Annotated in this window: 40 protein-coding genes (1 of these 40 only partly in view); 29 read left to right on the forward strand and 11 right to left on the reverse strand. The window is 65.0% G+C overall.

Going from position 1 to position 42,846, the window contains the following annotated elements; all coding sequences use genetic code 11:
• Positions 1-423, forward strand: partial view of a sulfatase-like hydrolase/transferase gene (locus I6F28_RS25330; RefSeq protein WP_225141607.1) — the end only. The gene continues 1,290 nt to the left of window position 1, outside the view; the window shows 423 of its 1,713 coding nt (coding positions 1,291-1,713); the start codon falls outside the window, past its left edge; the stop codon is at positions 421-423.
• 154 nt (positions 424-577) lie between these two features.
• Here the strand turns inward: I6F28_RS25330 and I6F28_RS25335 are convergent, their stop codons facing one another.
• Positions 578-2,137, reverse strand: a complete 1,560-nt coding sequence (locus I6F28_RS25335) for an ABC transporter permease/substrate-binding protein (protein ID WP_225141608.1) — start codon at positions 2,135-2,137, stop codon at positions 578-580.
• Complete coding sequence (locus I6F28_RS25340) at positions 2,134-2,916, reverse strand: ATP-binding cassette domain-containing protein (protein ID WP_225141609.1); 783 nt, start codon at positions 2,914-2,916, stop codon at positions 2,134-2,136. The genes I6F28_RS25335 and I6F28_RS25340 overlap by 4 nt, the downstream gene beginning before the upstream one ends.
• A 278-nt stretch (positions 2,917-3,194) precedes the next feature.
• Here I6F28_RS25340 and I6F28_RS25345 point away from each other — a divergent pair, with 278 nt between their 5' ends.
• The 15 genes from I6F28_RS25345 to I6F28_RS25415 all read left to right on the forward strand — a co-directional run bounded on the left by I6F28_RS25345 (position 3,195) and on the right by I6F28_RS25415 (position 19,372).
• A complete protein-coding gene (locus I6F28_RS25345) occupies positions 3,195-4,013 on the forward strand; it encodes an ABC transporter ATP-binding protein (protein ID WP_225132242.1) in 819 nt (272 codons plus the stop codon).
• On the forward strand, positions 4,013-4,801 hold the full coding sequence (locus I6F28_RS25350; RefSeq protein ID WP_036006641.1) for an ABC transporter permease: 789 nt from the start codon (positions 4,013-4,015) through the stop codon (positions 4,799-4,801). Before I6F28_RS25345 ends, I6F28_RS25350 begins: the two co-directional genes overlap by 1 nt.
• Positions 4,802-4,952: 151 nt before the next feature.
• Complete coding sequence (locus tag I6F28_RS25355) at positions 4,953-5,978, forward strand: ABC transporter substrate-binding protein (protein WP_225141610.1); 1,026 nt, start codon at positions 4,953-4,955, stop codon at positions 5,976-5,978.
• Positions 5,979-6,008: 30 nt separating this feature from the next.
• Positions 6,009-6,713 carry a hypothetical protein gene (locus I6F28_RS25360; protein WP_036006647.1) on the forward strand — a complete coding sequence of 235 codons (705 nt, stop codon included), beginning with the start codon at positions 6,009-6,011 and terminating at the stop codon, positions 6,711-6,713.
• Between the two features lie 93 nt (positions 6,714-6,806).
• Positions 6,807-8,129, forward strand: coding sequence for an ABC transporter substrate-binding protein (locus I6F28_RS25365; RefSeq protein ID WP_036006653.1), 1,323 nt, complete (start codon positions 6,807-6,809; stop codon positions 8,127-8,129).
• Between the two features lie 12 nt (positions 8,130-8,141).
• A complete protein-coding gene (locus I6F28_RS25370) occupies positions 8,142-8,909 on the forward strand; it encodes an ABC transporter ATP-binding protein (RefSeq protein ID WP_225141612.1) in 768 nt (255 codons plus the stop codon).
• Positions 8,910-8,912: 3 nt separating this feature from the next.
• Positions 8,913-9,617: an ABC transporter ATP-binding protein gene (locus I6F28_RS25375; protein ID WP_036025019.1), complete on the forward strand. Its 705-nt coding sequence runs from the start codon at positions 8,913-8,915 to the stop codon at positions 9,615-9,617.
• A gap of 5 nt (positions 9,618-9,622) precedes the next feature.
• Positions 9,623-10,504: a branched-chain amino acid ABC transporter permease gene (locus I6F28_RS25380; protein WP_109145936.1), complete on the forward strand. Its 882-nt coding sequence runs from the start codon at positions 9,623-9,625 to the stop codon at positions 10,502-10,504.
• Complete coding sequence (locus I6F28_RS25385) at positions 10,501-11,520, forward strand: branched-chain amino acid ABC transporter permease (protein ID WP_036025024.1); 1,020 nt, start codon at positions 10,501-10,503, stop codon at positions 11,518-11,520. The genes I6F28_RS25380 and I6F28_RS25385 overlap by 4 nt, the downstream gene beginning before the upstream one ends.
• Positions 11,480-12,409, forward strand: coding sequence for a polyphosphate kinase 2 family protein (locus tag I6F28_RS25390; RefSeq protein WP_225141614.1), 930 nt, complete (start codon positions 11,480-11,482; stop codon positions 12,407-12,409). The genes I6F28_RS25385 and I6F28_RS25390 overlap by 41 nt, the downstream gene beginning before the upstream one ends.
• Complete coding sequence (locus I6F28_RS25395) at positions 12,406-13,443, forward strand: patatin-like phospholipase family protein (protein ID WP_036025026.1); 1,038 nt, start codon at positions 12,406-12,408, stop codon at positions 13,441-13,443. The genes I6F28_RS25390 and I6F28_RS25395 overlap by 4 nt, the downstream gene beginning before the upstream one ends.
• A gap of 768 nt (positions 13,444-14,211) precedes the next feature.
• Positions 14,212-16,536 carry a mechanosensitive ion channel domain-containing protein gene (locus tag I6F28_RS25400; RefSeq protein ID WP_225141616.1) on the forward strand — a complete coding sequence of 775 codons (2,325 nt, stop codon included), beginning with the start codon at positions 14,212-14,214 and terminating at the stop codon, positions 16,534-16,536.
• Between the two features lie 206 nt (positions 16,537-16,742).
• Complete coding sequence (locus tag I6F28_RS25405) at positions 16,743-18,395, forward strand: NAD-dependent malic enzyme (RefSeq protein WP_074448138.1); 1,653 nt, start codon at positions 16,743-16,745, stop codon at positions 18,393-18,395.
• A 199-nt stretch (positions 18,396-18,594) separates the two neighbouring features.
• Positions 18,595-19,113, forward strand: coding sequence for a septal ring lytic transglycosylase RlpA family protein (locus I6F28_RS25410; protein ID WP_225141618.1), 519 nt, complete (start codon positions 18,595-18,597; stop codon positions 19,111-19,113).
• Positions 19,114-19,216: 103 nt separating this feature from the next.
• Positions 19,217-19,372, forward strand: a complete 156-nt coding sequence (locus I6F28_RS25415) for a hypothetical protein (protein ID WP_167361678.1) — start codon at positions 19,217-19,219, stop codon at positions 19,370-19,372.
• A 319-nt stretch (positions 19,373-19,691) separates the two neighbouring features.
• On the opposite strand, the gene I6F28_RS25420 is transcribed toward I6F28_RS25415, so the two are convergent.
• From I6F28_RS25420 to I6F28_RS25430, 3 genes are all read right to left on the reverse strand, one after another.
• Positions 19,692-20,012, reverse strand: coding sequence for a hypothetical protein (locus I6F28_RS25420; RefSeq protein WP_036006679.1), 321 nt, complete (start codon positions 20,010-20,012; stop codon positions 19,692-19,694).
• A gap of 84 nt (positions 20,013-20,096) precedes the next feature.
• Positions 20,097-20,369: a hypothetical protein gene (locus I6F28_RS25425; RefSeq protein WP_225141619.1), complete on the reverse strand. Its 273-nt coding sequence runs from the start codon at positions 20,367-20,369 to the stop codon at positions 20,097-20,099.
• A gap of 143 nt (positions 20,370-20,512) precedes the next feature.
• Positions 20,513-21,478, reverse strand: a complete 966-nt coding sequence (locus I6F28_RS25430; protein ID WP_225141621.1) for a LysR substrate-binding domain-containing protein — start codon at positions 21,476-21,478, stop codon at positions 20,513-20,515.
• 60 nt (positions 21,479-21,538) lie between these two features.
• On the opposite strand from I6F28_RS25430, the gene I6F28_RS25435 reads away from it, so the two are divergent.
• Positions 21,539-22,927, forward strand: coding sequence for an MFS transporter (locus I6F28_RS25435; protein ID WP_225141623.1), 1,389 nt, complete (start codon positions 21,539-21,541; stop codon positions 22,925-22,927).
• 85 nt (positions 22,928-23,012) lie between these two features.
• Here I6F28_RS25435 and I6F28_RS25440 read toward each other — a convergent pair whose 3' ends face one another.
• On the reverse strand, positions 23,013-25,697 hold the full coding sequence (locus tag I6F28_RS25440) for a flavin-containing monooxygenase (RefSeq protein WP_225141625.1): 2,685 nt from the start codon (positions 25,695-25,697) through the stop codon (positions 23,013-23,015).
• 191 nt (positions 25,698-25,888) lie between these two features.
• Here I6F28_RS25440 and I6F28_RS25445 point away from each other — a divergent pair, with 191 nt between their 5' ends.
• Positions 25,889-26,137 (forward strand): hypothetical protein, encoded by a 249-nt coding sequence (locus I6F28_RS25445; RefSeq protein ID WP_036025032.1) that lies wholly within the window; start codon positions 25,889-25,891, stop codon positions 26,135-26,137.
• A 79-nt stretch (positions 26,138-26,216) separates the two neighbouring features.
• Positions 26,217-27,701: a carboxylesterase/lipase family protein gene (locus I6F28_RS25450; RefSeq protein ID WP_225141647.1), complete on the forward strand. Its 1,485-nt coding sequence runs from the start codon at positions 26,217-26,219 to the stop codon at positions 27,699-27,701.
• A gap of 7 nt (positions 27,702-27,708) precedes the next feature.
• On the opposite strand, the gene I6F28_RS25455 is transcribed toward I6F28_RS25450, so the two are convergent.
• On the reverse strand, positions 27,709-27,888 hold the full coding sequence (locus I6F28_RS25455) for a hypothetical protein (RefSeq protein WP_036006694.1): 180 nt from the start codon (positions 27,886-27,888) through the stop codon (positions 27,709-27,711).
• A gap of 154 nt (positions 27,889-28,042) precedes the next feature.
• Here I6F28_RS25455 and I6F28_RS25460 point away from each other — a divergent pair, with 154 nt between their 5' ends.
• A complete protein-coding gene (locus tag I6F28_RS25460; RefSeq protein WP_036006697.1) occupies positions 28,043-28,837 on the forward strand; it encodes a DODA-type extradiol aromatic ring-opening family dioxygenase in 795 nt (264 codons plus the stop codon).
• A 47-nt stretch (positions 28,838-28,884) separates the two neighbouring features.
• Here the strand turns inward: I6F28_RS25460 and I6F28_RS25465 are convergent, their stop codons facing one another.
• The 3 genes from I6F28_RS25465 to glgC are packed head-to-tail and all read right to left on the reverse strand — an operon-like array spanning position 28,885 to position 31,890.
• Positions 28,885-29,145: an SWEET family sugar transporter gene (locus tag I6F28_RS25465; protein WP_036006700.1), complete on the reverse strand. Its 261-nt coding sequence runs from the start codon at positions 29,143-29,145 to the stop codon at positions 28,885-28,887.
• 31 nt (positions 29,146-29,176) lie between these two features.
• Positions 29,177-30,631, reverse strand: coding sequence for a glycogen synthase GlgA (gene glgA, locus I6F28_RS25470; protein WP_109144914.1), 1,455 nt, complete (start codon positions 30,629-30,631; stop codon positions 29,177-29,179).
• Positions 30,628-31,890: a glucose-1-phosphate adenylyltransferase gene (gene glgC / locus I6F28_RS25475; RefSeq protein ID WP_036006706.1), complete on the reverse strand. Its 1,263-nt coding sequence runs from the start codon at positions 31,888-31,890 to the stop codon at positions 30,628-30,630. Before glgC ends, glgA begins: the two co-directional genes overlap by 4 nt.
• Before the next feature lie 341 nt (positions 31,891-32,231).
• On the opposite strand from glgC, the gene I6F28_RS25480 reads away from it, so the two are divergent.
• Entirely contained in the window at positions 32,232-32,690 is a 459-nt protein-coding gene (locus I6F28_RS25480) for a hypothetical protein (RefSeq protein WP_036006709.1), read from the forward strand.
• Between the two features lie 120 nt (positions 32,691-32,810).
• Here I6F28_RS25480 and I6F28_RS25485 read toward each other — a convergent pair whose 3' ends face one another.
• Positions 32,811-33,791: an ABC transporter substrate-binding protein gene (locus I6F28_RS25485; protein WP_225114509.1), complete on the reverse strand. Its 981-nt coding sequence runs from the start codon at positions 33,789-33,791 to the stop codon at positions 32,811-32,813.
• A 477-nt stretch (positions 33,792-34,268) separates the two neighbouring features.
• On the opposite strand from I6F28_RS25485, the gene I6F28_RS25490 reads away from it, so the two are divergent.
• The 8 genes from I6F28_RS25490 to I6F28_RS25525 form a co-directional block, all read left to right on the forward strand.
• The gene (locus I6F28_RS25490; protein WP_225141627.1) at positions 34,269-35,369 is read left to right on the forward strand and encodes an ABC transporter substrate-binding protein; all 1,101 of its coding nucleotides are present in this window, start codon (positions 34,269-34,271) and stop codon (positions 35,367-35,369) included.
• Positions 35,347-36,369 (forward strand): ABC transporter permease, encoded by a 1,023-nt coding sequence (locus tag I6F28_RS25495; RefSeq protein WP_109144911.1) that lies wholly within the window; start codon positions 35,347-35,349, stop codon positions 36,367-36,369. The genes I6F28_RS25490 and I6F28_RS25495 overlap by 23 nt, the downstream gene beginning before the upstream one ends.
• Positions 36,363-37,160, forward strand: a complete 798-nt coding sequence (locus I6F28_RS25500; RefSeq protein WP_225141630.1) for an ABC transporter ATP-binding protein — start codon at positions 36,363-36,365, stop codon at positions 37,158-37,160. The genes I6F28_RS25495 and I6F28_RS25500 overlap by 7 nt, the downstream gene beginning before the upstream one ends.
• On the forward strand, positions 37,154-38,326 hold the full coding sequence (locus tag I6F28_RS25505) for an acyl-CoA dehydrogenase family protein (RefSeq protein ID WP_225141632.1): 1,173 nt from the start codon (positions 37,154-37,156) through the stop codon (positions 38,324-38,326). Before I6F28_RS25500 ends, I6F28_RS25505 begins: the two co-directional genes overlap by 7 nt.
• Before the next feature lie 20 nt (positions 38,327-38,346).
• A complete protein-coding gene (locus I6F28_RS25510; RefSeq protein WP_225141634.1) occupies positions 38,347-39,447 on the forward strand; it encodes an LLM class flavin-dependent oxidoreductase in 1,101 nt (366 codons plus the stop codon).
• Positions 39,444-40,382 (forward strand): ABC transporter substrate-binding protein, encoded by a 939-nt coding sequence (locus I6F28_RS25515; RefSeq protein WP_225141636.1) that lies wholly within the window; start codon positions 39,444-39,446, stop codon positions 40,380-40,382. Before I6F28_RS25510 ends, I6F28_RS25515 begins: the two co-directional genes overlap by 4 nt.
• A gap of 348 nt (positions 40,383-40,730) precedes the next feature.
• Complete coding sequence (locus tag I6F28_RS25520) at positions 40,731-41,576, forward strand: CmcJ/NvfI family oxidoreductase (RefSeq protein WP_225141638.1); 846 nt, start codon at positions 40,731-40,733, stop codon at positions 41,574-41,576.
• Positions 41,577-41,689: 113 nt separating this feature from the next.
• The coding region (locus I6F28_RS25525) for a Gfo/Idh/MocA family protein (protein WP_225141640.1) at positions 41,690-42,846 on the forward strand (1,157 nt) is incomplete at its 3' end.

The raw sequence follows: 42,846 nt of genomic DNA on the forward strand, positions 1-42,846 counted from the left end.
GAGCAGTACAAGGCGTTCGTTGCCGGTTTGAAGAGGACCTTTCCCGGCGAGCCATTCCTGATCGTTCGCTACGGCGATCATCAGCCGGAGTTTGCGGCTGCTATCCTGGAGCCCGGGCTCGACGAGGGCGCGATCGGCAAGAAGCTCGACGCCTACGATGCGCGCCTCTACGCGACCTATTACGCCATCGACGCCATCAATTTCGAGCCGGTTGGAAGTCAGGCCGTGATGGACACGATCGATGGTCCCTATCTGCCGCTGGTGGTTCAGGAAGCCGCCGGCATCCCGCTCGACCCGTCCTTTGCCGAGCAGAGGGAGATCATGCTCCGCTGCAAAGGCATCTTTTACGGCTGCAAGGATGGCGCCGAGGCGCGGCGGCTGAACCGGCTGCTGATCGACGCGGGGATGATCCGGGGGCTGTAGCCCTTACCGTCATCCTGAGAATCCGTAGGGTGGCCAAAGCGACTTGTCCGCCGTAGCTCGGAGAGCGAAGGCGGAAGCGTGCCCACCACCTCTCACACTCAGAGACCGTGGGCGCGGCGCTTACGCGCCTTTGCCCACCCTACGAAGTCTCACCTTATCGCCCGCCCACCTTCTCCCACAGCCACCTCGCCACCGCATCGGGCGATGAATTCGCATCATTGCCGCTGGCGCGCAGGTTCGCCTCGCGCATGGTGGCGATGTCGATCTTGCCGAGCAATGGCTTGAGCGCCGCCTGCAGTCGCGCGTCACCGGCGCGGTTCGGCGCAAGCAGCAGGATGGCGTCGTAGGGCGGGATCGCGCGTTTGGGATCGTCGAGCGCTGTGAGCTCGTATTTGGCGATCAAGCCGTCGCTGGTGTAGCCAGCGATGACGTCGACCTCGCCGCTGGCAACGGCCGCATACATGAAGTCCGGCTGCATCTGGCGCTGGGCGCGGAACTGCAGCCCATAGGCCTTTTGCAGGGCAGCCCATTCGGGCCGCGAGAAGAACTCGTAGTCGCCGGCAATCGACAGCGTGGCCGAATGTGCGGCGAGATCGGCGACGGTTCGGATGCCGAGCGCATCGGCACGTCGTCTTGGCATCACCAGCGCATAGGCGTTCTCGAAGCCGAGCTCGCCGAGCAGGGTGATGTCGTCCTTGGCGAGCGCCGTCTTCAATTCCGCCACCAGTTCTGCGCGCGGCTTGATGTCGGTGCGATGCAGCTGGTTGGCCCAGAGCGTGCCGGAATAGTCGACATAGAGATCGATGTCGCCGGCCTTCAGCGCCCCGAAGATCACACTGGAGCCGAGGCCGGAGCGTGCGGCCGCCGAGAGGCCCGCCGCCTCGAGGCGGTCCCTCATCAATGCCGACAGGACATATTGCTCGGCGAAGGTCTTGGCGCCAACCATATAGCCTGACGACGAGCGCCCCATGGTCGGCACCAGCGTTGCTGCAACCAGGGCCGCGATTCCGAGCGCCCCGAGACCGCTGCGCACACGGCTGCGGCGGCGCAGGCCGCTCTCGATCAGCCCAAGCAACTGGTCGACTGCGAGCGCGAGGAGAGCGGAAGCCACGCAGCCGAACAGCACGAAGACCCAGTTCTGGGTCTGGAGGCCGGCAAAGATGTAATTGCCGAGACTGGTCTGCCCGATCGGCGTCGACAGCGTCGCGGTGCCGATCACCCACACCGCCGCGGTGCGGATGCCGGCCATCATCACCGGTAGCGCGAGCGGCAGCTCGACGATCAGCAGCGATTGCCGCGCGGTCATGCCGACGCCCTCGGCAGCCTCGATCAGCGCGGGATCGATGCCGTTGAGGCCGGTGATGCCGTTGCGCAGCACCGGCAGCATCGAATAGAGCGCCAGTGCCAGCATCGCCGGCAGGAAGCCGAACGCGGAGAAAGATACGCCGAACCAGGCCAGCGTGACGGAAGCAGCCAGCAGCAGCAGTGGATAGAACAGCGCGAGCAGCGCCAGCCCGGGTACGGTCTGCACGATGCTGGCCAACGCGAGCAGGATGCCGCGTGGCGCCGGACGGTTGCGCGTCAGGATCGCCAGCGGCAGGCTCACGGCGAGGCCAAGCGCGAGGGCGGCGAGGCTCACCCGCACATGGTTGCCGAGGTAGTCCGGCAGATGCGACAGCGCCTCGCCCCAGCGCGGATCGGTGAAGAGGCTCATGCCGCACCGCCCATCGGCAGCAACGCATTCAGCCGCTCGACCTGGCGCCGCGGGGTACGCAACAGCTCGAGCACGTAATCGTCGCTGCTGCTCGAGAGCTCCGCAGCCGTACCCTGTGCGAGCAATCGTCCCCCGCGCATCACTGCGATGCGGTCGGCGAGCAGGATCGCCTCGGTCATGTCATGGGTGATCATCACGGTGGTCAGGCCGAGCTTGCGGTGCAGCGCGCGATAATCGTCACCGAGCGCATCGCGGGTGAGGGGATCGAGCGCGCCGAACGGCTCGTCCATCAGCACGATGCGGGGCCTTGCCGCGAGCGCCCGCGCCACGCCGACGCGCTGGCGCTCGCCGCCGGAGAGCGCCTCGGGCAGCCGGTCGCGATGCGTTGCGCGGTCGAGCTGCACGAGCTCCAGCAGCTCGTCGACGCGGCCTGCAACGGCCGCAGCCGGCTCGCCGAGCAGCTTCGGCGTGATGCCGATATTGTCGGCGACGCTCAGATGCGGAAACAGCCCGCCGCTCTGGAAGACGTAGCCGACCCGGCGCCGAAGCGCGACCGGATCGACATTCCGCACGTCCTCGCCTTCGACGGTGATGGTGCCGCTATCGGTCTCGATCAGCCGGTTGGCGAGCCGCAGCAGCGTGGTCTTGCCCGAGCCCGAGCCGCCGACGATCGCCACAAACTCGCCCGCCGCGACGTCGAGCGACACGTTATCGACGGCTGCAAGGGAGCCGAAGCGCTTGGTGACGCGCTGGTAGCTGATCGCCAGCTTGGAAGACATCGTGGGAGAGCTCTCTTTTCTCTTACCCTCCCCGAGGGGGAGGGTCGATCGCGCGCAGCGCGAGCGGGGTGGGGTGATCTGTCGACGCGGGCAGTATTCGACGCGGAGAAACCGTCACCCCACCCCGGTTCGCATTCCGCTTCGCTTCATGCGCACCGACCCTCCCCCTCCAGGGGAGGGTGAGAGCACGGCAAGTCCCCATGCGTAGCACGCTTGGCGGCTTGATTGAACTTGGCCGCACGAGCGGCTAAGGCATCGGCCTGAGTTGGAGGAAGCACATGACGACGCCCACGGCAGTGGCGCTGGAAGATGCCAAGGTTGCGTTCCGGCTGGGTGACGGCCGGGTCTATACGGCGGTGGAGAAGGCCCATCTCGCGGTGGCACAGGGCGAGTTTGTCGCCATTGTCGGGCCCACAGGGTGCGGAAAATCGACGCTGCTCAACGTCGCGGCGGGCCTGCTCAAGCCCGCCGCGGGCAGCGTCAGGATTTTCGACCAGCCATTGGCGGGGCTGAATCGGGATGCCGGCTATTTGTTCCAGGCTGATGCGCTGTTCCCCTGGAAGACTGCGCTCGACAATGTCGCGATCGGACTCGAGGTAAAGGGCACGCCGCGCGCTGAAGCCTTGTCGCAGGCGCAGAAATGGCTGACCGCCGTCGGCCTCGGCGCCTTCGCGAACCGCTATCCGCACATGCTTTCGGGCGGCCAGCGCAAGCGCGTGGCGCTGGCGCAGGTGCTGATCCGCGATCCGAAGATCCTGTTGATGGATGAGCCGTTCGGGCCGCTCGATGCGCAGACGCGCCAGGTCATGGGCAATCTGCTGCTCGATCTGTGGAGTGCCGACCGCAAGGCCGTGCTGTTCGTCACCCACGATCTCGAAGAGGCCATCGCGCTCGCCGACCGCGTCGTGATCATGTCGGCGGGGCCATCCTCGCGCATCATCGGCGACTGGCGCGTCGGCCTGGCGCGCCCGCGCGACATTTTCGAGGTGCGCCTCGACAAGGAATTCCATGCTCTCCATCGCGAGATATGGAGCGTGCTGAAGGACGAGGTGATGAAGGGGTACGCACAGTCCACGCAGGCGGCGGAGGTGGTCTGATGTCGCGCACGACGCTGTTTGCGCTGCAGATCCTGGTCGCTGTCGTCGGCTTGGTGCTGTGGCAGGTGCTGTCGACCGTTCCCGTGTTCGGCAAGATCCTGCTGCCGCCGTTCTTCTTTTCCAACCCGTTGGACGTGTTCAGCCAGATCGTGAAATGGTTCGCCTCCGGCGTGATCTGGAAGCACCTCGGCATCACCCTCGCGGAATCGATCCTCGCCTTCGTGATCGGATCGCTTGGCGGCGTCCTGGTCGGCTTCTGGTTCGCGCGCCAGCCGTTGGTCGCCGCGGTGTTCGACCCCTATGTGAAGATGGTCAACGCCCTGCCGCGTGTCGTGCTGGCGCCGATCTTCGCGCTGTGGCTCGGGCTCGGCATCTGGTCCAAGGTCGCGCTCGGCGTCACCCTGGTGTTCTTCATTGTCTTCTTCAACGTCTATCAGGGCGTCAAGGAGGTCAGCCGGACCGTGCTCGACAACGGCCGCATGCTCGGCATGAGCGAGCGGCAGCTGATGCAGCATGTCTATTGGCCGTCGGCGCTGTCGTGGATGTTCTCGTCGCTTCATACCTCCGTCGGCTTCGCCGTGGTCGGCGCGGTGGTCGGCGAATATCTGGGATCGGCGGCCGGGCTCGGCTATCTGATCCAGCAGGCCGAGGGCATCTTCGATGTCGCCGGCGTGTTCGCCGGCATGTTCGTGCTGTCGGCCTTCGTCATCCTGATCGATTTCGGCGTCACCTTGGTGGAGCGGCGCCTCCTGGTGTGGCGGCCGGCCGCGTCGGACGGGCGGGGGTAGGAAGCAGGTCTATTTGATCGCGTCGATGCGATCGCGGACGTGTGTTGGGCACCGCTATTGCGCCGAGGGGCTGATGGCCAGCCCGCTCAGGCGGAGCTTCTCAAGCCAGGCCCGCTGCTCTATGGTGCCGGCGGCCGAACGGAGGAAACCAATGAAGAACACGATTGCCAGGCTCGCCGGCGCACTGCTCGCGCTGACGCTCACCACCTCGCTTGCCGCGGCGCAAAGCAAGGTCACCATCGCGGTCGGCGGCGGCTCCTGCCTGTGCTATCTGCCGACGGTATTGGCCAAGCAGCTCGGCGAATACGAGAAGGCCGGCGTCAGTGTCGAGCTCGTCGACCTCAAGGGCGGCTCGGATGCGCTCAAAGCCGTGCTCGGCGGCAGCGCCGACGTGGTCTCCGGCTATTTCGACCATTGCGTCAATCTCGCCGCCAAGAAGCAGGAGCTGCAATCCTTCGTGGTCTATGACCGCTATCCCGGCCTCGTTCTGGTGGTCGCGCCCTCGCGCACCAACGACATCAAGTCGGTCAAGGATCTCGCCGGCAAGAAGGTCGGCGTCAGTGCGCCCGGCTCCTCCACCGACTTCTTCCTGAAATACATGCTCAAGAAGAACGGGCTCGATCCCACCAGCGCCGCCGTCATCGGGGTGGGCCTCGGCGCCACTGCGGTGGCCGCAATGGAGCAGGGCCAGATCGACGCGGCAGTGATGCTCGATCCGTCCGTGACCGTGCTGCAGGGCAGCCACAAGGATCTGCGTATCCTCTCGGACACCCGTACCCAGAAGGATACGCTGGAGACGTTCGGCGGCGAATATCCGGGCGGCGCGCTGTATTCGACCGTGGCCTGGATCAACGGCCATGAGAAGGAGGCGCAGGCGCTCACCAATGCGATCCTCGCCACGCTCGCCTGGATCCATTCGCATACGCCGGAGGAGATCATGGCGAAGATGCCCGAGCAGACCGTCGGCAAGAACAAGGATCTCTATCTTGCCGCACTGAAGAATACGATCCCGATGTATTCCGAGACCGGCAAGATGGACCCGAAGGGTGCCGACGCCGTGCTTGCAGTGTTCAGCGTCGGCTCGCCCGAGGTGGCGAACGCCAAGATCGACGTCAGCAAGACCTTCACCAACAAATTCGTCGAGCAGGCCAAGAAGACCACCGGGAGCGTCAAATAGCCGACGCGAAGGCGTGGTAACCGACCCGTCATGAAGTCTCCGGTCATTCATCGCGTCGCGACGCTCGATCTTGCCGTGCGGCCGATCGTCTGGCCGTTCGCCGAGGAGCGCCGCGCCGAGATCGCGGCGCATTTCGCCGAGAAGCAGCGCGAGCGGCCGAAGATCTGGAACGGCCGCATCCTGCTCGGGCGCGACGCTGTGTTCAGTGACGGTTACCTGAGGGCGACCTATTTCGAGACCGATTTCGCAAGCTTTCTCGCCTGGCGCGACTGGGGCTTTCCCGACAAGGCCGTGTTCAACGGCTTTGGCATGGGCGCGTTGCGCGCCTCCGACGGCACCTTCATCATGGGCGAGATGGCGCCCCACACCGCCAATGCGGGCCGCATCTATTTCCCCTCGGGAACGCCTGATCTCGACGACGTCAGGGACGGCGCGCTCGACATCCCCGGCAGCGTCGTCCGCGAGCTCGGCGAGGAGACCGGCCTGACCGCGGCCGATTATCGGATCCAGCCCGGCTGGCATTGCGTGGTTACCGGCCCCACGATCGCAATGTTGCAGGTCATCAACCTGGACATGCCGGGCGATGCGGCCCGCGCCAGGATCGAAGCCAACCTTGCGCGCGAGATCGAGCCGGAGCTGTCCGCCATTCATCTCGTGCGCGGGACCAGCGATCTCAGGCCGTCCATGCCGCGATTTGTCACGGCCTTCGTCGAGCAGCAGTTCGCAGCGCGCTGATGCGCGAGGCTTGACATCGCCGCGCGCAGCCCATGTGATGGGCCGAAGAATTGCACCAAGAATGCAATGCACAAATCGTCCAGGGAGGTTTTGATGCGCCTGCGCATGGCTGCCCGCTTGGTACGTGGGCTGTTGGTCGCGATATCAGCGACGGGCTTGGCGGTGTCTGCCGCGGCCCAAGACAAGGCTCAAGAGAAAAAGCTCAAGATCGGCGTCATCTACGATCTGACCGGCCCGCTCGCCGGCGGCGGTTCGGAGCTGCAATATACCGGCGCAAGGATCATGCTGGATCAGTACAGCGCGAAAGACGTCGAAGGCTACAAGATCGAGGCGATCTATGCCGATGCTCAGAGCAAGCCGGATATCGCCATCAATGAAGCGATCCGTTTGATCGAGCAGGAAAAGGTCGACATGCTGCTCGGCTTCTTCTCCTCGGCGCAATGCGTGCCGGTGGCCGCGCGGGTCGAGCAGCTGAAGAAGTTCATGTGGATCACGACCTGCATTTCGTCGGCGGTGCTGGAGAACAAGAACTACAAATACGTGTTTCGACCGCAGGCCTCCGGCGACCAGTTCGGCATGATGACGATGGACTTCATCGCGCAGAACGCGAAGGAAAAGCTGGGCAAGGACCCGAAGGACCTGCGGGTCGCCATCATCCACGAGGACGGCGCCTACGGCGTCGACGTTGCCAAAGGCAACGAGGCCGGTGCCAAGAAGGCCGGTTTCAACATCGTGCTCAGAGAGGGCTATTCGGCGACGGCCCCGGATCTGTCTGCGTTGGTCACCAAGCTGAAGCGGGCCAAGCCGGATGTGGTGTTCCATACCGGCTATAATCCCGACATCACCCTGTTGCTCCGGCAAGCCCGCGAACAAGGGCTGAAGTTCGGCGCACTGGTAGGACACGGCGCCGGCTACGGGGTCTATGAGAAGCTGAAGGAAGGCCTGGGCGCCGACGTAAACTATGTCTTCAACACCGATCCGATCTCGATCTGGCTCGCCAACCAGAAGAGCATGGATCCGAAGCTGCCGCCGATCATCAAGGCGGTCGGCGAGGAGTTCGACAAGCGCAAGCCGGGTGTCGCCATCCGTTCGGCCCATGTCGGCATGGCTGCGTCCAACACCTATTTGTTCCTGAACGACGTGCTGCCGCGAGCGATCAAGAAATATGGCGGCGTAGATCCCGATTCCCTGCGCAAGGCAGCACTGGACACCGACATACCCGAAGGCGGCACCATGCTCGGCTTCGGCGTCAAATTCCACGGCGAGGGCTCGCCAATGGCCGGCCAGAACGAGCGCTCGTTCCCGGTCGTGATCCAATACGTCGACGACAAGTCCTATGTGGTGTGGCCCAAGAGCCAGGCGCAGCGCGAGGCCGTGCTGCCGCTGCCCAAGGGCACCACCTACAGCAACCAATAGCGGGGTTCTGCGGTGTTGGAAGTCAGCGGATTGGTGAAGCGGTTTGGCGGCTTCACCGCCGTGAACAACGTCTCGTTCCGGGTCGATCAGGGCGAGATCCTCGGCCTGATCGGTCCCAACGGCTCGGGCAAGAGCACGATCTTCAACATGCTGTCCGGCACGCTGGCGCCGACCTCCGGATCGATCGTGTTCGCCGGGCACGAGATTGCGGGCCTTGCGCCGCACCGGATCATCAACAGCGGCATCGGGCGAACCTTTCAGATCCCGCGGCCGTTCCGCCGCCTCAGCATTTTCGAGAACGTCGCGCTTGCCGGCTTCTACGGCCAGGGCCGCCACAGCCGCGCCAAGGCGGAGGAGGCGGCCGAGCGGTCGCTGGCGATGGTCGGCCTGCCGACCGATCGCCATGCTAGCGTCGATGGGCTTGGCGCAGCGGGGCTGAAGAAGCTGGAGCTGGCGAAGGCGCTCGCCACCGCGCCAAAGCTATTGCTCGCCGACGAGAGCCTCGGCGGTCTCGACGAGGCCGAGATGGACCAGGCTGCGGACATGCTGCGCAACATCCGCGACGAGCTCGGCATCACCATCATCTGGGTCGAGCACATCATGGGCGTCCTGATGCGCGTGGTCGACCGCGTCATGGTGCTCGATCACGGCGAGAAGATCTCGGAAGGCCTGCCGAGCGCGGTCGCGGGCGATCCGCGCGTCATCGAGGTCTATCTCGGCACCGACGCCGAGACCACGCAGGCCGCGGCCGCCGAAGCGCGCCGCCGCGCAGGGGGCTAGGTGATGCTGGAGCTTCGCGGCCTCAATGCCGGCTATGGCACCTTCCAGGCGCTGTTCGACGTCAACCTCGACGTGAAGGCCGGCGAAGCCGTCGGCGTCATCGGCCCCAACGGCGCCGGCAAGACCACCCTGATGCGCGTCATCTCCGGCCTGATCCGTCCCTCGCGCGGATCGATCAGGATGGAGGGCGTCGACCTCGTCGCGACGCCGTCGCACAAGATCGTCAGCCTCGGCATTGCGCATGTGCCGGAGAACCGGCGGCTGTTTCCGCAGCTCACGGTCGACGACAATCTCAAGATGGGCGCCTTCATGAAGGAGGCGCGGGACCACTACGCCGAGCGGCTGGAGGTGGTGTTCGACCTGTTCCCCCGCCTGAAGGAACGCCGTCACCAGATGGCCGGAACCATGTCCGGCGGCGAGCAGCAGATGTGCGCCATCGGCCGCGCGATGATGTCCAATCCGAAACTGTTGCTGCTCGACGAACCCTCGGCGGGGCTCGCGCCGGTGGTGGTGCAGCAGGTGTTCGAGTTGGTGAAGCGGATCCGTGCCAGCGGGCTGACGGTGCTGATCGTCGAGCAGAACGTGCAGCAGGTGCTGAAGGTGGTCGACCGCGCCTATCTTATCGAGGCGGGCACGATCCGCGCCTCCGGCACCTCGGCCGAGATGCTGGCGAGCGACACGGTCAAGGAAGCTTATCTCGGGGTGTGATGGGCATGCAGGCGTTCCTGGACGTATTCGACATCTACCTGCTGGAGGCCGTCATCAACGGCATCCTGCTCGGCGGCGTGCTGGCGCTGCTTGCGCTGGGGCTCAACCTGATCTTCGGCGTCATCGACGTGACCTGGATCTGCTACGCCGAGCTCGTCATGATCGGCATGTACGGCATGTATTTCATGGTGCAGTATTACGGCGTCAGCTATTTCGTCGCTGCCCCGCTCACTATCCTGCTGGTCGCCGTGCTTGGTGCGGCGCTGCACTACCTCGTCATTGCGCCGCTGCTGACCGCGCCACCGATCAACCAACTGCTCGCGACCGGCGGGGTGCTGTTCGTGCTGCAGAGCTTTGCCACCGTGGCCTTCGGCATCGACTTCCGCAATCTCGGCATCCGCCTGCCGGTGCTCGCCTTCGGCGACATGAATTTCAGCTACGCACGACTGCTTTCGTTCGCCGCCGCGCTGGTCGGCATGGTCGCGGTCTATCTGTTCATGACGCGCACCTTCACCGGCACTGCGATCCGCGCCATCTCACAGGACCGGCAGATCATGGCGCTGATGGGCGTCGACACCAAGCGGATCTACTTGATCACGTCGGCGCTCGGCGGCGCGCTCGCCGGCCTCGCCGCCTGCCTCCTGGTGCTGCAATACGACGTGCATCCCTTCGTCGGTCTGTCCTTCGGGCCGATCACCTTCCTGATCTGCGTGCTCGGCGGCCTCGGCAATTTCATCGGCGGGTTCATCGCCGCCTTCGTGTTCGCCGAGATCATCTCGCTCGGGGGCCTGTTCTCCGACCTCGAATGGGGCTATGTGCTGGCCTTCGCGTTCTTCATCGTCATGATGTTCATCCGGCCCGCGGGCCTGCTTGCGAGGCGCCGATGATGGGGCAGGGGCGGCTTGCTGCATGGGGCGTGGGGCTGGCGGCGCTGGTCGCGCTGCCCTTCGTCTATCGCGATCCCTATCATCTGCACATCCTGGTGCTGATCCTGATCTGGTCGTTCGCCTATACGTCCTGGTCGATGATGGGGAGGTTCGGCCTCGTCTCGCTCGGCCATGGCGGCTTCATGGGGATCGGCGCTTACGTTACGGCGCTGTTGTGGAATCACGCAGGATTGTCGCCCTGGATCGGCATTCCCATCAGCATGGCGGCGGCCGGCGCGCTGGCGATGATCGTCGGCTATCCCTGCTTCCGCTTTCGTATCACAGGGCATTATTTCGTGCTGGTGACGCTGGCGCTGTCAGGCATCGTGCTCCAGGTCATCACCGCGACGCGCGACTATACCGGCGGCTCGCTCGGCTACACCCCGAACCGCGCGTCCGGCAACAGGCTGCTGGCGCTGCAATTCGACGACAAGACCACCTGGTACTTGATCGCGCTTGCGGTCTGGCTGTTCGGCATCGTGGTCTGGCACTGGGTCGACCGCAGCATGGCGCGTTATGCGCTGGAGGCGATCTCCGAGGACGAGGATGCCGCCGCCGCGGCCGGCGTCGACGTCACCGCCGAGAAGCTGAAGATCACGCTGCTCAGCGCGCTGATGACGGCGCTGGCGGGCGCGATCTACTGCCAGTACCAGATGTTCATCACGCCCGACACGGTCAGCGGCATCGCGGTCTCGCTGCAGATGGTGTTCGCCGCGATCGTCGGCGGGCTGTTCGTCTCGCTCGGTCCGACCGTCGGCGCCATCATCACCATCCTGCTGGCGGAAACGCTGCGCATCGGTTTCGGCACCAAGGCGGTCGGCTGGGACAACCTCGTCTACGGCGTGCTGCTCGTGCTTTTCATCATATTCCTTCCCAAGGGCATCCTTGGTAGCTTGCTCGACCGATTGAAGTTGCAACGCAAGGTGCCCCGCGCTCATGAGCAAAAAGCCGTCCAAGTCGCTCGCCCAGGAGCTTGACCGCTACATCACGCCGTTTCGCTACGATGGCTCGGGCAAGTTTCACCTCAAGGACCACAAGACCGACGAGAAGGGCGATCTCGACAAGGAGAAGGCGCAGGCGATCCTCGATGCCAACAAGAAGCGGCTGATCGCGTTTCAGGAGAAGCTCTACGCGCAGGATCGCTGGTCGCTCCTGATCGTATTCCAGGCGATGGACGCCGGCGGCAAGGATTCTGCCATCAAGGCGATCTTCGAGGGCATCAATCCGCAGGGCTGCGAGGTCACGGCCTTCAAGGCGCCGAGCAGCAAGGAGCTCGACCACGACTTCCTCTGGCGTCATGCAGTCGCGCTGCCCGAGCGCGGCCATATCGGCATCTTCAACCGCTCGCACTACGAGGAATGCCTGGTGACGCGCGTACACCCGGAGATTCTCGCCAAGCAGAAGCTGCCGCCAAGGCTCGTCACCAAGAACATCTGGAAGGAGCGGTTCGAGGACATCTCCGCCTTCGAGCGCTATCTCTGCCGCAACGGCACCGTGGTGCTGAAGTTCTTTCTCAACCTGTCCAAGGAAGAGCAGCGCGAGCGTTTCCTCGCGCGGCTGGACGATCCGGCCAAGCAGTGGAAGTTCTCCATGGACGACATCAGGGAGCGCGCGCTGTGGCCGCGCTACCAGGCGGTCTACCAGGACATCGTCCGGCACACGGCGACGTCCCATGCGCCCTGGTATGTCGTGCCCGCCGACCACAAATGGTTCGCCCGCGTCGTGATCGGCTCGGTGATCAATGCCGAGCTGGAAAAGCTCGACCTGCGCTTCCCCCGTGCCGACAAGGCCTCGCTGGAGGAGTTCAAGCAGGTGCGCAAGGCGCTGGAGAAAGAAGGCACGGGAGGCAAGAGGCAAGCAAAGTGACAGCCGGCGGGACCACGAACTGCAAGAACGTCAACTTCGCGCTCCAGGGCGGCGGTGCGCACGGCGCCTTCGTGTGGGGCGTGCTCGACCAGGTGCTCGAGGACGGCAGGCTCGCGATCGAGGCGATCAGCGCGACCAGTGCCGGCGCGATGAATGCGGTGGCGATGGCCTCGGGCATGGCGCACGGAGGCGCGGAGGCCGCGCGGGAGAGCCTGCACGCATTCTGGTACGAAGTCTCGCGCATGGACATGGCGTACGATCTGATGTCGCCGCTGAACCAGTGGATCCAGGCCCTGAAGCTGCCGCCGGAATATCATCCGGTCCACGCATTCATCCATACGCTGACACACACGCTGCCGCCGAACCTGCTCAATCCCTTTCATTTCAATCCGCTCCGCGCGCTGCTGCAGCGCGTGATCGATTTCGACCGGCTCAATTCCTCGCCGGAGGCGCCGCAGCTGTTTCTCAACGCCACCAACGTCCGCACCGGCAAGATCAAGGTGTTTCAGAGCCCGCTGCTGACGGCGGACACCGTGCTCGCGTCGGCCTGCCTGCCGCCCTATTTCCAGGCCGTCGAGATCGACGGCGAGCATTACTGGGACGGCGGCTATCTCGGCAATCCCGCGATCTATCCGTTAATCTACCGCAAGGGCAGTCACGACGTCGTCATCGTGCAGGTGACGGCGATCCGGCGCGACGAGCTGCCGGCCAGTGCCGCCGATGTCCTCCACCGCATCAACGAGATCAGCTTCAATTCGTCCTTGATGCGCGAGATGCGCGCGATCGCCTTCGCCACCCGCCTGATCGACGACGGCGAGCTCGACAGCAACAAGCACAGCCGCATGTACATGCATTGGATCGGCAACGACGCGCTGATGTCGCAGCTCGGCACGGCCACGCAGTTCCACCCCGAATGGAGCCTGTTGTGCCGCCTGCGCGATGAGGGCCGCGCGGCGGCGCGCAACTGGCTGGCGCGAAACTTCGACCAGATCGGAAAGGCCTCGACGGTCGACCTGGCGGAGATGTTTCTCTAGTTGGCCGGGTGGCCATCGACCAAAAGTGCGAAAACAACCCCATGCACAGTAGCTGGGCATAGCGGAATCAATGGCTTATCGGCTCCCATCGTCCGCGATGCGGATTTCACGAAATTCGTTTGCATCGTCGGGCAAAACAGGGGCATGATGTCACCATGCCGGCTGCCTTCGGAAATCCCTCACTTCGCGCGGAAGCGATTTGCACGGCGGAACTCGGATCGTCAAATGTGATCGTCAGATCATTGATCCCGCTTGACAGTTTTGCGACGCAGGAGGAGCATCATAGCGGTCGCAAACAAGCGACGCGCAACGTCCACCTCATGAGCAAGGGGAGGTCTATGACACCACCTCCGCAAATCCAGCCGCGTTAATTGCGATGGAGCTCGTTCGGACTATCGCATAGCGGCGGAAACCGCGAACGGCACGCCGGGACAAGGTTTAGCGGGCTGCATCAGTGAGGCAAAGCCCCTACCTTCCCGGCGCTGTATTTTGATCGTGTCGGATGGCCGTGAAGGCCGCCGCACCAATTTTTTTTGACACCCCGCTCGTCTCAATCCTGCTGGTTGATCCGCAAACGGGTCTTTGCGCGCACTGACGGAGACATCAGCTCCCGATCCTGCATTGCGGCAAATGCCAAGAGAATGTCGTCCCAAAGGCCAACTTCCGACACAGGCTGGGGGCGAATAGCGCCGATCCGACATGACGGATGTGCTTCGGCGGTGACGGCCACGCTACCTGCGAGCACATTCACTTTTCCAGGGAATCTGCGTGTCGCAAAAGCTTGTCCCGGCGCTTCTCGCCGCTCTTTTCCTTGCAATCTCTTCTCTCTCCTGCGCCCGCGCCGATGCGCCGTCCGCGAACGGTGCCGCGGCGCTATCGCCTGACGAGGCGAAGCGTGCGTTGGACACGCTTCAGGACGACAAGAAGCGCGCGCAGATGATCGATACGCTCCGTGCAATCGCCAACGCGTCTGGTTCGCAACAGGCCGCGCCGCAGCCGAATTCGCCGATCCCGCTTTCGGCCGACGGCCTCGGTGCGCAGCTCATGCTGACGGTCTCGGAGGAGATCGGCGAAATCTCGCGTGAGATCGCCGGCATCGCGCGGACGCTCACGCACTTTCCGGCGTTCTACTACTGGATCGTGCGCACCGCGAACGATCCCGCGGCTTACAATCTTCTGATCGAGATCGCCTGGAAGCTGGCGCTGGTGCTCGGCTGCGCCCTCTTGGCCGAATGGGTGATCTTCCGCCTGATCCGCCGGCCGGTCGCGTTCCTGGAGGGACGCGTGCCGCAATCCGCGCGCCTGCCGGCACCCGCGTTGCCGCTTGCCGATCCGCCATCGTCAGTCGCCGACGTTACGCCTGCACCTGAAATGCAGGAGCGACGCCACAGCCTTGCGCGGGTTTGGCAGATCATGCTGCGCCTGCCCTTCGTGCTCGGGCGTTTCGTGCTCGAGTTGCTTCCCGTGCTCGTCTTCGTCGGCGTCGCCACCGCGCTGCTCGGGACGGAGATTGGAGAACCGACAACCGTCCGCCTCGTGATCCTCGCCGTCGTCAACGCCTATGCGTTCTCGCGCGGGCTCATCTGCCTGGTCCGGGCGCTGGCGGGGCCGTTCGGCTTGTTTCCGGTGCGCGCGGAGACCGCCGCCTATGTCGAGATCTGGGCACGCCGCATCGTCGGCGTCGGCGTCTCCGGCATCGCCTTTGCCAATGTGGCGCTGCTGCTCGGCCTGCACCGCGCCGGCTACGCCGCGCTGCTGCGCATGGTGATGCTGGTCGTGCACCTCTTCATCGCCGTCATCGTCCTGCAATGCCGCCGCCAGGTCGCCGATGCCATCCGCGCCCCGGCCGAGCGGCAGGGGATCGCGGCTCGTTTGCGCAACCGCGTCGCCGGCGGCTGGCACTATCTTGCCATCGCGCTCGACCTCGCGCTCTGGGCGGTGTGGGCGCTCAACATCCGCAACGGCTATTCGCTGCTGCTGCAATATTTCGTCGGCACCATCGCAGTGGCGCTGGTCGCACGTGTCGTCATCATGCTGACGCTGAGCCTGATCGATCGCGGTTTCCGCATCAAGCCGGAGATCCTCCAGCGCTTTCCCGGCCTCGAGATCCGTGCCAACCGCTATCTGCCGCTGCTCCGCAGGATCGTATCCGGCGTGATCGCCTTCATCGGTTTCGTGGCGGTGCTCGAGGTCTGGGGCGTGGACGCGATCGTCTGGTTCTATGGCGGCCAGATCGGCAGCCGGCTGATCTCGGCCGTGGTGACCATTGGCCTTGCCGTGCTCATCGCCGCGGCGATCTGGGAAGCCAGCAATGCGCTCCTAGACCGCCAGATCAATACGCTGTCGCGGGACGGGCACTATGCCCGCGCCGCGCGGTTGCGCACCTTCCAGCCGATGCTGCGCACAGCGCTGCTCTGCCTGATCGCGACAATCGTCGGCCTCACCGCGCTCAGCGAGATCGGCGTCAACGTCGCGCCGCTGCTGGCGGGCGCCGGCATCGTCGGCATTGCGATCGGCTTCGGCTCGCAGAAGCTGGTGCAGGATCTCATCACCGGCCTGTTCCTGCTGCTGGAGAATACGGTGCAGGTCGGCGACAGCGTCAGCGTGTCGGGGTTGTCGGGCGTCGTCGAGAACGTCTCGATCCGCACCATCCGTCTGCGCGCGGGCGACGGCGCCGTGCACATCGTGCCGTTCAGCGCAGTCACGACCATCACCAATGCCAGCCGCGGCGCCGGCAACGCTTCGGTCAGCGTCAACGTCGCCTACAAGGAAGACACCGACCGCGCCGGCCAGATCCTCAAGGACATCGTCGATGAGATGCGCCGTGAAGCGGACTTCCGCGCGCTCATCCGCGGCGACCTCGAGCTGTGGGGCGTCGACAAAGTCGATGGCGCGATGGTGTCGATCGTCGGGCAGATCCGCTGCACCGAGGCCGGCCGCTGGCCGGTCCAGCGCGAATTCAACCGCCGCATGAAGCTGCGCTTCCAGCAGAACGGGATCGAGGTCGCATCGCCGGTGCAGACCATCCTGATGCACATCGCGCCGCCGGCGGACAGCGCTGCCAATCTGACGCCCCGGCGGGCGGCGGGATAAGCAGTCCCAAATTCCGGCCTGCCTTTATTTGCGGCTCCGCCAACGCGCGCCCCGGTTGGCGCGTTAAACCTTTTCGCGCGCAAGTGCCAGGCGTTTGCAAAATCTGCTGCGGTGCGAGATCACGATCGCGGCCGGAGTCTCCTTGATCTCGATTGAACGCTGGCCGACAATGGTCGTGGTTCAATAAGAAACTCCTTGGGGGAATCGTGAATAGACCTGCTCGGGTCAGCGCCCATTCGACATCATCCGACACCGCGCACGGCATGACGCTGCTGCGCGACCCCCTGCTCAACAAGGGCACGGCCTTCACGGAAGCAGAGCGCGCCGCACTCGGCTTGCGCGGCCTGTTGCCGCCCTGCGTGCTGACGATGGAGACCCAGGCTCAGCGCGTGCTCACCAATCTGCGCACGCTGCCGACGGACCTGGAAAAATACGTTGCCCTGAACGCGCTGCATGACCGCAACGAGGCGCTGTTCTTCCGCGTCGTCGTCGACAATATCGACGAGATCCAGCCGATCATCTACACCCCGACGGTCGGGCTTGCCTGCCAGAAATACGGCCTGATCTTCCAGCGGCCGCGTGGCATGTTCATCTCCTCGCGCGACCGCGGCCAGATCGCGGAGATCCTGAAGAACTGGCCCTACCAGGCCAGGCTGATCGTCGTCACCGACGGCGAGCGCATTTTGGGACTTGGCGATCTCGGTGCCAACGGAATGGGCATCCCGGTCGGCAAGCTATCGCTCTATTCGGCCTGCGCCGGCGTGCATCCGGAAGCGTGCTTGCCGATCGTGCTCGATGTCGGCACCAACAACGAAGAGCTGTTGAACGATCCCTATTATCTCGGCCTGCGCGAGCGGCGGTTGACGGGCGAGGCCTATGACAGCTTCGTCGACGAGTTCATGCAAGCCGCGCGCAAGACGTTCCCGGGCGTGCTGATCCAGTTCGAGGACTTCGCCAATCATTCGGCGTTCAAGCTGCTGCACAAATATCGCGACGAGGCTTGCGTCTTCAACGACGACATCCAGGGCACCGCGGCGGTGGCGCTCGCCGGCCTGTTCTCGGCTCTGCGCATCTCCGGCGGCAAGCTGAAGGATCAGAAGATCCTGTTCCTCGGCGCGGGCGAGGCGGCGACCGGCATCGCCGACCTCGTGGTCTCCGCCATGATGGCGGAAGGCGCGTCCGAGGCGGACGCGCTTCGCCGCAACTGGCTGGTGGATTCCCGCGGTCTCGTCGTCAGCGGCCGTGAAGGCCTTTCTGGCCATAAGCTCCGCTATGCCCATGCCGGTCAGGCGCCGATCGCCGACTTCCTCACCGCCATCAAGACGCTGAAGCCGACGGCGATCATCGGCGTCGCCGCGGTCGGCGGCGCCTTCACGCCCGACGTGCTCAAGGCGATGGCCGAGCTCAACGAGCAGCCGATCGTGTTCGCGCTCTCCAACCCGACCTCGAAAGCCGAGTGCTCGGCGGAGGATGCCTATCGCTACACGGAGGGACGCGCGCTGTTCGCCTGCGGCAGTCCGTATGATCCGGTCAAGCTCAACGGCCGCAGCTTCGTGCCGCGCCAGGGCAACAATTCCTACATCTTCCCGGGCGTCGGCCTCGGCGTCATCGCCAGCCGCTCGCGCCTCGTGACCGATGAGATGTTCATGGCGGCGGCCCACGCGCTCGCCGATTGCGTCGGCAAGGAGGACCTCGCTCAGGGCAGCCTCTATCCGGCACTGCCGCGTATCCGCGAGGTCTCCGTGCGCATCGCGGCGGCGGTTGCGGATGTGGCCTATCAACGCGCGCTCGCCGACGGACCCGCGCCCAACGACGTGAAGGCCCTGGTCCAGTCGCAGATGTACGAGCCGAAGTACTAGAAATCGGGCCGCGCCGAAAACGCGGCTCGCGGGGCGTATCGGGCTGATCCTTCGCTGATCTGTCCCGATTCTGAACAGGTCACTGTGGTGGAATCGCCACAGCTGGCGCGAAACGAAGGCGGCCCCAGAGCCGCTTTTGTTCCGACAAGGTTCTGCCCTCATTGCCCACCGAAACTTGGGGTTGTTCGGAGGGCGCATCATGTCTCGCATTGCAAGTGCCGAAACTGCCCGGATGTCGCTGGCGAGCTCGAGCCGGTTATTGCTCGCGGTCTTGGGCGCCGCATCGCTCGCTGCCTGCTCGCAATCGCCGGTCGGCCGTCAGAAAGCCGATCTCGCCGGAACGACCCGGCAAGCCGCGGTCGAGCGCCCGCACCGGGTGGCGGCGCTGCATCCACGCCCGATCAGCCGGGCGCGCATCCCCGCCCGCGACGCAAAGCAAACCGCGTCGCACGGCATCGCCAGCTTCTATTCGGATACGCAGACCGCGAGCGGCGAGAAGTTCGACAGGAACGAATTGACCGCGGCGCATCCCACCCTGCCGTTCGGCACCAAGCTGCGCGTTACCGAGACCTCCTCCGGCCGTTTCGTTACGGTCAGGGTCAACGATCGCGGGCCCTTCGTGCGCGGACGCGTGGTCGACATCTCGCCGTCGGCCGCCGAGGCGCTCGGCATGGTCGACAAGGGCATTACCAATGTCAGGCTTGAAGTCGTGCAATAGGGCGCCACGCGTCGCGACCGTGCGGGCGCGCTTAACCGGCTGTTAGCGGCTTCTCAAGCACCATGGCTGTCCGCACAATTCGGGGCTTTGGGGGAGGCGACGCTTGAACACGATCCAGCATCTCGAAGATCAGGCTGCGCGTGCCGAGCGGCTCGCCAAACGGATCACGGATACGCTGACGATCGAAAAGCTGCTGACCTTCGCGGGCGAACGCCGCCGCGAGATCGAGGTCATCGCCGGCAAACGCCGCCGCAACTAAAGCACGATGCGATCAGGTTCGATTGCTACAAGGGAGGTGCACTCCCTCTCCCGCAAGCGCAGGGCTATCGGATATGACTTGTGGCGGCGGCCTGCGCGCACGCCTCGTCCTTCGAGACGGCGCTGACGCGCCTCCTCAGGATGAGGCTAATCAGCATCAGTGCTCGTTGAAACTGCTGCCGCGCACTCCGCCCTCATCCTGAGGAGCCCGCCCAAAGCGGGCGTCTCGAAGGATGGCCGCAGAGAAAAACTCCCAAATGCGATAGTCATTCCCGCAAGCAGGGAGGGAGCGCACCTCCGTCCTTTTCGGCAAGTGAGCTTCATTTCATCGCGCTTTGGGAATGGCTTTCGATGAAGTCGCTGAGATAATCGGGGAGCTCTATTCCATAGATGTCGCAGCGTGCGCGGATCTCGCCGGCGACGTCGCACGAGATATCCTTCATCCAGTGCTCGAGCGTGTTGAACGAGATCACCTTGATCGGGTCATTGAAGCAGCCGGCGACGAGCTCGCCGATCGTGGTGTCGAGATCGCTGCGCTCGATGCGGATTTCGGTCGCCTCGTCACGGCGATCAACCACCACGAACAGGGTCTGGTCCGCTCCGTAAGGCACGATCGGTGATGATACGCCGGCGTCAAACATCTCGAGGCGCTCACGTCATTGCTTTGATCCCTGACAACGGGAAGAACCGGAAGAAGGTTCCTGCTCGCACGCTTGTGAAGGGCGTCAGAGAAATTCTCTCAAGCGCGACAGCTCGAGGACGTGTTCGGGGGAGAGGATCTCGGTGACGAGCGGCGGCTGCGCTACGGTGCGGATCTCGTAGAGGTGCCGGGTCGTCGCCGGTTTCTGCATGAAAGCCGAGATGCAATCGTCGAGCGTGCCTTCGATGAGCTGGTAGGGCTTCCGGTCAGGCTGGCGCTGATTGGCAAGTGATGGCCATTTATGCAGCACCGCAAGCGCGCCGAAATTGACCTTTGAATCCCCGACCACGTCCCCCATCGCCCTGCCTCACGCAAAACACGACCCCAGCACACGTGCTCGCGTGCCGGGGCCCATACATCTGTCGCTGCATCTCAATGCCACAGGTCAGCCAACGCGGCAGCCGGGAAAAGGTTCCCGGCTCATCCGCTACGGAGTACGGCTCAATCGCTGGGAATCTTCGGAATTTGCAATATCCAGCGGACAAACGCCTTCACGCGGGGATCTTTGGCCATGGCCGCGGGCCAGCGCACGATTTGAGCCTTGCTCGACGGCAAGTCCCAGGATTGCGGAAGCACCCGCACCAGCCTGCCATCCTTGAGGGCATCCTGGACCAGCAGTGAACGCGCGAGCACGATCCCGTTGCCGGCGAGGGCGGCGGCTATGGCGGTGGCAATCGTCGCAAAACGTATCTCGGCGGGTGGCGGGCGGCCGAGACCCAATCGTTCGAACCAGGAGGTCCACGACCATTCGACCCCGCGGTCATCGCCGGACCGGCCCTTGTGCAGCAGCGGCAACGATTTGAGGCGCGTCACGTCGGTCAGTGGCTGCTGGCCAGGCAGCAGGCGTGGGTGGCAGACCGGGTAAACATGCTCGCGAACTAGCAAACGCTGCGTGGACGTTGGCCTCAAGCCGGCTGCTGGTTGCCACACAACCGCGACGTCGAGATCGGTCGACCTCGCATGTGCGTCGGCTTCACGTACGGCCAGCTCAACCGGTATGCCGGGATGCTCTAGCGCAAAATCGGGCAAGCGGCGCACGAGCCAATAGTCGGCAAGCGCTGCACCGACGCCGACTTTCAAGGCCGGTGGCGGAGCGGCGGCGCGACAAAGCGCACGAAAATCCGCCATCCTGTCGAGCAAACCGGCCAACTCGTTGGAGAGGGCAATGCCGGCGGGCGTGGCACACAAGCCACTCGGCTGCCGGATGAGGAGGGGCGTCCCGACGAAGTCCTCGAGCTTGCGGAGCCGATGACTGACCGCGCTCTGCGTGAGCCCGAGCTCCGCGGAGGCGCGCGTGACGTTCGCATGTCTCAAGGCTGCCTCGAACGCAATCAGCCCGTCAAAGGGAGGAAATGAGCGCATTGCATCATCATGAATCATTTTCATGCCGATGTGAATGTATTGCATTGGCGCAGGCCTCGCCCCGACATGCATAGCGGTACCAGATGCTTTCACCATGGGACAACGATGATCACGCCTGAACCCGATCTGCAGTCTCCAAGCCGTTGGCAGGACCTGCTGCCGGCGATGGTGCTCGGCATGGCGGCCTTTCTGACGCAATTCGACGTGACCGCGGTTGTTGTCGCGATGCCGGCCATGGCAGCCGAACTCGGTTTCGGCAGCGCTGCCTACGCCTGGGTGATGGATGCCTATAGTCTGGCATTTACCGGTGGGCTGCTCGCTGCGGGCGCGCTAGCCGACAAGTATGGACGTCGACGCGCTTTGCTTGGCGGCAACGTCGTGTTCCTGGTCGGATCGATCATTTGCGGCTTCGCGGCGGGCGGTCCAATGCTGTGGGCCGGGCGCGCAGTTCAAGGCCTGGGCGCGGCGTTCGTCATCACGGGAGGCATTGCGCTGCTTGCGAATGCCTATGCTCGGCCTGACGAGCGCGCCCGCGCCTTTGCGTTCATGGGCGTGCTCTCAGGCACCGCCATGGCACTCGGACCAGCGCTCGGGGGACTTGTCTCGGCCTGGTTCGGATGGCGCTGGATCTTCCTGGCCAATATCCCGCTTTGTCTGCTCACGCTTTTGGCCGTTCCGCGGTTGGTCGCGGAATCGCGTGATCCCGCCGGCCGCCCGCTGGACTGGAGCGGCGTCGTGCTTCTCACGCTTGCGCTTGGTATTGCGATCGAGAGCCTGCTGAAGGGAGGTGAAGTGCCGGCCCGGATTGCAGCGGGCCTCGGGCTGAGCGCCTGCCTGCTCGCCATCTTCGTGATGCAGCAGCGGCGGCGGCCCGTGCCGATTTTCGACCCCGCTGTGTTCATGCGGCCGGTCATGGTCGGCATTTCCGCGCTGCTGATTGCTGTTTCTGTTGGATACTGGGCGGTTCTCGTCTATCTGCCACCGTTCCTGAACGCAGCCTTCGGCTGGGCAGGCCCGTCCGTTGGCTTCGCAATGCTCTTTGCGACGCTGCCGATGCTTCTGTTGCCGCCCTATGGTGCTCGCCTCGCAATACGCTGGGGCTGGCGCCGGCTGTTCGCAACGGCGATGCTGGCGCTGCTCGCAGGCGATCTCATTCTGATCCTGGCAGCGAGCGGCTGGCTCTCGAATGCGCAGGTCGTTCTCGCCGCGGCGGCAAGCGGAATGCTGTTGACCGGGATTGGCGCAGTCCTCGCGCATCCGCAATTGTCGAGCGCCGTCGTTGCGTTGGTGCCGCCGGCCCAAGCGGGCATGGCCTCGGCGGTCACCGTGGTCATGCGGCAGGCCGGATTTGCACTCGGCATCGCAGCGCTCGGTGCGATTCTATCGGACGGAGGAACGGCTGCCGGCTACGCGTGGCCATGGGCTGTTGCGGCTCTTGGATCAGTAGGCGGCCTAATCGCCGCATCGACGTTGCTGCCTGACCAGCAGCCTTAGCTGTATCCGGCGGATACAGCCGGCTGCCGGGCCCACACCAATCGCTGGGTCGGCCGGGGAATGGTTGCCGGCCGCCTGTCGCCATTCAGCTCGCGGCGGCTGCGATCCTGCGCCCGGGGCTGTCATGCTCCTGGTTGCTCTCGCCGCGGCGGACCTCCGGCGGCAGTCCGGCGAAGCGCCGCAAGGCCTCCGCCATCTGCACCCGTCCCGACACGCCTGTGATCACCACGTCCACCATCGCAAAGGACGAGTGGAAGTGGCCGCGCGCCTTCAATTGCTCGACCGGCACGCCCGCTGCGGCCATTGCCTCGGCATAGGCGATGCCCTCGTCGCGCAGCGGATCGAACTCGCAGGTGACCACGAGGGCCGGCGGCAGGCCGGCAACCTTGCCGCGCAGCGGGGCGACCCGCGGGTCGGTGCGGTCCGCCGGCGAGCAATAGAGGTCCCAGAACCAGTACATCAGAGAGCGCGTCAGGAAGTAGGCGGTCCCGTTTTCGTTGTAGGAGGGCCGATCGAAGCTGCAGTCGGTGACCGGGCAGACCAGAAGCTGGCCGGCGATCGAGGGCCCGCCGCGGTCGCGCGCGAGCTGGCAGGTGACGGCCGCAATGTTGCCGCCGGCGCTCCAGCCGGCGACCAGCACCGGGCCCGGCCTGCCGCCGAGCTCGGCGGCGTGCTCGGCGATCCAGCGCGTGGCCGCATAGCCGTCCTCGGCCGCGGTCGGGAAGCGATGCTCCGGTGCGTGGCGATAGCCGACGCTGACGAACATCATGCCGGTCCGCCGCACCATGTCGCGGCAGAACGGCTCGTCCGATTGCTCGTCGCCGAGCACCCAGCCGCCGCCGTGGAAATAGACCACGACCGGATGCGGTCCCGGCGTTGCCGGCTTGTAGACGCGGTAGGGCAACGCACCGTCGGCGACGGGCAGGGTGCCGTCGACGATCTCGCCGATCGGCCGCCCCGCAGGCCGGCCCTTGTTGAACTCGTTGACGAAGGCGCGGGCGCCGAGCGCGCCCATCGACTCGATCGGCGGCAGGTTGAGCGAGGCGAGCAGGTTCAGCACCAGCCGCACGTCCGGCTGCAGGCGCACCACCTCGCCGTCATTGCATTGGACGGCGCCATCGGGGCCGGTGAGCTTGAAGCCGAGCATGCCGCGGCTGACCACCTCGTCGCAGATGCTGCGATAAGGGCCGACGCCGCCGGTATAGGGCATCAGGCCCTGCACCTTGCCGGGCACGTTGGCGCCGGTGTACCAGGTGTTGGCGAGCCGGTGCAGCGTCAGCATCGAGCAGTCGGCCATGTGCCTGTTCCAGCCGGCCTGTGCCGTCTCGGTCGGCTCGATCGTGGTGAAGCCGGCATCGCGCAGCGATGCAACGCGATCGACCACCCAGTCGACATGCTGCTCGATCGACACCGCCATGTTCGACAGCACCGACGGGCTTCCGGGTCCGGTGATCATGAAGAAGTTCGGGAAGCCCTCGACCGTGAGGCCGAGATAGGTCTGCGGCCCCTGCGCCCAGACATCGGACAGCGACTTGCCACCGCGCCCGGTGATCGGATGCACGGCACGGATCGCGCCGGTCATGGCGTCGAAGCCGGTTGCGAAGACGATGACGTCGACGTCGAAGCTGCGGCCGTTCGTGGAAATGCCGCTCGCGGTGATCGCCTTGATCGGCTCCTTGCGCAGATTAACCAGCGTGACGTTCGGCCGGTTGTAGGTTGCGTAATAATTGGTCTCGAGGCAGGGGCGCTTTGCGCCGAACGGATGGTCGTCCGGCATCAGCGCCGCGGCGGTCTCGGGATCCTTGACGGCGACGCGGATCTTCTCGCGGATCAGGTCCTGGACGATCTTGTTGCCGTCGACGTCTACGGCCTGGTCGGCCCAGAGCTGCGTCAGGATGTGGACGAGGTCGCCGGCGGCCCAGGCGCGCTCGAACCGCTCGCGGCGCTCGGCATCGCTCAATTGCCAACTCACGACCGTCTGCTGCGGGTAGGGCACGCCGGCCATCGACTGCCGCGCCTGCTCGCGATAGGCCGCGCGGTCGCTCTGCAGCAGGCTCATGCGGTCCGCGGGCGCCGGGCCGTTATGCGCCGGCAAAGCGAAATTCGGTGTGCGCTGGAACACCGTCAGATGCGCAGCCTGCTCGGCGATCACAGGGATCGACTGGATCGCCGAGGAGCCCGTGCCGATCACGGCGACGCGCTTTCCGGTGAGATCGACGCCGTCATGCGGCCAGCGCCCGGTGAAATAGACCTCGCCCTTGAAGTCCTTGACGCCGTCGATCTCCGGCGGCTTTGGCGCGGAGAGGCAACCGGTCGCCATGATGTAATGGCGGCAGGAGACGGGTGGCCCATTGTCAGTGGTGATGAGCCAGCGCTCCGACGCTTCGTCCCATCTGGCTTCGGTGACCTTGGTCTTGAAACGGATATCGCGGCGCAGATCGTAGCGATCGGCGACGAAGCCGAGGTAACGCAGGATCTCGGGCTGGGTCGCGTATTTCTCCGACCAGGTCCAGGCGGTCTCGAGCTCCGGATCGAACGTGTAGCTGTAATCGATGGTCTGGATGTCGCAGCGCGCGCCCGGATAGCGGTTCCAGTACCAGGTGCCGCCGACATCGCCGGCCTCGTCGAGCCCGACTGCCGAGAACCCCGTCTTGCGAAGGCGATGGAGAAGGTAGAGGCCGGCAAATCCGGCGCCGACCACGGCAACATCGACCTGCTGAGCGGTTCCGCGCCCATCGGAGGCACGTGTGGCAACCATTGCGTCAGGCATGGTATTCCTCCCGGATGTCTTGTTTTGGCGGCAGGCTATCGCCGCAGGCTCAGCTTGTCATTAGAGCAAGTGCAATCTTAGGGTGGTCGTTTGCGGCGGCTTCGTGACCGCGCGAAGGTTGTGGCACCACACGCACCGCGATGCACAATGGCCGTGATCGCCCGGGGTAATCAGCCATCGTCCTTCTGTGTATGCTTGCGCTTACAAGCCACGCGTACCGCCCGGGCGTCATGACAGAGTTGAGTGAGCGAACCAGAGCGAACATGGACGTCGTCCTCGAGCAGACGTGCCGGCAACTGCCGCATGGCGGCGATCACGACAGCCGCAGGTTCATCGCCGAGCGCCTGATCGAGGCGGCGCGGGCGGGACACTCCACGCTCGGCGAGCTCGGCATCGTCGCGCGCCACGCGCTCGCGGAGCTGATTGGCAAAGGCGGTTAGGCTCAAGGTGCGCGAGGGTTGCCTCGCCGACGGCTTCGGACATAACCTGCCAAAACCCTTCATCGAGATCGTTGCGAAGATGCGGGCCCTGCTTGCATTCGTTGCGGCTATTGCAGTCCTGTGTGGCGCCGGCCCGGCCCTCGCCCAGTCGGTCGGGCAGTTTCCATTCGCGCTGACGCGTGAAGGGCAGATGCTCGGCGCCGTGGAAGGCGAGGTGGCCTCGTTCAAGGGGCTGGCTTACGCGGCGCCGCCGCTCGGCGCGCTGCGCTGGCAACCGCCGCAGCCGACGACCGAAAGCTCGGAGATGCGCACCGCCTACGAATACGGCGCGCCGTGCCTTCAGCCGGCGCTGCCGGCGGCGAGCGAGGATTGCCTGACGCTGAACGTGTTTCGTCCTTTCGGGGTCGACGGCCCGTTGCCGGTGATGGTGTTCATCCATGGCGGCGCGTTCGTCGCGGGCACCGCGAACGATCCGCTGTTCGATGGCGCCAAGCTGGCGCAGGCGGGCCTCATCGTGGTCACCGTGAATTATCGCCTCGGCGTGCTCGGCTGGCTCTCGCATCCCGCGGTGTCGGACGGCGGCTCCGGCAATTTCGGCCTGATGGACCAGATCGCCGCGCTGCATTGGGTGCACGACAACATCGCGGCGTTCGGCGGCGATCCTGATAACGTCACGCTGTTCGGCAGCGATGCAGGCGCGACATCGATTGCGCTGCTGATGCTGTCCGCGCAAGCGCGCGATCTGTTCCACAAGGCCATTCTGCAATCGGTGCCCGGCCGCGCGCGCCTGCGTTCGGCGGAAGAGGCGGAGGCCATCGGCCGGCTCTTCGTGGCCGCGCTTTCGCCGAAGACGGATCTGCGCGCGGTCGAGCCGCGGCGCCTGCTGGCCGCCGAGAAACAATTGCTGGAGACATCGCCGCGCAGCTTTGCACCGATGATGGATGGACGTCTCGCGACCGAGGACCTCGCCGCAGGTTTTGCCGCCGGACGCCAAAGCCGCATTCCCTTGATCATCGGCTCGAACGAGGATGAGACCGGCCTGGAGAACGAGACCGCGATCAAGGGGGAGCTTGCGCCGCCGGGCGCGGGCGACGGCGAATTGCGCAAGCTCTATCCCGATCTCGCCAGTCCTTCGGATCTCGCGGCAAGAATTTACACCGACAAGGTCTTTTCCGAGCCGGTGCGGCTGCTGGCACGTCTGCACGCGGCAGGCGGCGCGCCGACCTTTCGCTACCGCTTCGCCTATGTGCCGGAGGCCAGGCGCGCCAATCCGGACGTCGGCCACGGGCGCGAGCTGCAGTTCATCTTCGGTGCGGAAGGCGTGCCCGGTGCGGGCATCCTGTCGCGGCGCGACCGCGAGGTCGCAGGCCGCATGCGCGCCTATTGGATAAACTTCGCCCGAAGTGGCGATCCCAATGGTCCCGACCTACATGGTCCCGACCTGCCACGCTGGGACGCAGCCAGCGGCGATCGCCTGCTGCTGATCACGAACGACGGCATCGCGAGCGGCGACGATCCGATCGCGGATCGTCTCGACCGGCTCGCAAATGAGGGCAGGAGATGAAGCGGATTTAAGCCGCGAGCTCGACGCGCGGCGCCGGGCTGAGCCGGTCTTCCTCCAGATAATCCATCGCGCCGTCCTTCTCGACGGCATAGAACTGCTGGCCATCCCGCGACTTGAAGGCGGCGCGGACGACACCGCGGCGGCCCTTGTCACTGTTGACGACGTCCCCCAGCGCAAACTTCCTCATCGTACGTCTCACTTGTCTTCAGGCCGACTGCTTCGGCCCAGCGGGGATTCTGGGCGGCAAATCGTTAACGACTTGCTAACCATGCCGCTTTGCCTATGCTCATCGCCGATCGTGCGGACCGCTCGCACGTGCCTGTTGTCAACGAGACGAGCCGATGACGCGACTTCCGACCCTGTTCCTGTCGCATGGCGGCGGCCCCTGGCCCTTCATGGAGGACAGGCGGGTGCAATATGCCAAGACCGCCGAGGCGTTCGCGAACTTGCCGCAGCTTCTGCCCGAGAGGCCGAAGGCCGTGCTGGTCATCACCGGGCATTGGGAAGCCGACGCCTTCACGGTGTCGACCTCGCCGCATCCACCGATGGTCTACGATTATTACGGTTTCCCCGAGCATACCTACCACATCAAATATCCGGCGCCGGGCAAGCCCGAGCTTGCCGCGCAAGTGAAGGCGCTGCTCACGCATGCCGGCCTCGATTGCCGCGAAGATCCCGACCAGGGTTTCGATCACGGCACGTTCGTTCCGCTCGGGCTGATGTATCCGAATGCCGACATGCCGATCGTGCTGCTGTCGCTGAAGTCCAGCTATGACGCGGCCGAGCACGTCAAGGTGGGGCAGGCGATCGCATCCTTGCGCGACGAAGGCATCCTGATCGTCGGCAGCGGCCTGACCTATCACAACATGCGCGGCTTCAACCGTCCGGAGTCCAAGCCCGTCTCGTATGATTTCGAGGCCTATCTGAACGAGGCGATCAGCAACCCCGATGCGGCGCGCCGCAATGCCATGCTGGTCGATTGGGAGAACGCGCCGAGCGCACGCCTTGCGCATCCGCGCGAGGATCATCTGCTGCCGCTGATGGTGGCGGCCGGTGCTGCGGGAAGCGACGTCGGACGGCGCGTCTTCGTCGACGAGGTCGCGCATGTGGCGATGGCCTCGTATGTGTTTGGGTAATGATCTCTTCTCCGTCGTCCCGCAAGCGGGGAGAGGCGAAGAAAGCCTCACCCATATCTCAGCTTCATCACCAGAATGCCGCCGGCGAGAACCATGGTGACGGCGTTCGCCGCGACCAGGGGGGCATCGCCTGAAAGCAGGCCGTAGATGAGCCAGAGCGTGAGGCCCAGCATCATGACCAGAAACATGCCGAGAGAAATGTCGCGCGCCGAGCGGGTCTTCCAGACCTTGATGAACTGCGGCGCGTAGGCGACGGTGGTGCAGGTGGCGGCGGCAAAGCCGAGCAGCTTGATCGCGAAGGGGTCCATGTCGGCTCTATAGCATGGATTCGGCTCTGCCTCACGCGCGCGCCGCCATGAGATCGCGGTACAGCGAGGCATAGTCGCCGGCGCGATTACGCCAGGAGACGTCGGTCGCAAGGCCGCTGCGTTGCAGGCGGCGCCAGGTCAGCTTGTCGTGGAAGGCGGTGTTGGCCTTGCGCAGCGTGCCGGCGAGGGCATCCGCCGTCACGGGGGCGAATTTGAAGCCGGTGGCATCGTGGCCGGACGCGTCGGCCTCGCCGATATCGACGATGGTGTCTTCGAGGCCGCCGACGCGCGAGACGATCGGCACTGCGCCATAGCGCAGCGCGCAGAGCTGGGTCAGGCCGCACGGCTCGAAGCGCGACGGCACGATCAGCGCGTCCGAGCCGGCCTGGATCAAATGCGCCAGAATCTCGTCATAGCCGATCACGACGCCGATCCGGCCCGGATTGGCGCGGGCCGCGGCCTGGTAGCCATCCTGCAGATCGCGGTCGCCGCTGCCGAGCAGCGCGAGCTGCATGCCTTCGCGCAGGATGGTCGGGATGGCCTCCATCAGGAGATCGAGCCCCTTCTGCCACGACAGCCGGCTGATGACGCCGAGCAGCGGCGCTTCGTCCGAGGAATCGAGGTTGAACTGCTGCTGCAGCACCGCCTTGTTCGCGGCCCGGAAGGTCAGGTCTTCCGCGCCGAAGCGGTAGGCGATGTGGGGATCGGTTTGCGGATTCCAGACCTCGGTGTCGATGCCGTTGAGGATGCCGCTCAGCACGTTGGATCGTTCACGAAGCAGGCCGCCGAGGCCCATGCCGCCTTCGTCGCTCTGGATTTCCTTCGCGTAGGTCGGCGATACCGTGGTGATACGATCGGCAAGGCTCAAGCCGGCCTTCAAGAAGCTGATGCCGCCGAAATATTCCAGTTCGTTGACGTTGAAGGCATGCCAGGGCAGGCCGATCGATCCGATCAGCTCAGGGGCGAACTTGCCCTGGTAGGCCATGTTGTGGATGGTCATCACGGTGCCGGGCCGTGGACGATTGTCGTAGTGCAGATAGGCCGGCGCGAGCCCCGCCTGCCAATCGTGGGCGTGCACGACATCGGGCACGAAGGCCGGCACGAGGCCGTGGCCGATATCGGCCGCCACGCGCGACAGCGCGGCGAAGCGCACGCCGTTGTCTGCCCAGTCGACGCCGTCAGTGGTGACATAGGGGTTGCCTGGCCGCGCATAGAGATGCGGCACGTCCAGCACGAACAGATCGAGCCCGGCATGCGAGCCCGCCAGCAGCCGGCCGGGGCCGCCGAAATAATCCGACCAGCGCCGCAGTTCCTCTGTGCCGGACAAAAGGCGCATCACGTCGGGATAGCCCGGCAGCAAGGTGCGCATCTCGACGCCATGCGCCTTCAGCGCAACCGGCAGCGCGCCGGCGACATCTGCGAGGCCGCCGGTCTTGACGAGGGGATAGACTTCAGAGGCGACCGCGAGGACGCGAACAGGCGTCATGTATTGAGCCTGTCGATCATCGGCTGGGTGATCAGCGAGATGCCCTGCTCGGTGGTGCGGAAGCGCTTTCCGTCGAACTCGGGATCCTCGCCGACGACGAGCCCTTCCGGGATCTCGACGCCGCGGTCGATGACGACGTTCCTCAAGCGGGCGCCGCGGCCGACACTCACGTAAGGCATGATCACGGCATTCTCGACATTGGCGTAGGAGTTGATGCGCACGCCGGTGAACAGCAGCGAGCGGCGCAGCGACGCGCCGGAGATGATGCAGCCGCCGGAGACCAGCGAGCTCACCGCCTGGCCGCGCCGGCTCTCCTCGTCATGGACGAATTTCGCCGGCGGCGTGATCTCGGCATAGGACCAGATCGGCCAGGCGCGGTCGAACAGGTCGAGCTCGGGCACCACGTCGGTAAGGTCGATATTGGCGGCCCAATAGGCGTCGACCGTGCCAACGTCGCGCCAATAGGCGCGAGTGTCGCTGCCCGAGCGGACGCAGGAGGTCGAGTACTGGTGCGCCATCGCGCGGCCGTTCTTGACCAGGTAGGGAATGATGTCCTTGCCGAAATCGTGGTTCGAGTTCGGGTCCTCGGCATCGCGCTTGAGCTGGTCGAACAGGAATTTCGCGTCGAACACGTAGATGCCCATGCTGGCGAGCGAGACGTCCGGCTTGCCCGGCATCGGCGGCGGATCCTTCGGCTTCTCCAGGAACTCCTGGATCCAGCCGTTCTCGTCGATATGCATGATGCCGAAACCGGAAGATTCGGTCCTCGGCATTTCCAGGCAGCCGACGGTGACGTCGGCGCCGCTCTCGACGTGCTGGCGCAGCATCACCTCGTAGTCCATTTTGTAGATGTGGTCTCCGGCCAGCACGACGATGAAGCGGCAGGCGTGGGATTCGATGATGTCGATGTTCTGGTACACCGCGTCCGCCGTGCCGACATACCACATGCTCTCGGAGACGCGCTGGCTGGCGGGTAGGATGTCAAAACTCTCGTTGCGTTCGGGGCGGAAGAAGTTCCAGCCCATCTGAAGGTGCCGGATCAGGCTGTGCGCCTTGTATTGGGTCGCCACCGCGATACGGCGGATGCCGGAGTTCACCGCGTTCGACAGCGCGAAATCGATGATGCGGGACTTTCCGCCGAAATAGACCGCCGGCTTGGCGCGGCGGTCGGTCAGCTCCAGCAGGCGGCTGCCGCGTCCTCCGGCCAGGACAAACGCCAGCGCCTGACGGGCAAGCGGCTCGGGTCTCGCGGCACTCATGTGATCCTCCCACAACTCTGGCGCTCGCGAGAAGCCTCCCGGCCGCGCACATTGGAACCGATAGTAATGGCACGAATAGTAAATCGTGAAGGTGGTTGTTGGTTGCGAATGCACGGGAAGCTTAATGCCTTGCCGGGGTGATCGGGCCTCAGCCACCGTCGCGCGGCTGTCACAGGCGATGACGTCGCCGGGCACCGGTTGATCAGAACGGAGGCAAGCGTCTTGTGCGGTGCACGCAAACTCCAGGCTTTGAAATTCAATGCTTTGACTTGGCGCAAGGATGTCCGATCATGACGCTGCGATCCTTTTTCCAAGCGAAAGGTCAGACAGGGAGTAGGACGATGAGGATCTGGAAGACGGCGATTGCCTGTTCATTGGCCGGGGTGGTCATGGTGGCCCAGATCGGGCAGGCCACGGCGGCCCCGATGCCGACCAACGTTGCGACGATGAAGGCTGCTGCCGGTGACAATGTCACACCGGTGCATTGGCGCGGCAGCGGCTGGGGCTTTGCCCTCGGCGGTCTCGCAGCCGGCGCGCTCATCGGCGGCGCCATCGCCGCGGGGTCTCCTTACGGCTACGGCTATTATGGCCGGCCCTATTATGGCGGCTACGGCTATGGATATCCGGGCTACGGCTATGGTTACGCCCCCGCCTATTACGGCGGCTACGGCTACGCACCGGTCTATCCGCGATATTATCGGCCGTACCGTCCGTATTACAGCTATGGCTATTACCGGCCGTACCGGGTTTATCACCGCCCGTTTGGTGTCTACCGTCCCTACTACCGCGGCTACTGGTGAGACCGCGCGGCTAGAATGACAGCCACACGATCAGGCTCATGCATGCAACATGCATGAGCAGGTTCGCGGCGAGATGCGATGGGCCTGGCCTGAGGCGAAGCCTGCGCCTCCCGCCGTCGCCTAATTCGATCCCACGGCCGCAGCCGTGAAGCTGCGCTCGACGGCTTTGCTGACGTCGAGCTTCTTCGGCAGGATGCCGTAGCGCGTCGCGCGGTCGGAGGCTTCCTGCACCTCCTTGACCACGTTCTCGTCGATCACGATCGGGCCGGTGCGCTGCGCGGTGTAGGCCGACAGCAGCACGTCCTCCGGCAGTTTTGTCAGTTCGGCCGTGTTCTTGGCGTATTCGGCGACATGGTCCAGCGACCACAGTCGCGCCTTGTTCAAGCGCTGCACCAGATCCTGCACCGCCGCGCGCTTGGTGGCGATGGCGTTGTCGGAGGCGACGATGAAGGTGATGGTCGGCGTCAGCCCTTCGCCGTTGGCGATGACGCGAGCCTTGTCCTTCAACGTCGCGAACGAGACGTAGGGCTCCCACACCGCCCAGGCGTCGATCGAGCCGGCGAGCAGCGCGATCTTGGCATCGACCGGGCCGAGCGGCGCGAAGGTCGCATCCTCCAGCTTGATCGCTGCCTTCTCCAGTGTCGCATCGATCAGGAACTGGCCCCAGCCGCCGCGTGTGCCGGCGAGCCGCTTGCCCTTGAGGTCGGCCGCCGATTTGATCGGCGAATCCTGACGCACCAGGATAGCCTGCGTCTTCGCATCCGAGCGCGTGCCGCCGATCGCCTTGATCGGCGCGCCCGCGGCATAGACCGAGAGGAACGAGAGATCGCCGGTGTAGCCGACGTCGAGCGCGCCGGCATTGAGCGCTTCGAGGATCGGCGCGGCCGCGGGGAATTCCGACCATTCGATTCTGTAAGGCAGGTCCTTCGCATAGCCGGAGATTTCGAGCAGCGAGCGATTGCCGCCCTTCTGGTCGCCGACGCGCAGCACGACAATGTCGGCGGCGAGCGATGCGGCAGCGGTCGATAGCGTGATGGCGGCGGCGAGCAGCGAGGTGGCGAGCCGGCGTGTGATGGAATGGTCGTGAGAGTTGATGCTCATTGGATCCGTCTTGTTGCGTTGCTCACGATGCGTGAGCGAACGGTGCAGCGAGACGATCAAGTCTATGAGCGCGCGGTGCGCCGTCAATGAAATGGCCAACCGTATTGTGCGCGCTTCAGGCAATGACGTTTCAGCGGAGCGCTGCTTTCGAGAATACACAGCGTGCACGGCCGAACTGGACAAGGACGCGGCAGTCAAGGGCGTCGCGCTTGAACTTGAGCGCCCATGCATCTGCGAAAATCCTTTCATCGCTCCCGCATGCGCGGGTGGAGAGAAATGACTTTCCTGCGCGCAACATTCGAAAATCCATTTCATTGACGATGCCGCGAACGCGCCGCATGATTTGCGCATCGCATCAACGTGGCGCGGGAAGCGCCGACGGAACAATTTTCTCTCAACGCAGCTCCGCACGGAACATGCGCAACGCGACCCGTTGCGCACGAGGCGGAGCCGTGCCAGCGCAGGAGCCAGGGGCTGATGAACAACGACAACCAGCGCAGCGGATCGAAACTCGACCGGCGCCACCTGCTTCAGGCAGGGCTTGCGGCGGCCTTCGCAGCGCCGCTCGGCGCGCTGGGTGCGCAGGCCTTCGCACCGCGCGCCATCGCGCCGGGTATCGACTTCCCCGAGTTTCCGCTGTGCCGCACGGCCTCTGACGCACCCGCGCTCACTGGCGCGCCGCGAAAGCTGAAGCTGTCGTGGAATGCCGGCGCCGTCTGCCTCGCGCCGGTGCCGGTCGCGATCGAGCACGGCTTCTTCAAGAAGCATAATCTCGACGTCGAGCTCGTCAACTATTCCGGCTCGACCGACCAGCTGCTCGAGGCCATCGCGACAGGCAAAAGCGATGCCGGTCTCGGCATGGCACTGCGCTGGCTGAAGCCGCTGGAGCAGGGTTTTGACGTCAAGATCGCCGCGGGCACCCATGGCGGCTGCATGCGGGTGCTGTCGCGCACCGATTCCGGCGTCTCGAAGCTGACCGACCTCAAGGGCAAGATCGTCGCGGTCGGCGATCTCGCCGGTCCCGACAAGAACTTCTTCTCGATCCAATTGGCCAAACTCGGCATCGATCCGGTGAAGGACGTCGACTGGCGCGCCTATCCCGGCAATCTGCTCAACGTTGCCGTGGAGAAGGGCGAGGTGCAGGCGTTCCTGTCGTCCGATCCGCTCGCCTATCTCTGGCTCAAGGACACACAGTACAAGGAGGTCGCCTCAAATCTCGATGGGGAGTACCGCGAGAAGAGCTGCTGCATCCTCGGCCTGCGCGGCTCGCTCGTGCGCGAAGAGCCTCAAGTCGCGCGCGCCATCACCCAGGCGCTGCTCGATGCCGCGATGTTCACCGCGCAGAATGCGACGCTCGCGGCGAAATCGTTCCAGCCCTATGCGCCGAAGGCGGCGACGCTCGCCGATATCGAGGGCATGGTGCGCTACCACACCCACCATCATCATCCCGTCGGCGAGATATTGAAGCGCGAGCTCAAGGCCTATGCCGACGACCTCAAGAGCGTGCAGGTCTTCAAGCAGAGCACCGACACGGCCAAATTCGCGGAGCGCATCTATGTCGACGTATTCGCTGTCTGACGGCCTTGCCTCGGGCGCGCCGCGCACCTCGCGCGTGCCGCTGCTGGCGAGCTGGATCCGGGAGTCCGGCGCCGGCGTTCTCGCCAGCGTCGCCTGGATCGCCCTCGGCCTGTCCTGCCTGTGGTGGCAGGATGTCGGCGATTGGTCGCGCACGCATTCACTCGGCATCGCCGCCTTCATCATCGCGGCGCTCGCGCTGTTCGGCACCGTCGGGGCCGACTATCTGGGATCGGCAGGACAGGCGCTGCACAAGCGCGCGCCATGGCTGGTCGCGCTCGGGGTGTTCCTGACGGTGTGGGAGGTCGCGACGGCAAAATTCGCCTGGCTGCCGCTGCCGTTCTTCCCGCCGCCGCAGGCGATCATCGAGGTCTATACCGACGATCTGCCGAAGCTGCTCGACAGCGTCCTTGCCTCGATCAAGCTCCAGCTCGGCGGCTATCTGATCGGCGCCACGATTGGCTTTCTAACCGGCGTCTCGATCGGCTGGTCGCGCGCGGTCGGTTATTGGGTGCATCCGGTGCTGCGCTTCATCGGCCCACTGCCGGCGACCGCCTGGCTGCCGATCGCCTTCTTCACCTTTCCGTCGAGCTGGAGCGCCTCGACCTTCCTGATCGCGCTGGCAACGGGCTTCCCGGTTACCGTGCTGACCTGGTCGGGCGTCGCGAGCGTCAGCAACGCCTATTACGACGTCGCGCGCACGCTGGGGGCAAAGCCTTCGTTCCTGGTGCTGAAGGTCGCGATCCCGGCCGCGTTGCCGCACGTCTTCGTCGGCCTGTTCATGGGGCTCGGCTCGTCCTTTGCCGTGCTCGTCGTCGCCGAGATGATCGGCGTTAAGGCCGGGCTCGGCTGGTACCTGCAATGGGCGCAGGGCTGGGCCGCCTACGCCAACATGTATGCAGCGCTGATCGTGATGTCGCTGCTCTGCTCCGGCGCAATCACGCTGCTGTTTGCGATCCGCGATCGCCTCCTGGTCTGGCAGAAGGGAACCGTCAAATGGTAGCCACAGCTCTCGCCGAAGCGGTCACGCATCCGGCCACCGGCGCCGCGCTCGCTATCGAGCAGGTCAGCCACGCCTTCGACATCGACGGGACCGAGCTGCCGGTGCTGAGCGACGTCAGCATCTCGGTCGAGCCCGGCGAGTTCGTCGCGCTGCTCGGCCCGTCCGGCTGCGGCAAGTCGACCTTGCTGCGGCTGATCGCCGGCCTCGACAAGCCGAAGGCGGGAAGGCTGCGGGAGGACGAGGAGCGCATCAGGAACCCGCATCCCTCGCGCGTCGTCGTGTTCCAGGATCCGACCCTGTTTCCCTGGCGGTCGGTCTGGGACAACGTCGCCCTGGGCCTTGAGGCCCAGGGCATTTTGAGGAGCCAGCGCCAGCGCGTCGATGACGCGCTTGACCTCGTCGGGCTTTCGCCGTTCCGCAACGCCTATCCGCACCAGCTCTCCGGCGGCATGGCGCAGCGCGTCGCGCTGGCGCGGGCGCTGGTCAACGATCCCAAGATCCTGATCCTGGATGAGCCCCTGGGGAAACTGGACTCGCTGACCCGCATCACCATGCAGGCCGAGCTCGTCGCGCTCTGGCAGCGCAAGGGGTTCACCACGCTGCTGGTGACGCATGATGCGGAGGAGGCGCTGGTGCTCGCCAACCGCGTCATCGTGTTCAGCGATCGTCCCGCGCGGGTGAAGGCCGATATCCGCGTCGACCGTCCGTATCCGCGCCATCGCGGCGATCCGTATCTGGCCGACCTGCGTCGCCAGATCCTCGGGCTGTTGGGGTTAGATGCCACATGGTGACCTCCATAGCCAAGGGCCGCACGGCTCACAGCGAGCCCGACTACATCGCCCGCGCAGCGACGCTTGCCACAAGCTTTGCGGCGCGCGCGGCCGAGCACGACCGGCTCCTCAGCTTTCCCTTCGAGAATTTTCGCGAGCTCTCGGAGGCAGGCTTGCTGTCTCTGACGGTGCCGGCGGTTCATGGCGGCGCCGGTGCCGGCGCGCGCTATGCCGCGCGCGTGCTCGGCATTCTCGGCAAGGCCGATCCGTCGACCGCGCTGGTGCTGTCGATGCACTACATCAATCATCTCGTGATGGCGCGCAGTCCGAACTGGCCGGCGCGACTGTCGCGCAAGCTCGCGCGCGAAAGTGTTGAGGGCATCGCGCTCATCAACGCCCTCCGCGTGGAGCCGGAGCTCGGCTCGCCTGCGCGCGGAGGGTTGCCGGCGACGATCGCGCGGCGCACCGAAACCGGCTGGCGCCTCTCCGGCCACAAGATCTACTCGACGGGATCGCCGATCCTGAAATGGTACCTGGTCTGGGCGCGCACCGACGAGGCGGAGCCGCGCGTCGGCCAGTTCCTGGTGCCGGCGGGCCTGCCGGGCACGCGCATCGTCCAGACCTGGGACCATCACGGCCTGCGCGCCAGCGGCAGCCACGACGTCATCTTCGACGACGTTGTGGTCCCGCTCGACGCCGAGGTCGATTTGCGCAAGCCGGCGGACTGGCGCACGCTCGACGTTACGCAGCAGACTGTGCACACCGTCTTCATCGCCGCGATCTACGACGGCGTTGCCCGCGCCGCGCGCGACTGGCTGATCAATTTCCTGAAGCAGCGCGTGCCTGCCAGCCTCGGCGCGCCGCTGGCGACCTTAGCCCGCGCGCAGGAGATCGTCGGGGCCATCGAGGCGCGGCTTGCGGTCAACGCACGTTTGATCGACACGGCTGCCCGCGACTTCGACGATGGCGTCGATCTCTCTGCCGGTGAATCCAACGTCATCAAGCTGACCGTGACCAACAACGCCGTTGCCGTCGTCGAGGACGCGCTGTCGTTGACCGGTAACCACGGGCTCAGCCGCGCCAATCCGCTGGAGCGGCATTATCGCGACGTGCTGTGCGGCCGCGTGCACACGCCGCAGGATGATTCCACGCGCATCGGCCTCGGCCGCCTCGCACTCGGCCTCTAGGGATCAACAGGGAGACGATCATGTCGATCGAGTTCATCGGCTTCATCAGCAACAACAATTCGTCCGAGACCATCGTCCGGGAAGGACCGGTGCTCAATCCGACCCATATCGAGACGGTGGCGAAGGCGCATGAGAATGCCGGCTTCGACCGCGCGCTGCTGGCGTTTCATTCGACCTCGCCCGATGCGCTCCAGGTCGCCCAGCACGTGCTCAATCACACCGAGAGGCTCAACGTGCTCATCGCGCAGCGGCCCGGCTTTACCGCCCCGACATTGCTGGCGCGGCAGTTCGCCGTGCTCGACCAGTTTTCCCGCGGCCGCGTCGCGCTCCATGTCATCACCGGCGGCAACGCCACCGAGCTGCGGCAAGACGGCAACACTCTCGACGACAAGGACGAGCGCTATGCCCGCACCTCTGAATTCCTCGACGTGCTCAAGCTGCAATGGAGCAGCGACAAGCCGTTCAGCTACAAGGGCAGGTACTACCAGGTCGAGAACGCCTTCTCGCAGGTGAAGCCGTATCGCCCCGAAGGCATCCGCGTCTATTTCGGCGGCGCCTCGGATGCGGCGATCGACGTCGCTGGCAAGCATGCCGACACCTTTGCGCTGTGGGGCGAATCCTACGCGCAGGTGCGCGATATCACCTCGCGCGTGCACAACGCCGCGGTGCGGCAGGGGCGGCCGACGCCGCGCTTCAGCCTGTCGGTGCGGCCGATCATTGCACCGACCGAGAAGCAGGCCTGGGAGAAGGCGGAGGAAATTCTCGCGCGCGCCACCGCGCTCCAGGACAAGACCGGCTATCGCAAGCCCGCTGACGGGCATGCCACCGCCGGCGCACGGCGCCTGCTCGCGCTTGCCGATCAGGGCAGCCGCATCGACAAGCGGCTCTGGACCGAGATCGCAAAGCTGACCGGCGCCAACAGCAACACCACGGCACTGGTCGGCACGCCCGAGCAGGTTGCGGAGGTCTTCGGTGACTATTACGATCTCGGCATCAGCCATTTCCTAATCCGCGGCTTCGATCCGCTGATCGATAGCATCGAATACGGCCGGGAGCTGATCCCGTTGACACGCGAGCTGGTCGCCAAGCGCCAGGCCGTTCGCGGCGAGGCCGCAGAATGATCCGCCTCATGTTGGCCGGCGCGCTGCTGTTCGCTTCGTTCGAAGTCGCAGCTGCGCAAACCACGCTCCGTGTCGGGGACCAGAAGGGCAATGCGCAGGCCGTGATGGAAGCGGCCGGCGTGCTCAAGGATGTGCCCTACAAGATCGAGTGGAGGGAGTTTCCGGCGGCCGCGCCGCTTCTGGAAGCGCTCAGCGCCGGCGCGATCGAGACCGGCCTCGTTGGCGATGCGCCCTTCACCTTCGCCGCCGCGTCGGGCGCGCCGGTGAAGGCGATCGCTGCTATCCGGCAGACGCGCGAGGGGCTCGCCATCCTCGTGCCCGAGAATTCGCCGATCAAGAGCTTTGCCGATCTCCGGGGTAAGAAGATCGCGACCGGCCGCGGCTCGATCGGCCATCAGCTGATCCTTGCTGCGCTGGAGAAGAACGGCTGGAGCGCGAACGACGTCCAGATCGCGTTCCTGGCGCCGTCCGACGCCAAGATCGCCTACACGCAAGGCTCGGTCGATGCATGGTCGACCTGGGAGCCGTATGTGAGCCAGGAGGAGGTGCTGTTCAAGTCGCGGCGCGTCATCACCTCGGAAGGGCTGACGCCGGGGCTGAGCTTCCAGGTAGCGCGGCCCGACGCGATCAGGGACAAGCGCGCCGAGCTGACCGATTTCATCCGCCGCCTCACGGCGGCGCGGGCCTGGTCGCTAAACAATATCGACAGCTATGCCGCGACCTGGGGCAGGTTGATGAACATCCCCACCGCCGTGCCGCAGAACTGGCTGTCACGCGCCAAGATCAGGATCGCGCCGATCGATGACGGCGTGGTCAAAGACGAGCAGGCGACGATCGACCTCTATCTCCGCTGGGGCCTGATCAAGCAGAAGCTGGATGCCGCGGAGATCGTCGATCGCTCGTTCACGGACGCGATCGCGAAGGTGGGGTTGTAGCCTTTACGCACACTCTCGTGTCCCGGACGCGCTGCAGGGCCGTCGTCATTCCGGGGCGCGACGAAGTCGCGAGCCCGGAATCCATTCTTGGACGGACATTGCGGCTCGATGGATTCCGGGCTCGCCCTTCGGGCGCCCCGGAATGACGATTGTGGGTGTGAGAGCTTACGAGTCACTCAAGCATTCGTGAAGCGGGACGAGCACGTTCCAGCACAATCGCCTTCTTCGAAATATTCCTTCTGCATTCTCTCCGCCCGACAACAGCAGTATTGCTATTTGCACCGCAGCTCTTGCGCCACGGCGGGCTCCTGCAGAAATCAGTCCGACGACCACATCGGGAGACCGGCCATGGGCCTGCAAGAAACAAAAATCGAATCGCTTCCCTTCGTCACCGCCGAACTCAATTATCTCGCACCGATCGACGGCAAGCCGCGCACCTACGCGTTCGATCCGCCGCCGGGTGAGCCGAAAACCACCTCGCTGCCGGAGCCGCATCAGGTGCCGATCTTCGATGCGCGGCTGATCGCGCAGAACTTCTCGCTGGATCGCGAGGGCTTTGCGTTGGTGCGTCATCCGACCCAGGTGAAGGATTTTTACAACGACGAAGAAATCCGCAGCGTCTACTATCCAGCGGTCGAGGCGTTCCTGCGCGCGACGCTGAAGGCCGACCGCGTCGTCATCTTCGACCACACCGTGCGCAAGCGTGTCGAAGGCGCGCCGGATATCCGCGACGGCGGCCCGCGTCAGCCGGCCACGCGCGTCCATGTCGACCAGACGGCAATCTCCGGCGCCAACCGCGTGCGCGAGCATCTGCCTGATGAAGCCGACGAGCTGCTGAAGGGGCGCGTGCAGGTGATCAATCTGTGGCGGCCGATCGGCGGTCCCTTGCGGGATTCACCGCTCGCCATGGCCGACGGCACCACGGTCAAGCCGGAAGACCTCGTCGCTTCCGACCTGATCTATCCCAACCGCCGCGGCGAGACCTATTCGGTGAAATACAATCCGAACCACCGCTGGTTCTATTTCCCGGAGATGACGCCGGATGAGGCGCTGCTGCTGAAGTGCTACGATTCCGCAACCGACGGCCGGACCCGTTTCGGGCCGCATACCGCATTCGTCGATCCGACCACGCCGGCCGATGCTGCGCCCCGCGAGAGCATCGAAGTCCGCACGCTGGTGTTCCACCGGCAGTAACAACGTGTGATGGCCCTGCCGGGTCCATGCATCATGGGCGCGGGCGTCGTTCAGGTCTCGGTGGATTAGGCGTCCGAGCGCGCTATAGTGCCGCCCAATGCAAAGGGGGCGCTATGACAAGGATCAGGGTAGGACTCGTCGGCTGCGGCTTCGTGTCGGAGTTGCACATGTATGCGTTCCGGCGCGTCTATGGCGTTGACGTCGAGGTCGCGGCGGTTGCTGCCCGCGGCGACAAGGTTGTCGCGTTTGCCGGGCATCACAATATCCCGCGTGTTTACCGGAGCTTCGCCGAGCTGATCGCCGACCGCGATCTCGACGTCGTCGACATCTGCACCCCGCCCAATCTTCACGCCGAGATGATCGTCGCCGCCATGCAGTCCGGCAAGCACGTCATCTGCGAAAAGCCGTTCGCCGGCTATTTCGGCCGCGAAGGCGATCAGCAGCCGATCGGCAAGCACGTGCCGAAGGCGCTGATGTATGAACGCGTGATCGAAGAGATGGACAGGACGCGGGCCGCGATCGAGCGCACGGGCAAGCTCTTCATGTATGCCGAGGACTGGATCTACGCGCCGGCCGTAACCAAGACCGCCGAGATCATCAAGGCGACCAAGGACAAGATCCTGTTCATGAAGGGCGAGGAGAGCCATTCCGGCTCGCACGCCGCGCATGCCGCGCAATGGGCGATGACCGGCGGCGGCTCGCTGATCCGCATGGGCTGCCATCCCCTCTCGGCCGTGCTGTATCTGAAGCAGGTCGAAGCCAAGGCGCGCGGCGAGCGCATCCATGTGGCCAGCGTCACCGGCGATGTCGGCAACGTCACCGCCGGGCTCAAGCCGGAGGAGCGCAGCTACATCAAGGCCAATCCCGTCGATGTCGAGGACTGGGGCACGCTCACCGCCACTTTCTCGGACGGCACCAAGGCGACGGTGTTCTCCGGCGACATGATCATGGGCGGCGTGCGCAATCTGATCGAGACCTATACGAGCGGCGGCTCGCTGTTTGCCAACATCACGCCCAACAATCATCTGATGAGCTATCAGACCAGCGAGGAGAAGCTCGCTTCCGTCTACATCACCGAGAAGGTCGACCGCAAAACCGGCTGGCAATATGTCTGCCTCGAGGAGGAATGGACGCGCGGCTATTTGCAGGAGATCCAGGACTTCATGGAATGCGTCGCGACCGGACGCCAGCCGCTGTCCGACCTCGCGCTGGCCTATGAGACGATCAAGGTGAACTACGCAGGATATTGGGCGGCGGAGGAGGGGCGGCG

The sequence above is a fragment of the Bradyrhizobium sp. NBAIM14 genome (genome assembly GCF_020193895.1).
Classification (GTDB): Bacteria; Pseudomonadota; Alphaproteobacteria; order Rhizobiales; family Xanthobacteraceae; genus Bradyrhizobium; species Bradyrhizobium yuanmingense.

Excerpts from the sequence above, each read along its gene's own strand:
- I6F28_RS25485 (WP_225114509.1), bottom strand. The coding sequence starts at position 33,791 with ATGAGCATCAACTCTCACGACCATTCCATCACACGCCGGCTCGCCACC.
- I6F28_RS25460 (WP_036006697.1), top strand. The coding sequence starts at position 28,043 with ATGACGCGACTTCCGACCCTGTTCCTGTCGCATGGCGGCGGCCCCTGG.
- I6F28_RS25350 (WP_036006641.1), top strand. The coding sequence starts at position 4,013 with ATGTCGCGCACGACGCTGTTTGCGCTGCAGATCCTGGTCGCTGTCGTC.
- I6F28_RS25505 (WP_225141632.1), top strand. The coding sequence starts at position 37,154 with ATGGTGACCTCCATAGCCAAGGGCCGCACGGCTCACAGCGAGCCCGAC.
- I6F28_RS25440 (WP_225141625.1), bottom strand. The coding sequence starts at position 25,697 with ATGCCTGACGCAATGGTTGCCACACGTGCCTCCGATGGGCGCGGAACC.
- I6F28_RS25390 (WP_225141614.1), top strand. The coding sequence starts at position 11,480 with ATGAGCAAAAAGCCGTCCAAGTCGCTCGCCCAGGAGCTTGACCGCTAC.
- I6F28_RS25515 (WP_225141636.1), top strand. The coding sequence starts at position 39,444 with ATGATCCGCCTCATGTTGGCCGGCGCGCTGCTGTTCGCTTCGTTCGAA.
- I6F28_RS25385 (WP_036025024.1), top strand. The coding sequence starts at position 10,501 with ATGATGGGGCAGGGGCGGCTTGCTGCATGGGGCGTGGGGCTGGCGGCG.
- I6F28_RS25335 (WP_225141608.1), bottom strand. The coding sequence starts at position 2,137 with ATGAGCCTCTTCACCGATCCGCGCTGGGGCGAGGCGCTGTCGCATCTG.
- I6F28_RS25435 (WP_225141623.1), top strand. The coding sequence starts at position 21,539 with ATGATCACGCCTGAACCCGATCTGCAGTCTCCAAGCCGTTGGCAGGAC.
- I6F28_RS25425 (WP_225141619.1), bottom strand. The coding sequence starts at position 20,369 with ATGGGGGACGTGGTCGGGGATTCAAAGGTCAATTTCGGCGCGCTTGCG.
- I6F28_RS25500 (WP_225141630.1), top strand. The coding sequence starts at position 36,363 with ATGGTAGCCACAGCTCTCGCCGAAGCGGTCACGCATCCGGCCACCGGC.
- I6F28_RS25520 (WP_225141638.1), top strand. The coding sequence starts at position 40,731 with ATGGGCCTGCAAGAAACAAAAATCGAATCGCTTCCCTTCGTCACCGCC.
- I6F28_RS25430 (WP_225141621.1), bottom strand. The coding sequence starts at position 21,478 with ATGCAATACATTCACATCGGCATGAAAATGATTCATGATGATGCAATG.
- I6F28_RS25420 (WP_036006679.1), bottom strand. The coding sequence starts at position 20,012 with ATGTTTGACGCCGGCGTATCATCACCGATCGTGCCTTACGGAGCGGAC.
- I6F28_RS25445 (WP_036025032.1), top strand. The coding sequence starts at position 25,889 with ATGCTTGCGCTTACAAGCCACGCGTACCGCCCGGGCGTCATGACAGAG.
- I6F28_RS25510 (WP_225141634.1), top strand. The coding sequence starts at position 38,347 with ATGTCGATCGAGTTCATCGGCTTCATCAGCAACAACAATTCGTCCGAG.
- I6F28_RS25450 (WP_225141647.1), top strand. The coding sequence starts at position 26,217 with ATGCGGGCCCTGCTTGCATTCGTTGCGGCTATTGCAGTCCTGTGTGGC.
- I6F28_RS25490 (WP_225141627.1), top strand. The coding sequence starts at position 34,269 with ATGAACAACGACAACCAGCGCAGCGGATCGAAACTCGACCGGCGCCAC.
- I6F28_RS25380 (WP_109145936.1), top strand. The coding sequence starts at position 9,623 with ATGCAGGCGTTCCTGGACGTATTCGACATCTACCTGCTGGAGGCCGTC.
- I6F28_RS25495 (WP_109144911.1), top strand. The coding sequence starts at position 35,347 with ATGTCGACGTATTCGCTGTCTGACGGCCTTGCCTCGGGCGCGCCGCGC.
- glgA (WP_109144914.1), bottom strand. The coding sequence starts at position 30,631 with ATGACGCCTGTTCGCGTCCTCGCGGTCGCCTCTGAAGTCTATCCCCTC.
- I6F28_RS25375 (WP_036025019.1), top strand. The coding sequence starts at position 8,913 with ATGCTGGAGCTTCGCGGCCTCAATGCCGGCTATGGCACCTTCCAGGCG.
- I6F28_RS25410 (WP_225141618.1), top strand. The coding sequence starts at position 18,595 with ATGTCTCGCATTGCAAGTGCCGAAACTGCCCGGATGTCGCTGGCGAGC.
- I6F28_RS25455 (WP_036006694.1), bottom strand. The coding sequence starts at position 27,888 with ATGAGGAAGTTTGCGCTGGGGGACGTCGTCAACAGTGACAAGGGCCGC.
- I6F28_RS25360 (WP_036006647.1), top strand. The coding sequence starts at position 6,009 with ATGAAGTCTCCGGTCATTCATCGCGTCGCGACGCTCGATCTTGCCGTG.
- I6F28_RS25355 (WP_225141610.1), top strand. The coding sequence starts at position 4,953 with ATGAAGAACACGATTGCCAGGCTCGCCGGCGCACTGCTCGCGCTGACG.
- I6F28_RS25480 (WP_036006709.1), top strand. The coding sequence starts at position 32,232 with ATGAGGATCTGGAAGACGGCGATTGCCTGTTCATTGGCCGGGGTGGTC.
- I6F28_RS25340 (WP_225141609.1), bottom strand. The coding sequence starts at position 2,916 with ATGTCTTCCAAGCTGGCGATCAGCTACCAGCGCGTCACCAAGCGCTTC.
- I6F28_RS25465 (WP_036006700.1), bottom strand. The coding sequence starts at position 29,145 with ATGGACCCCTTCGCGATCAAGCTGCTCGGCTTTGCCGCCGCCACCTGC.
- I6F28_RS25345 (WP_225132242.1), top strand. The coding sequence starts at position 3,195 with ATGACGACGCCCACGGCAGTGGCGCTGGAAGATGCCAAGGTTGCGTTC.
- I6F28_RS25365 (WP_036006653.1), top strand. The coding sequence starts at position 6,807 with ATGCGCCTGCGCATGGCTGCCCGCTTGGTACGTGGGCTGTTGGTCGCG.
- glgC (WP_036006706.1), bottom strand. The coding sequence starts at position 31,890 with ATGAGTGCCGCGAGACCCGAGCCGCTTGCCCGTCAGGCGCTGGCGTTT.